Genomic DNA, 57,101 nt, shown 5'->3' with positions numbered 1-57,101 from the left:
GACGGTGCCGTGGATCCCGACCGAGCACCGCAATAGCCGTCGGCTCATCAACGACATCGTGATGGTCGAGGAGAGCGACGAGCTGGGTGGTGACGACGGGCTCAAAGTCGACGGTAAGGCGGCGTTCATCAGCCACTTCGAGCTGTACGTCGACGGTATGCACGAAGCCGGCGCCGATACGAGTGCGATCGACAAGCTGGTCGAGCTGCTCCGCGACGGCAACCCGGTGGTCGAGTCGCTCGCGGCGGCCGGCGTACCGCAGGCCTCGATCGACTTCGCCGGGACGACCTGGACCATCATCGAGAGCGCGCCGGTGCACTGCCAGGCGGCCGCGTTCGCGTTCGGCCGGGAGGACCTGATCCCGGACATGTTCACCCAGGTCGTCGCGGTGAACGAGCGGTCGAAGAAGCTGAACACCTTCGTCGACTACCTGGAGCGGCACATCGAGGTGGACGGCGAGTTCCACACCCCGATGGCGATGCAGATGGTCGCCGACCTGTGCGGCGACGACCAGGAGAAGTGGGACGCCTGCGCGGACACCATCAACACCGCGCTCGCCGCCCGCGCCCGTCTCTGGGACAGCATCCTCGCCGCGGTGAAGGGCTGACACGAGTGCTCCGGGTCGAGGGTTCTTTGGCGCTTGCGGCGCCCAGGCACGCACCTCGCGGCACTGGACGAGCATCCACGATGCTCCGCATCGAGGATGCTCCTCCAGCACCGCGATGCACGCACCTGACCACCGCAATCACTCAAACAACCCTCGACCCGGAGCACTGATGACCACCATCGATCTCTACCGGACCGTGCGGCTGATCCGTCGCTTCGAGGAGCGTGCGATCGAGTTCGTCCGGTCCGGCGAGATCGTCGGCGGTATTCACCCGTACGTCGGTCAGGAGGCGATCGCCGCCGGGGTGTGTGCCGCGTTGCGGCCGGACGACCTGATCACCAGTACGCATCGCGGACACGGTCACGTGCTGGCCAAGGGGGTGAACCCGGCCCGGATGTTCGCCGAGCTGATGGGCCGGGAGTCGGGGCTGAACAAGGGCCGCGGCGGATCGATGCACGCGGCCGACTTCAACCTCGGCATCCTCGGGGCGAACGCCATCGTCGGCGCGGCCGGCTCGATCGCGACCGGGGCGGCCTGGGCGCAGCGCAGGCTGGGCAAGTCGACTGTCGCGGTCACCTTCTTCGGCGACGGCGCGGTCAACGAGGGGATGTTGCTCGAGGCATTCAATCTGGCGGCGTTGTGGAACGTGCCGGTCTTGTTCGTCTGCGAGAACAACGGGTACGCCACGACGATGCCGGTGGACTCGGCGGTCGCGGGCAGCATCACCGGCCGGGCGAAGGCGTTCGGTATGCCTGCCTTCACGATCGACGGCCAGGATCCCGAGAAGGTGCTGGCGGCGACGACGGCGGCCGTCGAGCGGGCCCGGGCCGGCAAGGGACCGACCTTTCTCGAGTGCACGACGTACCGGTTCGACGCGCACCATACGTTCGAGCATCGGGCGCGGCTCAACTATCGCTCGAACGAGGAGCTCGCCGCGGGTTGGTCGCGGGATCCGGTGGAGATCCAGGGCGCTCGGTTGTCCGTGGACGATCGGGCAGCCGTCGACACCGAGATCGAGGCGCTGCTCGACGCGGCGGCCGGGATCGCATTGGGCAGTGCTCATCCCGATCCGGGCGCGGCTCTGCAGTATCTCTACGCGTCGCCGGAGGTGTTCAGCTGATGCCCAAACTGTCTTATCTGAAGGCCCTGAACCGCGCGCTCGGCGACGAACTCGATGCCGACGAGCGAGTCTTCGTACTCGGTGAGGACGTCCGGGTCGCGGCCTCGAACCTGACCGCCGGGCTGTTCGGGCGGTTCGGTGCGGACCGGGTGATCGACACTCCGTTGTCCGAGCAGGCGTTCACCAACTTCGCGACCGGCGCCGCGCTGGCCGGGTTGCGGCCGGTGATCGAGTTCCAGATCCCGTCGCTGCTCTTCCTCGTCTTCGAGCAGATCGCGAACCAGGCGCACAAGCTGTCGCTGATGTCCGGTGGCCAGTGCAAGGTGCCGGTGACGTACGTCGTACCGGGCTCAGGCTCGCGTACTGGGTGGGCTGGTCAGCACTCCGATCACCCCTACAGCCTGTTCGCGCACGTCGGGGTGAAGACCGTGGTGCCGGCGACTCCGTCGGATGCTTATGGGTTGTTGCTGTCGGCGATCCGCGATGACGATCCGGTTGTCGTCTTCGCGCCGTCGGGAGCACTCGGGTTCCGCGACGATGTCGACTTCTCGACCTTGGCACCGGTACCGCTCGGTGTCGGGCGGATCGCGCGGGCCGGGTCGGACGTGACGGTGGTTGCCCTGGGCCACTTGGTGCAGGACGCGCTCGCGGTGGCCGACGAGCTGGCGAGCGAGGCGTCGATCGAGGTGTTCGATCCGCGGACGGTCTATCCACTGGATGTTTCTGGGCTGGTTGAGTCGGTGGCGCGGACCGGGCGGCTGGTGGTCATCGACGACTCCAATCGGACGAGCGGGTTCGGGGCGGAAGTACTGGCCGTGGCTGCTGAGCGCTGTGAGTTGGTTGCGCCGCCGCGGCGGGTGACCCGGCCGGATGGGGCGGTGCTGCCGTTCGCGCTGGCGCTCGATCGGGCGGTGCAGCCGGGACGGGACGACTTGGTCGCGGCGATCCGCGGCGTACTGGGGAGGAATGCGACGTGACCACTCGACCATCGGCCGCCGAGCTCTGGCCGGTCCTGCCGGAGCCGGTCCGCGAGAAGTTGCTTGCCTACGGCCACAAGTACTGGCAGCAGGTATACGACGATGTCGCACTGCAGAACCAGAACTGGATCCCGCTCCGCTCGCCGGTCGCGACCCATGCCGGGTTCGCCGAGATGAACCGGATCACCCAACGCGTCTCGCAGTTGGTGCTGGACGCGTGCCGCCGGAGGGCGCGCACGGCGGGTGAGCTGCGCACGGTACTGGGGGTCTCGGAGGACCGGATTCAGCTGCTGGACGACAGCGAGCCGCTGACCGGGCGGCTGATCAACGCGATCCGCTCCGACCTGCTGCTCGAACGCGGGGTACCGCGGATGGTCGAGTGCAACGTCGAGAGCGCGCTGGGTGGGGTTCTGGATGCCGATGGCGTGATCAAGCGGTGGATGGAGGTCTATCGCGACGAGCCCGTCTTCACCGCCATGGGGGCCGCCGCACCGCCGTCGGCGATCGATGGGCGGTTCGACGCGATCCGCGCGGACGTCGGGCCGGGCAGGACGACCGGGATGATCTACGCCGCCGGCGGTGGCTATCCGCGCGCGGACGACGCGGAGTACATGATCAACCGGCTGCGGCCGTTCGCCGATCGCGGTCGCGAGCTGGGCGTCGATCTGATCGTCTACCCGCTCGAGTGGATCGTGCAGGACGCGGACGGCCGGCTGCTGGCGGGCGACCGTCCGCTCGATGCCGTGTGGCGGATGTTCGTGCCGACGTACGACGAGGGATCCGCGGGGATGGCCGCGCTCAGAGCGGCGAACGCGGCGGGGAAGTTCCGGATGTTCCTGCCTTCCGCGGTCTGGTTGCTGAGCAACAAGACGATCTTCGCCTGGCTGTGGGACGACCTCGACGAACTGCCGGAAGAGGATGCCGAGATCGTCCGCGCGCACATCCCGCGGACCTGGCTCTACGGACCCGAACTGCGGCAGCGCACCCTCGACGAGCGCGAGCGGCTGGTGTTCAAACCGACCGACGACTACGGCGGGCACGGTGTGTTCATCGGGCCGCTGACCTCGCCGGAGGACTGGCTGGCCGCCGTCGACGGGGCCGAGGGGCCACACCTCATCCAGGAACTGATCGAGGCGGATCCGCTGACCATGCAGTTCCTCAAGCCGGAGTCGGGCGAGGTGGTCGAGGCAGACGTCTCGTACTGCGTCTCGACGTACCAGTTCGACCGGGTGCCGGCCGGTGGTTTCACCCGCTTCTCGCCGCCCGGTGCGGGTGGCGTCGTCAACCTGACCCAGGGCGCCCTGACCGGCGGCCTGTTACTCGTGAACTTGGGGGAGCACTGATGGACTTCGACTGGCAGGCCACATCCTTCGACTACTGGGAGGAGTTGCCGCAGGCAACCAAGGACAAGGTGCTCGCGGTCGGTGCCGAGGACTGGAAGAAGGTCTTCAGCGGCGTCCTGACCTTCAACAAGTCCTGGCGTCCGCTGCGTCCGGTGATGATCCACCAGAAGACGTACGACGCGCTCGGCGAGGTGATGGACCGGTTGCTCCAGTTGCTGCTGGAGACCGGGCGGCGGCGGGCGCGGACGGCGGGTGAGTTGCGCAAGCTGCTCGGTACGCCGGACGGCCTGGTCGGCTACCTGGACGACGAGGAGGAGCTCGGTGAGCACCTGATCCAGTCGGGCCGGCCCGACATCCTGATCAGCGGTGGCGTGCCGAAGTTCGTCGAGTTCAACGTCGGCAGCGAGGCCGGGTGCGTCTGGGACACCGAGAGGGTGTCGACGCGGTTCCTGACGTCGTTCGCCGAGCACGGGCTGACCACGCTTGATGGTGCTGACGGTCCTGTTGAGGTGCTCGCGCCGCCGTCGCCGGTCGATGGGCGGTACCAGGCGATCATCGACCTCCTCGGGCTCAAGCCGGGCGATCGGTTGACGACCGTGCTGCGGACCGAGGGGGAGTACCCGGGGAGTGACAATCTCCCGGCGATCGTCCGGTCGCTCGATCCGTACGTCGAACGTGGAAAGGCTCTCGGGATCGACGGTGACGTTGCGCCGCTGATCTGGTTGGAGACCTCCGAGGACGGTTCGCTGGTCAACCAGGGACGGCAGGTGGACGCCGTCTTCCGGTTGTTCGTCTGCACGGACATGCCTGATGTGCCGGGTGAGGCAGCGCTTCGGGCCGCGGTCGAGTCGGGGAAGACGAAGCTCTTCACGTCGACCGCCGGCTGGTTGCTGGCCAACAAGATCATGCTGACTTATCTGTGGGATGACATCTCGCTGCTCTCGCCTGAGGACCAGGAGTTGGTGCGGCTGCATGTTCCGTGGAGTCGGCTGCTCACCGAGTCGATGCTCGAGGATGCCGTTGCTCAGCAGGCTTCACTGGTGCTGAAGCCGGCTGATGAGTACGGCGGCGCCGGTGTCCTGGTTGGGCACGAGACCGATCCTGATGAGTGGCGGGAGGGACTCTCGGCGGCGATCCGCTCGGGGGGCTTCCTGTTGCAGGACTACGTGCGGCCGGATCGGTTGACGATGGACTTCACGAACATCGACACCGGCGAGGACCTGCAGGTCGAGGTGCCGTACTCGGTGGGGCCGTACACGTTCGGGCGGAAGGCCTACGGGTGCTTCCTGCGGGTCGGGTCGCATGAGCACGGCGAGGTGCTCAATCTGAAGCGGGCGATCCATGTGACCGGGCCGCTGCTGGTGACGACGTGACCGGTTACGACTGGGCCGGTCATCGCGGATTTGATGCCTGGGGCAACTTGTCCTCCGAGGTCCAGAAGGCGGTACTGGCGGCTGGGTCGGATGGGTGGCAGACGGTCTTCGACGAGGTCGCGACGTACAACGAGACCTGGAAGCCGCTGCGGCCGGTGCTGATGAGCAAGCCGTGGCTGGAAGAGCTGTATGCGTTGAGCGATCGGATGCTGCAGCTGTTGCTGGAGTGTTGCCGGCGGCGGGCCAGTACCGCGGGTGAGCTGCGTGAGCTGCTGGGGATCCCTTCCGGGCGGGTTGAATTCCTCGATGACTCGGAGCCGCTTGGGGATCACCTGGCGATGTCGGGGCGGCCGGACATCCTGCTGACCGACGGGGTGCCGAAGTTCGTCGAGTTCAACGTGGGTAGCGATGTGGGGAGCGTGTGGGACTCCGAGAAGGTGTCGGCGCGCTTCCTCGAGCTCTTCCGTACTTCCGGACTGGACGAGTTGCTGCCGGTGGAGGCGCCGCCGTCGGCTGTCGATGGGCGGTTCGCCGCGATTCGGTCGACCCTCGGGTTGGAGCCGGGGGCTCGGCTGACGATGGTGTTCCGGACGGATGGGGAGTATCCGGAGTCGCATGATCCGGAGAAGCTGGTCGCGTTGCTGCAGCCGTTCGTGGAGCGTGGCATCGAGAACGGCTACGACATGGACGTGCAGCCGGTGGATTGGCTGACGCTGGATGCCTCTGGCTCGCTTGTGGGGCGTGGGCGGCGGGTGGAGGCGATTCTGCGGCTGTTCGTCTGCTCGGAGATGCCGCCGACGGTTGGGTTGCAGGCGATCAAGGATGCGCTTCGGGGTGGTACGGCGTCGCTGTTCACATCGGCTGCGTCGTGGTTGATCAGCAACAAGCTGGTCTTTGCTTGGCTGTGGGAGGACGCTTTGTCGCTGCCGGCCGCTGATGCCGAGCTGGTACGGACGCACTTGCCGCGGACGCGGATGCTGACGCCTTCGCTGGTGCCGTCGGTGATTGCTGAGCGGGAGCAGCTTGTTTTGAAGCCGACTGACGAGTTCGGTGGGTCCGGGGTTGTGGTTGGCCGGGAGGCATCTGCTGGGGAGTGGCAGGGGTTGATCGAGCGCGGGGCGGCTGAGGGGCTGCACCTGGTACAGGACTACTCGCGGCCGGACCGGATGACGATGGACTTCGTGCACCTGACCAGTGGCGAGCACGAGACGGCGGAGGTGCCGTTCTCGATCGGGCCGTACACGTTCGGGCGGCGTGGGTCCGGGTGCTATGTGCGGATCGGTAGCCAGGGCGAGGGGGAGGTTCTCAACCTCAAGCGCAACGTACACGTCACCGGCTCGCTGCTGCTTGGCGGCGCGTGATGTCAGACGACGTACTCCAGCACTCGTGGGCCGGCCGTAGGGTGGTAGATCGCCTTACGGCTGAGGCCTGCAGCTGCGGCGACGTCGTCGTACTGGGTGAGGGTGCGCTCCCGGCCGTGGCCGAGCACGAGCATCAGCAGGTCCATGGTGGCGAAGACGGCCGGGGTGGCGTCGGAGGCCTCCATGACGAAGATCGATCCTCCTTCACTGAGGGCCTTCCGGCACTTGGCGAGCGCCTCGATGGCTTGGTCGTCCTCGAAGGAGTGCAGGAGGTAGCGCAGTACGAACGCGTCGGCCTGCGGCAGCTCCAGCTCGAAGAGGTTGCCGGCGAGGACGCCGCAGCTCACTCCTGCTTCGGAAAATTTCTGTTGTGCTGTGGCGATGCTCGCGGGGAGTTCGACGAGGGTGCCGTGGAGATGCGGGAAGGCGGTCAGCAGCGCTACGAGCTGCGCGCCCGTACCACCACCGACATCAACCACCTGCTCGAACCGCCGCCAGTCGAGCACCTCGGCCAGGGCCGGCCCTTCGGTCCGGGCCCGCTCGGCCATCAGTTCATCGTAGGAGGCGGTGGCACCCACGCTGAGACTCGTCTTGTTGCCCGCAGCAACCGGCCCGCCGGCCCGGACGGTACCGAGCAACTCGAAGAAGGCACGATCCATGTGCCCACCAAACCCCTCCAGATCCAGCCACTTCCTCGCAGATCCAGGCGCATCATCCAGCAACCACTTGCCACCCTCACCCAAAGCAAAGGTGTCGGCCGTGGAGGTTTCGAAGAGTCCTCGGGCAGTCAGGTAGCGCATCAGCCGGGCAAGGGCTTCTGGGTCGGCTTTGGCTTCGGACGCGAGTTCTGTGGTGGTGAGGGGGCCAGGGGCGAGCAGGTCGGCCAGGCGGAGGGTGGCTGCTACTCGGATGGCCATCGGCAGGATCAAGTCGCTGGAGGCGGCCAGTTCGGCGGGGGTCATCCGGGTTCTCCTGCGGGTTGGGCGGCTTCTGTGGCTGGGGGTTCTGAGGACTGGCGGTATCTGAGGAGGGGGATCAGCGTCAGCGTGAGGAGGACGGCGCCGCCGACGAGGATGGTGGGCTTCAGGCCTGCGCCGGCTGCGGCTACTCCGGCCAGCGCGCTGCCGATGGGGATGCCGGAGACGGCTACCGCGGCGACGACGCCGAAGACCCGGGTCTGCAGCTCGACCGGGATGCGTTCGTACAGGATCGCGCCGACGACCGGGTTCACGCTGGCTATGCCGAACCCGGCGAAGAATGTCACCGCGAGCACCACCGCCAGGTTGTCCGTCAACCCGAGCACCAGGATTCTCGGCGCCCCGCCGATCGCCGCGCCGATGAAAAAGGAAAGCATCTGCGGAAGCTTCGTCGAGAAGATCGTGAATACGACGTTCCCGGCCAGCGACCCGGCCGCGAAAACTCCGAGGACGATTCCGATCCGGGTCGGCGAACCGAACACTTCCTGTACCCAAAGCGGCAGCAATACCGTACTCGCCGCCTGCTGGAAGAAATTGATCAGGAACAATGTCGTGATCATCCCGAGCAGCAGCTTGTCGGTGCGCAGGAAACTGAATCCACCGCGCAATGCCGTCAAGTACGGTTCCTTGGCCGGCGCGACCTCCTCCGGCTCCGGCGCCGGCCGCACCAGCGCCCACACGAGCACCGCCGCCGCAAGGAACGTCCCCGCGTCCAGCCAGATCGTGTGCCGCGCCCCGAGCGTCGCGACCAGGATGCCCGCGAGCGGTGCCCCGATCAGCCCCGCGGTGCGGTTCATCGCCTCATATGCGCTGGTCACACGGATCATCGGGATCCCCGACTCTGCCGTCACCGGCCGCAGCAAGACGTGCTTGACCCTGTCCCCGACGCCCCGCATCCCGCCGCTGACGGCGATCAGCAGCACCAGTTGCCAGAAGCCGAAGTCGGGTGTCGCGGCGACGATGCTCATCGCCACGGCCGAGCTCAGATCGCACGTGATCGACGTCCGCCGCATCCCGAACCGGTCCGCGATCGGCGCCGCCAGAACACTGGTCAGCAAATACGGGATCATTTCCGCCGCCGCGACCAGTCCCATCTTCGCGGGGCTGCCCGTGGTGATCAGTACCAGCCACGGAATGGCGACCACCGAGAACCGGCTGCCGAATGCGGAGAACACATCGGCGGTGAGCAATGCGTAAAGCCCGACTCGCCGTTTCTGAATCACAGTCTCCCCCATGCTCGTCGCGTCCTCCCCCGACTGCCAGCGTACGGCACGGATTCGGTGGCGGTAAGTGTTCCGCAGTACGTATCAATGCGGCGGAAAGAAAGCGCGCAAGGCGATTTCGGCATGCCGGAATGTTGGGGGAGAAAATGACTTCGGACACAATTTTGCGGGCCTTGGCGGCCGGCGGGACGGCCGACCCGTACCCGCTGTACGCCGAGCTGCACCGGCTCGGTGAGGCGGTGCCGGTGACCGCGCCCGAGCTGCCGTACGCCGCGGCCGTCTTCGGCTACCGGGCCGTCGACCGGATCCTGCGCGACCCCGCGTTCGAGGTGCACGACGCGTTCCGGCTGGAGCCGATGACACCGGGCTGGCGCGACCACGCGGTGCTCGTGACGCTGATGAACTCGATGATGTTCAGCAACGGCGACCGGCACGGCCGGATGCGCGGGCTGTTCCGCAAGGTGTTCACCCCGCGCCGGGTCCAGGCGATGGAGCCGGACATCATCCGGATCACCGGCGAACTGCTCGACCGAGTCGCCGAGTTGGGGGCCGATGGCAACGAGGTCGACTACATGGCCGAGTTCGCGTATCTCCTGCCGGCGCGGGTCGTCGGCCGGTTGCTCGGCCTGCCGGACGAGGACATCGCCTGGTTCCGCTCGCAGGTCGATCTGATCAACGACTGGCTCGACTTCCGCCGCAAGGGTTTCGACGTACTGGATGCGGCGGATCAGGCTGCGACCCGGATCACCGACTACTACCTCGACCTGATCGCGCAGCGGCGGGCCTCGCCCCGGCAGGATTTGATCAGCGACCTGGTCCAGGCGGTCGGGCAGCACGAGGTCACGGACCTGGAGCTGGTCGGCAACCTGCTGGTGCTGTTCAACGCGAGCTTCAGTACGACGATTCATCTGTTCGGCAACGCCCTCCCGCTGCTGCTCGAGCGCCCGGCGGTCCGGAGTACGCCGGAGTCGATGCCGGCGTACGTGGAGGAGGTGCTGCGGTTCGACACTCCCGCGCACGTGTTCATCCGGGTGGCCAGTGCGGATACCGAGCTGCTCGGAGTACCGCTGCGGGAGGGGGAGCTGGTCGTAGTACTGACTGGAGCCGCCAACCGGGATCCGCGGCGGTTCGCCGCGCCGGATCGGTTCGACCCGGCGCGGGTGGACAACCAGCCGATCAGCTTCGGGGCCGGTGTGCACTACTGCCTGGGGGCCGCGCTCGCCCGGGCCGAGGCGCAGATCGCGCTGCCGATGGTGCTGGAGCGGTTCCCGCACCTGGCGCTCGGAAGCGCCGCGGTGCGGACGGACCAGCTGATCCTGCGTGGCTACAAGTCGCTGCCGATCACGGTGACCGACCGGGTGCTGGTTACGGCCGGGGGTACTGCTGATGCATCAGGGTGATGTCCTTCAACTCCGCGTCGTGCGGCGTCTCCAGCACGTTGCGGATGGTCCGGGCCATCGTCTCGGGCTGTACCCACGTGTCCGGCACGTACTCCTTGCCCTCCTGGGCGTGCACCTTGGCCTGCAGCGGCGTCGCGACCCGGCTGGCGAAGATGCTGCTCACCCGGACGCCGGTCTCGAACTCCTCGAGCCGCAGCGTCTCGGCGAAGGCGCGCAGGCCGTACTTGCTCATCGCGTAGCCGATCCAGCCGGGCCACGGGTACAGGCCGACGAGGGAGTTGACCAGTACTACGGTGCCGCGCGCTGCTCTGAGCGCGGGCAGGGCGAGGCGGGTCAGCTCGGCCGGGCCGACCAGGTTGACCTCGAGGTGCTCGCGGATCTGGGCGGGATCGCTGTCGCTGAGCGTGCGGCCCTCGCAGATGCCGGCCGCGTGGACGACGCCGGCCAGCCTTTGCGGGAGCTCGAGGTTGCCCGCGAGGGTGTCGGCCCGGCCGATGTCGCCGACCACTACTTCGGCGTCGGGGAGTTCGGCGGCGAGCTTGCCGAGGCGGTCCGGGTCGCGTCCGAACAGGACGAGGGCGCGGCCATCGGCGTACAGGGACCTGGCCAGCGTGCTGCCGATGCAGCCGGTGGCGCCGGAGATCAGGATCGGGTCGTTGTCGGCCATGGCCGGACTGTAGACGAAGTCACGACATTTCGGCAGTGTTCGGAAATCACCATCCGGGGAAGTCCGTGAGTGAGGAGCAGCCTGTGCCGAGTGCGCCAGACCCTAATGTCGTCTATCCGTTCAGTGATCGACGGCGCACTGTCTTTCTGAAACCCCTTGTTACGGTTCCCTATGTCCAAATCGGGGAATTCACTTATTACGACGATCCGGACGATGCTGCCGGTTTTGAGCGGAACAATGTGCTCTATCCGTTCGGGCCGGAGAAGCTGATCATCGGCAAGTACTGCCCGATCGCGGCCAAGGCGACGTTCCTGCTGTCCTCGGCCAACCACCCGCTGGTCGGCGTCTCGGCGTACCCGTTCTTCATCTTCGGCGGCGCCTGGGCGGACCAGACGCTGGCGCCTGCCCTGGAGGCCCCGCGCAAGGGCGACACGGTCGTCGGCAACGACGTCTGGATCGGCTACGCCGCCACGATCATGCCCGGCGTCACCATCGGCGACGGCGCCATCATCGCCACCGGCTCCGTCGTCACCACCGACGTCCCCCCGTACGCCGTAGTCGGCGGCAACCCGGCCCGCGTCCTCAAACACCGCTACTCACCCGAAGACACCACCCGCCTACTCCGAGCCGCCTGGTGGCACTGGCCGGTAGACCTGGTCACCAAACACACCCACACCATCTTCACTGGCTCCCCCGCCGCCGTAGAACAGATCGCCGTAGACCACGGCCTCACCACCGACCAGTAGCCCCACCTACCCAGACAGCCACGCAGCCCGCAGCCCCTACACGTGCACCCTGCAGTCCACCTCGCCGCCACCTGTGCGTGCAGCCTGCCGGCCACCTGCGCGGGGCTCGTGGCCTTCGGCCACCTCGCTGCCTGGGGTGGGGGCTAGCGGTTGGTTAGGTGGGCCGCCAGGCGGCGGATGGTTTCGGCGGTGGCTACTGCGTCGCTGCGGGCTGTGCCGTGGCGGCCGTCGGGGGAGTAGAGGGTGGGGTCGCTGGAGAGGGGGTGGTCGGTGAGGTGGACGTGGATGGTGTTGAGGCGGGTGGCTAGGGCTTGGGTGCGCTCGGAGAGGAGGGTCATGCGGGTGCGTAGGCCGGGGCGGAGCCAGTCGGGGATGGCGGGGGAGTAGGAGACGTTGAACATGCCTAGGGTGATTACGTCGGCGCCAATCGACTGCAGGGCGGTCACCATGGCGGCTAGTTCGGTGTCTACTCGGTCGGGGTTGTAGCGGGCGGAGAAGGCGTCGTTGCCGCCGCCTACCACCAGGGCTAGGTCGGGGGTGAAGGCTAGGGCTGGGGCTAGCTGGGTGGTGCGGATCTCGTGGGCTCGGAGGCCGGAGACGCCTAGGTTCAGGTAGTGGGGGACGGCTAGTTCAGCGGCGATGCGGTCAGCCCATTGGAGGTCGGAGTAGCCGGGGACGGGGGAGCAGAGGCCTTCGGCGACGCTGTCACCCAGGACTGCGAAGCGGCGCCAGCGGTGGCCGGCCAGGAGTTTGGCGGACTCGCCCTCGGCTAGGCAGTACTCGTCGGTGGCTTCGGTGATCATGCGGCCTCTTTGGAGCGGTAGTTGGGGAGCTCGACGGGGTTGCGCCACCAGCGGTAGACCGGGACGAGGGTGACCAGGAGCAGGATCACGCCGGAGCCGATGACCGCCGGGCGCAGGCCGAACGTGGCGGCGGACCAGCCGGCCAGTACGCCGCCTAGTGGGATGCCGATGAATGCGATCGCGCCTGTCACGCCGAAGACCCGTGTCTGGAGTTCGGCGGGCACTCGCTCGTACAGGGTTACGCCCATCACGGGGTTGACTGCTGCGTTGGCGATGCCGCAGGCGAAGCTGACGGAGATCACTACCCAGAGGTGGTGCGACAGGCCGAGCGTGAACAGCCGCGGGGCCCCGCCGATCGCGGCGCCGATCACGAAGGACGAGTACTGCGGGAGGCGCGGGCCGAGCAGCGTGAAGATCACGTTGCCCAGCAACGCGCCGGCCGCGAAGCCGCCGAACAGCAACCCCAGGGCGGCGGGTGACTTGAGGACCTGCTCGACCCAGAGCGGCACGAAGACCGCCGTGCCCGCCTGGTTGAAGACGTTCAGGAAGAAGATCATCACGATCATCCCGAGCAGCAACTGGTCCTTGCGCAGGTACGCGAACCCGCCCCGCAGCGCCTGGAAGTACGGCTCCCGAGGCGGCGCGGGGGTGTCGTCGACGACAGCCGGCAGTCGCACCAGGAAGCCGATCAGGGCGGCGCAGACGACGAAGGAGATCGCGTCCACGGTGATCGCCTTGTTCGGTCCGATCCAGCTGATCAGCAGGCCGCCGAGCGGTGCACCGACCAGGGTCGCAGTACGGGTGAATCCCTCGTACGACGAGGTCACGCGGATCATCTTGACCCCGGCCGCGTCCGCCATCGGTTTGAGCATCACGTGCTTGACCCGGTCGCCGCAGCCGCGCAGCGCACCCGCGATGGCCACCAGCAGGCACAGCAACGCGAAGGACGACCCCGGGGTCAGGACGATCGCAGCCATCGCCAGGGCGCTCCCGAGATCCGTCACGATCGATGTCCGGCGCAGGCCGAACCGGTCGGCCAGGGGCGCGGCCAGCACGCCCGATACGACGTACGGGAGCATCTCGGCCCCCGCGACGAGCCCCATCTTCGCGGGGCTGCCGGTGGTGGTCAGGACGAGCCAGGGGATCGCCACCATCGACACCCGGTCGCCCAGCACCGACAGCACGTCCGCGCTGAACAGCGCGATCAACCCGGCCCTGCGCCGCCCGGACGCCTGCCCCGGCGGCTGCCCCGGTTGCCCCGACGACTGCCCCTGCGACGGCTGCGACGGCTGGGTCGACGGCTCGCTCACGCCGGCCGCGCTTCGTGTCGCGCCCGCAGAGCCACCTTGTCGACCTTGTGGGCGGACGTCAGCGGCAACTCATCCAGGAACTCGATCTCCCGCGGCGTCCACATCTCGTTGAACTCGTCCCGCACCAGCGTCTGCAGCTCGCCAGCGGTCGCCACAGCCCCGTCGTACCGGACCACATACGCGTGCGGCACCTCCCCGAACGCCTCGTCCGGTACGCCGATCACCGCGGCCGCCCGCACCCCCGGATGCGACTGCAGCAGGTCCTCGATCGGCCGGCAGTACACGTTCCAGTTGCTCGACCCGGTGACGATCGTGTCCTGCACCCGGTCGACGACGTACAGGTACCCGTCGGAGTCGAGATACCCCAGGTCACCCGTCCGCACCCAGTCGTCGACGATGGCCCGTTCGGTGAGGTCCGGCCGCCCCCAGTACCCCGCGAACCGTAGCCTGCTGGTCGCGTAGATCTCACCGGTCTGCCCCGGCGGCACAGCACTGCCCGCCGAGTCCCGGATCTCCACCTGCACGTCCCCGTACGGCGTACCGCTCGACCGCAGCCGCTCGGGATGCTCCGGGTCCTCGGTCAGCCCCGGCTGAGCCGTCACCACGATGACCTCGCTCAGCCCGTACACGATCCGCAGTACCGGCCCGAACGCCTTGATGGCCTGCCGCAGCCGCGACGGAGCGGCAGGGCCGGCGCCGACGTTGAGCATGAACAGGCTGCTGACGTCAGTGGTCGGCAGGTCCGGGTGGTCGAGCAGCTGGTAGAGCAGGGGCGGCGACACGTACGTCGAGTTGATCCGCTCGCGCTCGATCGTCGCCAGCGCGCGGCCCGCGTCCCAGTCGTCCTCGAGGAACAGCACGCCGCCCATGAACAGGTTGAAGAAGCTGGTGATCTGCCCGCTCGCGAACGCCATCGGCGAGTGGGACAGGTGCCGCAGCACGGGCAGCCCGGCGGCCAGGTAGTCGGCGGCCAGCGTCAGGATCTGCTCGTAGAACGCCTGCCGGTGATGCACCAGCTTGGGCTCCCCGGTGGTCCCGCTCGTCTGCAGACAGGTGGCGGGCGTCAGCTCGCCGTACTCCGGTTCGAAGGCCGTGACCGGCGGTGCCAGCAGGTCCGGCCCCAACCCGCCTGCACCGAGGCAGTGCACCGGTACTGCGAGGCTGACGGCCAGCCGCTCGCCCAGGACGGCCTTGGTGCGCGCGTCGTAGACGAACACGTCCGCCTCGGACAGCCGGGCGAACGCCTCGATCTCCCGGCGGCCCGCGATCGGCGCGATCCACATCGTCCGGGCGCCGACCAGGTGCAGCGCGAGCTGGAGGGCCGGCAACTCGATCGTGTTGCCGGCCAGTACGAGCACGCCGGTACCAGGGCCGACGCCGCGATCCTGCAGCGTCGCGGCCAGGTCGAGCACCTGCGCGCGCAGGTCGGCGTACGTCAGCCGCCGGCCGCCGGCGACGATCGCCTCGGCCTCGCCGTACTGCGCGAAAAGCCGGAGCGCAGCGACCACATAAGAACCGGACCGCTCCAGGTTCCGGTCCAGCACGAAATCGACCGACATGGCGCCCCACCCTTTCGGTATCCGGGGCGACTGTACTTCCGATATTTCCCGGCGGCCAGCGGTCGGGTGAATTCAAGCGAACAATTCAAAGCGCCCGTTGACGTGTCAGGAATCCGGAACTAGGTTTCCGTCACCGCCACTCGCGCAGGGTATTTCTCACCCGCCGCGCGCCAACCCATTGGGGGGTTGTTCCATGCGCATTCCCAGTACCGTCAGATCGGCCGCACTAGCGGCCGCCGTTTCACTGGCCGGCTCGGCCCTGGTCTTCACCGGATCGTCTGCTCAGACGTCCGGCGGCCACGGCGACCGGCCGGAGTGGGTGGGCAGCTGGTCCGCCGGCATCGTCAAGCCCGAGACGGCCGGGTTCACCAACACCGGTCTCAACAACCAGAGCGCCCGCTACGTGGTCCGGCCGTCCGTGGGGGGCGACAAGGTCCGGATCCGGTTCACCAACATCTACGGCGACCGGCCGATCACGATCGGCGCGGCGACCGTGGCGTTCGGGGACACCTCGACGCCGGTGCAGTCCGACATCGTGGTGGCGTCCAAGCGCACGCTGACCTTCAACGGCGGCTCGCCGACCGCGGTGATGAACAAGGGCGCCGAGCTGCTCAGCGACCCGGTCAAGCTGGCCGTGCCGGACCTGAGCACGCTGGTGATCAGCGTCTTCTACCCGACCGCGACCGGCCCGACCAGCTGGCACGCGTCGTCGGACCAGGAGAACTTCTTCGGTCCGGGCGACCTGACCAACGCGCCCGACGGTACGCCGTTCGACCGGACCCGGGCCTGCTGCTGGACGTTCCTGTCCGGCGTAGACGTGCTGACCGAGAAGTCCGCGGGCTCGATCGTCGTGCTCGGTGACTCGATCGCGGACGGCCTGCTGAGCACGCTGAACGGCAACAACCGCTGGCCCGATCAGCTCGCCGAACGGCTGGTCGCCGACCGTAACCACAACGCTCCCGGCGTACTGAACGTCGGCGAGGCCGGCAACCGGCTGCTGCAGGACAGTGACGGCCTGATCCTCGGTGGCCCGAGCGGCACCGAGCAGCTCGGCCCGAACGCGCTGGCCCGGCTGAACGAGGACGTCTACGCCCAGACCAACGAGCGGACCGTCATCACCCACCTCGGCGTGAACGACATCTGGATGAACGGCGCCAGCTCGGACCAGATCATCGGCGCGCTCAAGCAGATCAACAGCCAGCTGCACGAGAACGGCATCACCAGCATCGGCGCCACCATCACGCCGTACGGCGGCTTCACCACGCCGGGCGGCTGGACGCCGGAGAAGGAGGCGACTCGCGTCGCGGTGAACAAGTGGCTGCGCAACCAGCACGTGTTCGACGGCGTCATCGACTTCGACAAGGCCGTTCGCGACCCAAGCGCGCCCGAGAAGCTGCTCGCGGCGTACGACGGTGGCGACCACATCCACCTGAACGACACCGGGTACCAGGCGATGGCCGACTCGATCCCGCTGCAGCTGGTGCGGTGAGCCGCTGATGACCACCGCCGCCGATCAAGTGCTCAAGGGACTCTTCAGCGAAGCCGGTCTGGACGATCCATACCGGTACTACGCGGAACTCCACAAGCTAGGTCCAGTCTCCCTGTTGGGAGGCGATGGCGGATATGCGGCGGTGGTCACCGGCTACCAGGCAGCCGACGAGCTGCTGCGCGACCCGCGATTCCACGTTGCAGACGACGTGTACAGCGACGACCGCGGCGGCCCCGGCTGGCGCGAGCATCCGCTGCTGGCGGTGCTCAACAACTCGATGATGTACAGCAACGGCCCCCGGCACCTGACGGCCAGACGCCTGTTCCACCAGGTGTTCACGCCCCGCCGGGTGACCGAGCTGGAGCCGGCCGTCGGCCAGTTGGTCGACGGCCTGATGGATCAGCTGGCCGAACGATTCGACACCGACGGGGAGGCGGACTTCATGACCGAGTTCGCCTACCCGTTGCCGAGCAGTGTGGTCGCCGCCCTGCTCGGCATCCCGCAGGCCGACCTGGCCTGGTTCCGGCCCAGAGTCGAACGAATCAACGACTTTCTCGACGTGGTCGGCAAGACCGACGAGGTCCTGGCGGCCGCCGATCAGGCGACCCGGGAGCTGTCCGACTACTACCGCGACCTCATCGTCGCGCGGCGGAAGTCGCCGAGCGACGACCTGATCAGTCAGCTGGTCGCGGCGATCGACGCCGGGCTGCACGAGGTGTCGGACTACGACCTGATCTGCAACCTGCTGGTGCTCTTCAACGCCAGCTTCGTGACGACGATCCACCTGATCGGCAACGGGATGTGGCAACTGCTCGACCGGCCGGAGCTACGCGCGGCCGCCGGTTCGCCTGCCTTCGTCGAGGAGGTGCTGCGGTACGAAGCGCCGGTACAGTTCGTCGCCCGTTGGTCCGAAGAGGATGCCGCGATCGCCGGCACCGTCCTTCCAGCCAAGGAGATCGTGTTGGTGATGATCGGTGCTGCCAATCGGGACTCGCTGCGCTACCCCTCGCCGGATCTGTTCGATGCGGGGCGGACCGATGTGAAGCCGTTGAGTTTCGGGGCCGGTCCGCACTACTGCCTGGGTGCCGCGCTGGCCCGGGCGGAGGCGCGGATCGCCTTTCCCCGGTTGCTGGAGCGGTTCCCGTCTTTGCGGGCCGCGCGCGCGCCGGTGCGGAATCCACAGCAGTTCCTGCGCGGGTACAAGTCGATGCCGGTGGCAACATGACTGCCGACGAGATCCTCGCGCTGCTGCAGACCGACGAGGGGCGGCGGGCGCCGTATCCCTTGTACGAAAGACTTCATGAGCTCGGGCCGGTGAGTTTGACCCCGGCCAGTACTGCGTACGCGGCTGTGGCCAACGGGTATGCGGCGGTCGACCAGATCTTGCGTGATCCGCGGTTCGTCAAGGGTGGTCCGGCGCCGGGGCCATCGGCTGATCCGGTATCGAGGGCGTTGGGGAACTCGATGATGTTCCGGACCGAACCCGATCATGGGCGGATGCGGCGGGCGTTTCATCAGGCCTTCACGCCGCGGCGGGTCGCCGAGCTGGAGCCGGAGATCGTCGCGTTGACGGACTCGCTGCTGGATCGGCTCGAATCGCTGGGCGCTGATGGGCCGGTCGACTTCATCGCGGAGTTCGGGTATCTGCTGCCCGCCGGCGTGATGAGTGCGTTGCTGGGGATCCCGGCGCCGGATCTGGAGTGGTTCAGGACCCGGGTGCAGCGGGTGGAGGACTATCTGGACTTCGGTGGGCGGACTGCCGAGAAGGTTGCCGCCGCCAACGAGGCGGCGGTCGAGATGTCGGCCTACTACCAGCGGCTGATCGATGATCGGCGTGTTGCTCCTGGCAACGATCTGATCAGTGGGCTGGTGCAGGTGATCGACTCCGGCAGCGATGTGCTGACCGATGAGGAGCTGGTGGGCAACCTGCTGGTGCTCTTCAACGCCAGTTTCGTCACCACGATCAACCTGCTCGGGAACGCGTTGCCGCCGTTGCTCGAACGGCCCTCGCTCGTGAAGGCGCTGGCTGCCGATCCGGTGGTGGCCGAGGCGTGCGTCGAGGAGGTGCTGCGGTGGGACGGGACGGCGCAGGTCGTCGTACGGACTGCGTCTGAGGACCTGTCCGTTGGTGGGGTGACGATCCCGGAGGGTGGGTTGGTGTTGGTGATTCTGGGCGCCGCCAACCGGGATCCGGCGCGGTTCGCGTCGCCTGAGGTGTTCGATGCGGAGCGGGCGGACAAGCGGCACATCACCTTTGGGGCCGGCGCGTACTTCTGTATCGGGGCGGTGCTTGCGCGGGCGGAGGGGCGGCTGGCGTTACCGCGGTTGTTCCAGCGGTTCCCGGAGTTGGCGCTGGCCGGGGCGCCGGTACAGAGTGCCGGCTTCGCGCTTCGTGGGTTCGCGACCATGCCTGTCACGCTGACTTGAGAGGTGCTTGTCATGCCATTGGATCCTCAGGTCGAGGAGATGCGGGCGAAGCGTGCGGCGGACAACGTGCCGCAGCTCTACACACAGACGCTGGCCGAGGCGCGGGCTGCCGACCTCGCCTCCATCCAGGCGGGTGGCGGCTCGGTTGAGCCGGTGCACTCCGTCCGGGATGTTGTGATGGAGGAGTCCGGGCTGACATTGCGGATCTACCGTCCGGTGGGGGATGGGCCGTTGCCGACGCTTGTGTACTTCTTCGGCGGCGGCTGGACCCTCGGCAGCATCGAGACCGCTGACGGGGTGTGCCGTCGGTTGGCGAACCTCGTCCCCTGCCAGGTCATCACCGTCGGCTACCGCCTGGCGCCCGAGAACCCGTTCCCTGCGGCGGTCAATGACTGCCACCGAGCGACCCAGTGGATCGCCGCCCACGCTGTAGAACTAGGCGTGGACGTAGCCCGCCTAGCCGTCGGCGGCGACAGCGCCGGCGGCAATCTGGCGGCGGCAACCACCCTATTGGCAAGGGATTCCGGCCCGTCGCTAGCTGCCCAGCTCCTGATCTACCCGAACACCCTGTATGGCTCGGATACCGCCTCCATGCGCGTCGGCGACGACCCGTTCCTCTTCAATCGCACCTCAGTCAACTGGTACTGGCAGCACTACCTACGCGACGAGTCCGACGGCACGAACCCGCTCGCCTCCCCACTCCTGGCCCCCTCCCACGCCGGCCTCCCGCCGGCCCTGGTCATCACCGCCGAGTACGACCCCCTACGCGACGAAGGCGAGTATTACGCCGAAAAGCTCTACGCCGCCGGCGTCCCCACCGAACTGACCCGCTACGACGGCATGCCCCACGGCTTCTACACCATGTCCGGCATCCTCGACACCGCCCGCAAGGCTTTGGCCGACTCAGCCACCTGGCTAAGAACCACCTTCACCAATGCCTGACCTCCAAGCGCCTCCGAGTGCGGCCGCGTTGTGCCTCGAGGACTTCGAGGAGCTCGCGGCCGGGGTGCTGCCGGTTGAGGTTCGTGAGTTTGTTGGTGGGGGGAGTGGGACTGAGACGACGCTTCGGTTGAACCGGGCGGCGTTGGATGCGGTGACGTTGACGCCTCGGGTGCTGGCGGGGGTGGGTGAGGCTGAGTTGGGGTGTCGGTTGGTGGGTGGGCAGGTGGGGATGCCTGTGGTGGTGGCGCCGATGGCTTATCAGCGGTTGGTGCATCCGGAAGGGGAGTTGTTGCTGGCTCGGGCGGCTGCGGCGGCTGGGGTGCCGTATGTGATCAGTACGTTGAGCAGCTACCCGCTGGAGGAAATCGCGGGGGTGGCACCGTCGTGGTTTCAGTTGTACTGGTTGCGGGATCGGGCGATGGTGGAGTCGCTGGTCGACCGGGCCGAGGCGGCTGGGTGTGGCGCGTTGATGGTGACGGTGGATGTTCCGGTGATGGGTCGGCGGCTGCGGGACGTGCGGAATGCCTTCGCGTTGCCAGAGGACGTTGTCGCGGCCAACCTGGTCGGGGCGCGGAGCGAGGCGCATGTCGGCGTACCGGGGTTGTCTGCTGTTGCGGCGCATACAGCATCGGCCTTCGAGCCCGCAGTGTCCTGGCGGGACCTCGAATGGCTGAGAGCCAGGACCAAGCTTCCCCTGCTGTTGAAGGGGATTCTCGACTCGCGGGACGCCGTCCGAGCGGTGCAAGTAGGTGCTGACGGCATCGTTGTGTCCAACCATGGCGGCCGCCAGCTGGACGGAGCTGTTGCCTCGATCGACGCGTTGCCGAGGATTGTGGATGCCGTGAGCCAAGAGTGTGAAGTGTTGCTGGACAGCGGGATCCGGAGCGGTACGGACGTACTACGTGCCCTCGCGGTCGGCGCCTCCGGAGTACTGATCGGCCGTCCGCTGCTCTGGGCCCTCGCCGTCGACGCCTGCGGAGAAGCATTGGACCTGCTGCGCAAGGAACTGGCCGACGCGATGCTGCTGGCCGGCTGCGGGAATGTCCAAGCCGCGGCACGCCTCACCACCGGGAGGGCCTGATGGCCGATCTGGACGTCACCGACCTGCACGGCTCGCTCACCGACCGCGCGCTGAACTCGATGAACTTCCTCAACGAGGTCGCCAACCACTACCCCGACGCGATCTCGCTCGCGGCCGGGCGGCCGTACGAGGAGTTCTACGCCCTCGAGGACCTGCACTCCTACCTCGACACCTTCGCTGGGTATCTGCGCGACGAACTCGGCTACGACGAGGCCGGCGTGCGGCGGCAGATCTTCCAGTACGGCCGCACGAAGGGCATCATCCACCCGCTGGTCGCCCGCAACCTCGCCGCCGACGAGGGCATCGCGGTCGACCCGGACGCGATCGTGGTGACGGTCGGCTGCCAGGAAGCGATGGTCCTCGTACTCCGCGCGCTCCGCGCGACCCCCGCCGACGTCTTGCTCGCCATCTCCCCGGCCTACGTCGGCATCACCGGCGCCGCCCGACTCGTCGACCTGCCGGTCCTCCCAGTTGCCGGGGGCAACGACGGCGTCGACCTCGAAGATCTGGTGGCGGTCGTCAAGCGAGCCCGGGCCGACGGCCTCCGCCCGCGCGCCTGCTACGTCATGCCCGACTTCGCCAACCCATCCGGCCTCAGCCTCGACCTGGAGACAAGGCGGCGACTGCTGGAAGTCGCCGCCCAGGAAGACCTCCTGCTGCTCGAAGACAACCCGTACGGCCTGTTCCCCGCCGCCGGCGTCGACCGAGTACCGACTCTCAAGGCCTTGGACACCGAGCGCCGCGTGATCTACCTCGGCTCGTTCGCCAAGACCGCGCTGCCCGGCGCCCGAGTCGGCTACGTCGTCGCCGACCAGACGGTCGCCGCACCCGACGGCACCGTCGGCTTGCTGGCCGACGAACTCTCGAAGCTCAAGAGCATGCTGACGGTCAACACCTCAGCCGTCGCACAGGCGGTGATCGGCGGCAAGCTCCTCCAAAACGACTGCAGCCTCATCACCGCCACCCTGCGCGAGCGCGACATCTACGCCGCCAACCTCCGAGCCATCACCGACGGCCTGGCCGCCCGCTTCCCCGATGGCGAAGTCACGTGGACCGTCCCGTCCGGAGGCTTCTTCATCGTCGTCACCGTCCCCTTCCCGGTCACCGACGCCTTGCTGGAGAAGTCCGCCCACGAGTACGGCGTCCTGTTCACCCCGATGAGCCACTTCTACGACGGCGACGCCCCGCTCAACGCCCTCCGCCTCTCCTGCAGCTCAGTGACCCCCACCCAGATCGACGCCGCCCTGAACCGCCTCACGGCTCTGATCCACGACCAACTCTGAAAATTGGTACTGCCACCTGCCATAGAACTGGATCTGTAGACCGGACCGCTTGCTTCCTACGGTGGTTTTATGACCGATACAGCCTGCGAGCGTCCAATCCTGGTTCCAGTGGTCGTTGCCGAGCCCCTGGTGACGCCGGCTTTCGGGCGACTGCTGCTGATTGTGTTCGGGTCCGGGCTGAGCATGTACCTGCTGACCTCGGTGGTGCCGCTCTATCTGGCAGCGAACGGAGCCGGCGGCATCGGAGCCGGCCTGTCGACCGGGGCGATGATGCTGGCAGCCGTAGTTGTCGAGCTGCTGGTGCCGCGGATGCTGAGGCGCTTCGGGTACCGCGGAACGCTCGCGCTAGGGCTCGTACTGCTCGGGGCGCCGGCCATCGCTCTGGTCGTCACCTCATCGCTTCCACTCGTCCTGGCCGTCTGCGTGGTGCGCGGCGCCGGGCTGGCGATCATGGTCGTCGGCGCGGTCGCCCTGGTCGCGGACGTCGCTCCGGCTCACCGGCGAGGCGAGGCCTTGGGGATCTACGGAGTCGTCGTCGGGCTGCCCGCCGTGATCGGGCTGCCGTTGGGGATCTACCTCACCGGCGTGATCGGGTACGACGCGCTGTTCGTCTTCGCCGCCGTCGCGTCGCTGACCGGCCTTGCGATGGTGCCGGGCGTGGCGGCGCTTAGTACCGGCGGGGAAGAGCAGCACGTGAAGGTGCTGGGCGGATTGCGGGGGAGCGGATTGCTGATGCCGACGTTCGTGTTCGCGGCCGTGACCGTTGCCGCGGGCATCAGTGTGACCTTCCTGCCGTTGGGATCCGGCAACCACCTGGTGGTCGCCGTCGCGTTGCTGATCCAGGCGATCGCCGCACCGGGCGCCCGCTGGCTGGCCGGGCGGGTCGGTGACCGCGTCGGACCGGCCAAATTGTTGCCTCCGGCCATCATCCTGGCCGCGCTGGGCGCCGGGTCGCTCGTCTTCATCGGCAACGCGGCAGCCGTCATCGCCGGCGCCGCGCTCTTCGGGATCGGCTTCGGCGCGGCCCAGAACCTCACCCTGGCGATCATGTACGACCGCTCACCCAAGACCCGGTACGGCCAGGTCAGCGCCTTGTGGAACCTCGCGTACGACGGCGGCTGGGGCGCCGGCGCGATCATTTTCGGCTTCGTCGTCGCCGGTACCGGCTATCCGCTCGCCTTCGCGCTGACCGCCGCCCTGGTCGCCGTGGCCGTTGTTCCCACCCTCGGGGCTCACTCCAGGTAACGAACTGACTGCTGTTCCTGCACGAACCGGCAGCAATCCATTGCACGAAGATGCAAAACTCACGCGCGTCGCCTGGTGGCGAAGTTACCGTCAGTTCGGTCCCGGGGTGCCCTGGACCGACCTGCTTTGCCCGAGAGGATGACCTCAATGAAGTTGCAGCGCCTCGCAGTCGCAGTTGCCGGTGTCGGAATGCTCGCCGCCACCGCCGCGTCCGGACCGGCCCTCGCCACCACCCAGAACGACCCGACGCCGTCCTGGGCGCAGCGGGCCGCCGGCGCGAAGGAGGCAGCGGCGAAGTCGGACAAGTCCGTGGCCGCCGAGGCCGAATGCGTCCAGTCGCTGGTCTATCCCAAGTACACGCACGTCACCGGAACAGTCGACGTCATTCCGGCGAAGCCGCCGCGGGTCGACCAGTACGCGCCGTTCAACTTCGGCCCCGCCCGCTACACGGCGACCTGGTACGCGGCGGCCAACGCCTCCGCCACCCAGTACTTCGCCTACGGCGTCTTCCTGGACGGCGATTACCTGTACCGGCACTCGACCACCCTTCCCGCGTCCGGTGAGCCGAAGACCACCAGGGTCAAGATCGGCTCCGGCTGGACCAACTTCAGGGCCATCGCGACCTCGAACTACCAGGTCGCCGCGCCGACCCACGCGTACCTGTACGGCCTGAACACCAACGGCAAGCTGTACCGGTACGCCAAGAACGGCACGACCTACACCTACAAGGCGCTCGGCTCCTTCGGCGGCTACGCGTCGTTCAAGTCGCTGGCCGTGATCAGCGAGACGGCGACCTACGACACGCTGCTGCTGAACACCAGGGCCGGCGGGCTCTACACGATCCGGATCCCGATCACCGCGTCCGCGAAGCCGGTCCTCAAGACCATCCGGTCCTCCGGCTGGTCGGCGTACGAGTCGCTCGCGACCCAGGCCTGCGGCAACCGCGGCGGCACGCTCGTCATCGGCGTCGACCACGACACCGCCACCGGGTACCAGTACGCCTTCGGCCACGCGAACGGCACGGCGACCGTGATCACGTCGTACGGCAAGATCCCGGCCGTCCTGGACGGCAACAACCACGCCCCCTTCACCTGGTACAAAGACAACCTGAACGGCGAGTAACACCTCGAACCGACCGGGGACAACCGTTTCGACGGTGTCCCCGGTCGGTCCTTTTTCCGCCCTGGAGGGGGACTCCTGAGATGAAGTTGCAGCGCTTCGCACTCGTACTGGCCGGCGCCGGCCTGGTCGCCGCCACCACCGCATCCGGACCGGCGCTCGGCGCCACCCAGTCCGAGCTGGCTCCGTCCAGCGGGCCCCAGTGCGGGAACCAGATCGTCTGGCCGACGGCCTCGAACACGGTTGGGTCAGCAGAGGTCATTCCGGCCAAGCCGCCGCGGGCATGGCGGTACGACCCGTTCAAGTTCTTCGTCAGCCGTTATACGGCGACGTGGTACGTGGCACAGAACAGCTCAGGCAGTCAGGTCTACACGTACGGCTTGTTCCTCCAGGGCGCCAACCTGTACCGGCACACCAGGACCCTTCCCGGCGACGGTAGTGCGCCTCGGCTGACCGCGACGAAGGTCGGCCCCGGCTGGGCGAGCTTCAAGTCCATCGCAACCTCCAACCACAGTGTCGATGCTCCGAGCCACGCGTACCTGTATGGGCTGAACACGAACGGCCGCCTGTACCGCTACGCGAAGAACGGCGCCGGCTACAAGGCGCTCGGATCGTTCGGAGGCTTCGCGTCCTTCAAGGCGATGACCGTGATCAGCGAGACCCAGACGTACGACACGCTGCTGATGACCACGAAGGCCGGTGCGCTCTACACGATCCACATCCCGATCACCGCGAAGGCGACGCCGGCCGTCAAGCTGATCCGCAAGTCCGGCTGGGCAGCCTACGAGTCGCTCGTCGTCGAAGGCTGCAACTCCGGCGGCTCCCTGGTCGTCGCCATCGACCACGACACCGACTCCGGCTACCAGTACGCCTTCGGCCACGCCAACGGCGCCGCGACCCCGATCACGTCGTACGGCAAGATCCCGGTGGTCTTCAACGGCATCAACCACGCAGCACAAATCTCTCACTACACCATGCTGGAAGGCGAGTGAATGAAACTGCAGCGCTTCGCGCTCGCACTGGCCGGTGCCGGTCTGTTCGCCGCCTCCGCCGTCTCCGGTACGGCCGTCGCGAAGGCCGATCCTTGCTTCAGCGCGGTCGGCTGGGTGAAGGCTGACGGAGCTGTCGGCTCGGTGGACGTCATCGCCGGCAATCCACCGAAGGTCAAGCCGCTGGTCGACTTCAAGTTCTTCGGCGCCAAGGCGTCCGGCAGTTGGTACCTCGCGCAGAACGCGTCGGCGACGCAGCTGTACTACTACGGCGTATTCATCCAGGCCGGCAACCTGTATCGGCACACGACCTACATCAACCAGGACACCGGTGCGGTGACGCCGAAGATCGCGAAGGTCAGTGGAGGCTGGGCGAGCTTCAAGACCATCGCGACCTCCAACTACAGCATCGCGGCGCCGCGGCACTCCTACATCTACGGCCTGAACGCGAACGGCAAGCTCTACCGCTACTCGCAGGTCGGCACCGCGGTGAAGTCGCTCGGCAACTTCGCCGGGTTCGCGTCGTTCAAGGCGCTGACCGTGGTCAGCGAGACCCCGACGTACGACACGCTCCTGATGACGACGACCGGCGGCGCGCTCTACACCGTCCGCATCCCGGTCGCCGCCAGCACCAAGCCCGTCCTCAAGCAGGTCCGCAAGACCGGCTTCGCCGCCTACGAGGCGTTCACCGCGCACACCTGCGGCGTCCGCGGCGGCTCGCTGATCGTCGGCGTCGATCACGACACCGACTCTGCCTACCTGTGGGCTTTCAGCAAGTTCAACGGCGCGGCCACCGCGACGACGGCGTACGGCAAGGTTCCGGGCACGTTCACCGGTGTCACCACCTCGCCGTTCACCACCCACTACGACCAGCTGGTCGGCGAGTAACTCCAAGCGAACACCCAGCTGGGCCAGGGCTTTCGTAGCCCTGGCCCAGTTGTGCTTCCCGGACCTTTGCGGGTCGGCGCAATAGTCGCGGGAGGGGACCGGTGGCGTGGTTACCGTCGGCTTGACCGAGCCAGTTCTGTTCCTGGGAGGGGAATCTCGATGAAGCTGCAGCGTCTCGCGCTCGCCATGGCAGGGGTCGGCATGCTCGCCGCCACCGCCGCGTCCGGACCGGCGATCGCCGCCACACAAGGGGAACCGACGCCGTCCTGGACGGCGAAGGCAGCCGCCAAGCAGCCGTCGGCGAAGGCTGTCGCCGCCGGACCCTGCATCAGCTCGATCGCCTGGCCGACCGCGGCCAACACAGCCGAGGCGGTCGACGTCACCGCCGCCACGCCGCCGCGCGCGGCGAAGTACGAGCCGTTCGGCTTCTTCCCCGTCCGCACCGCCGCGACCTGGTACACCGCGGTGAACGCCTCAGGCACTCAGTACTACATCTACGGCCTGTACCTCCTGGGCGGCGACCTGTACCGCCACACCGACGTCCTACCCGACTTCGACCCGCCGAAGCCGACCACCACCAAGATCGGGTCCGGCTGGGGAGCCATGAAGACCATCGCCACCTCCAACTACAGCATCGTGGCGCCCCGGCACGCGAACCTGTACGGCCTGAACACCAACGGCAGCGTGTACCGCTACGTGAAGAACGGCGCCGGGTACAAGTCGTTCGGCTCGTTCCCCGGCTTCAAGTCGTTCAAGGCGATGACGGTGATCAGCGAGACCGCGACCTACGACACCCTCCTGATGACCACCAACGCCGGCGCCCTCTACACGATCCGGATCCCCCTCGCGGCCGGCTCGAAGCCGGTCGTCAAGCTGATCCGCAGCAGCGGCTGGGCGGCATACGAGTCCCTGGTGGTGCAGGGTTGCGGCACCCGCGGCGGCTCGCTCGTGGTCGGCGTCGACCACGACACCGACTCCGGTTACCAGTACGCCCTCAGCAGGGCGAACGGCACGGCCACCGCGATCACGTCGTACGGCAAGATCCCGACCGTCTTCAACGGCGTCAGCCACGTCTCCTTCGTCACCCACTACGACCAGTTGGTCGGCGAGTAACCCCAGCTGACCTTGAGCGGTGGTCCGTTGCAACAAGCTGCAACGGATCACCGTTCTGTCCGTGCCAGACGCTATGGTCGGCTCGATCTCGGGGGTCATGCGTTCTGGAGGGGACTACAAATGAAGTTGCAGCGCTTCGCGCTCGCCATCGCAGGTGCCGGCATGCTCGCCGCCACCGCCGCGTCCGGACCGGCACTCGCCGCGACTCAGGGAGAGCCGGCGCCGTCCTGGACGCACAAGTCTGCCAACGCCGGGCCCGCGGAGCAGAAGTCCGCGTCCGCGGTCGCCGCATCCTGCGTCCAGGCGATCGTCTTTCCGACGGCCGCGAACACCGTGGGGGAGGTTGACGTCACCGCCGCCAAGCCGCCGCGGATCGAGCAGTTCGAGCCGCTGGACTTCGTCGAGAGCCGCTGGACGGCGACCTGGTACGGGGCGACCAACGCCTCGGGCACCCAGTCCTACGCGTACGGAGTGTTCCTGCAGGACGGGAACCTGATGCGGCACACGACGACCTTCCCCGACAACGCCGCACCGCGGGCGACGACGGCCAAGGTCGGGGCCGGCTGGGCGAGCTTCAAGTCCATCTCGACCTCCAACTACCAGGTCGCGGCACCGGCGCACTCGTACCTCTACGGACTGAACACCAACGGCAAGCTCTACCGTTACGCCAAGAGCGGCACCGGCTACAAGAACCTCGGCAACTTCGGTGGGTTCGCCTCCTTCAAGGCGATGACCATGATCAGTGAGACCGCGACGTACGACACGCTGCTGATGACCACCAAGGCCGGCGCGCTCTACACGATCCACATTCCGATCACGGCGACGGCGAAGCCGGTCGTCAAGCTGATCCAGGGCTCCGGCTGGTCCAACTTCGAGTCGCTGGTCACCCAGAGCTGCGGCGCCGGCACCCTCGTCACGGGCATCGACCACGACAGCGACACCGGCTACCAGTACGCCTTCTCCCACGCGAACGGCACGGCCACCAGGATCACGGCGTACGGCAAGATCCCGGCCGTCTTCGACGGAATCAACCACGCCTCCGGTACCTGGTACAAGAACCAGCTGACCGGCGAGTAGTCACCCCGGACAGACGGCGGTCCATTGCACAAAGCTGCAACGGGCCGCCGTTTTGTCGTACCCGGGCGCTATGGTCAGCTCGACCTCGGGGGGACCGAGGCGATCATGCGTTCTCCGGAGGGGACCACTCGATGAAACTCCAACGCCTCGCGCTCGTCGTAGCCGGAGCCGGCCTGCTGGCCGCCACCGCCGGGGCGGGCCCGGCTCTTGCCAATTCTCAGAGTGACCCGAAACCGGCCTCGACAGGGAAGGCCGCCAATGCGGTGAAGGCGGCTGAGAAGGCCTCGACCGCCGCGGCCGGACCCTGCGTGCAGACGGTCACCTGGCCGACCGGTGACAACTTCGTGGAGAAGTTCGAGGTCACGGCCGGCAAGCCGCCGAGGGTCTCGGAGTACGCGCCGTTCAACTTCGGCACCTCCCGCTACATGGCGACCTGGTATGAGGCGACCAATGCCACCGGCACCCAGAACTTCGCCTACGGCGTGTACCTGGACGGCGGAAACCTGATGCGGCACACCACTGTCTTCGACCAGGACGGTGGGGTGCAGGTGACGAAGACCAAGGTCGGTGCCGGCTGGGCGGCCTTCAAGTCCATCTCGACCTCCAACTACAACGTCGCGGCCCCCAAGCACTCGTACCTGTACGGACTCAACACCGACGGCAAGCTGTACCGGTACGCCCAGAACGGCACCGCCTACAAGAACCTCGGCAACTTCGGCGGATTCGCTTCGTTCAAGGCGATGACGGTGATCAGCGAGGCGCCGACGTACGACACGCTGCTGATGACGACCAAGGGCGGCGCGCTCTACACGATCCACATCCCGACCACTGCGGTCGCGAAGCCGGTGGTCAAGCTGATCCGCGCCTCTGGATGGTCCGCCTACGAGTCCCTGGCGACCGAGAGTTGCTGGCCGCGCGGCGGCAGCGGCACCCTCGTCATCGGTGTCGACCACGACACCGACTCCGGCTTCCAGTACGCCTTCAGCAAGGCGAAGGGAACGGCCACCGTGATCACGTCGTACGGCAAGGTTCCGACGGCTTTCGACGGCACCAACCACGCCGCCTACACCTGGTACAAAACCCACCTGACGGGCGAGTAGCCAAGGCAACAAGGGACTGTTCAATGAAGCTGCAACGCCTCGCTCTCGCCCTGGCCGGCGTCGGTCTGCTGGCATCCACGGCTACCAGCACCGCTGGTGCCACCAGCACTGCTCCGACATCGACCGGCGCGGTGGCCGAGATCTGCTGGAACACGGTCGTCTGGCCGACCTTGTCGGGCCTCGTGGACACAGTCGACGTCACCGCCCATAAGCCGCCGACCGTGGTGGGCCCGCCGTACGTGTACTCCAAGTTCTTCGCCACCCGCTACATGGATACCTGGTACTCGGCGTGGAATGCCTCGCTCACCCAGAACTACGCCTTCGGGCTGTTCCTGCAGGGCCCGAACCTGTACCGGCACACGACCGTCCTGTCGGCGCGTCCCCCGTTGCGGCCCAAGGTGGTCAAGGTCGGTACCGGCTGGGCCGGCTTCAGAGCGATCGCCGCCTCCAGCGATCCGCTGAAGGGAATCCGGTCCACGTACCTGTACGGCCTGAACAGCAACGGCAACCTGTACCGCTACGCCCCGAACGGCGCCGGGTACAAGGCAGCCGGCTCGTTCGCGGGCTTCAAGAGTTTCAAGACGATGACCGTTGTCGGCGAGGGGACGATGTACGACACCTTGCTGATGACCACGAAGGCGGGTGCGCTCTACACGATCCACATCCCGATGAGCGCCAAGCCGAAGCCGGTCGTGAAGCTGGTCCGCAAGTCCGGCTGGGCATCCTACGAGTCACTGGTCGTCGACGGCTGCGGTGCCGACGGCGGCTCGATCATCACCGCGGTCGACCACGACACCAACACCGGCTACCAGTACCTCTTCACCAAGTTCAAGGGAACGGCCACCGCGATCACGTCGTACGGCAAGGTCCCGGCCAGCTTCAACGGCATCAACCATGTGGCTGTCAGGCAGTACAACTGGGGCCTGCTCGGGGAGTAACACCCCAACCGAGCGGGCGTGAGAGGCCGCGTGCGGGCAACTCCACCACAGCCAGTTGGGCGCGTGGGGGGTTCAGAGTTTGCGGAGGCGGACCCAGCGGACTGCGTGGTCGGCGCCTTTGCGGAGGACCAGGGTTGCCCGGGAGCGGGTGGGGAGGATGTTTTCGCGGAGGTTGGGGCCGTTGATGCCGTCCCAGAGGGACTCGGCCTTCGCGATTGCTTCGGCTCGGCTGAGTTCGCCGTAGCGGACGAAGTAGGACTCGGGGTTGCGGAAGGCCGTTTCCCAGAGTTTGAGGAAGCGGTGGACGTACCAGGAGCGGATGTCGTCGGCGGCAGCGTCGACGTACACCGAGAAGTCGAAGAAGTCGCTGACCGCGAGGCCGCTCTTGCCGTCCGCGTGCCGCGGGGCCGGCTGGAGGACGTTGAGGCCTTCGAGCAGCAGGATGTCGGGCTGTTCGACGGTGGTACGGACGCCTGGCATCCGGTCGTAGTGCAGGTGGGAGTAGACCGGCGCCTCGACGTTGTCCATGCCGGACTTCACCTCGACGACGAAGCGCAGCAGCGACTTGCGGTCGTACGACTCCGGGAAGCCCTTGCGTAGCATCAGGCCGCGGCGCTCGAGCTCGGTGTTCGGCCAGAGGAAGCCGTCGGTGGTGACGAGGGCGACACGGGGGTGCTCGGGCCAGCGGGCGAGCAGTTCGCGCAGCAGCCGGGCGGTGGTGGACTTGCCGACGGCAACGGATCCGCCGATGCCGATCACGAACGGGGTCCGGGTGGCGGCCGGTTTGCCGAGGAACGTCTCGGTGTCGGAATGCAGCGCCCGGGCGTGCCGTACGTAGAGTGACAGGATCCGGGACAGCGGCAGGTAGACCTCGCGGACCTCGTCGATGTCGATCTCGTCACCGAGACCGCGCAGCCGCTCGACCTCCTCGGCGGTCAGCGGCGACTCGGTCGTCTCGGCCAGCTGGGACCAGGCGGCGCGGTCCAGCTCGGTGTACGGGGTCACCTCCCGCGACGGCTGCAGCATGGGGCCCATTCTTCCCACACCTGGCGGGGATACGCTGACCGGCATGTGCGGCAACGAGACTGTGGGTGTGGCAGTTGTCACACCAAGGACCCCATGATCGTCGGCGTGGGCATCGATGTGGTCGACGTGGAGCGGTTCATGAAAACGCTCGAACGGACCCCGATGCTGCGTGATCGCGTCTTCACCGAGGCGGAGGCGAAGAAGCCGCCGGCCTCGCTGGCGGCCCGGTTCGCGGCCAAGGAGGCGCTCGCCAAGGCGCTCGGCGCGCCGGCCGGGATGCAGTGGCACGACGCCGAGGTCCGGACCGACGAGACCGGCCGGCCGTGGCTGGAGATCACCGGTACGGTCGCCGAGCAGGCCGCGCGGCTCGGCGTACAGAGTCTGCATCTGTCGTTGAGCCATGACGCCGGCATCGCGTCGGCGGTCGTCGTCCTGGAGGGCTGAGATGCGCCGCGCTCACACCGTCGACCAGGTCCGCGCCGCCGAGGCCGCGCTGATGGCGAAACTCCCCGACGGCACGCTGATGCAGCGCGCCGCCACCGGGCTGGCCGTTGCCATCAGCAACTTCATCGGCTTCACCTACGGCGCCCGCATCATCCTCCTGATTGGCAGCGGCGACAACGGTGGAGACGCCTTGTACGCCGGTGCCCACCTCGCCCGTCGAGGCGCAAAAGTCAGTGCGGTGCTGTTGTCGGAGAAGTACCACCGCGAAGGCCTCGCTGCCCTCCAAACAGCAGGCGGCCGGGTCGGCACCACCGATGCGATCGAAACAGCTGATGTCGTTGTCGATGGCATCGTTGGGATCGGTGGGCGGCCGGGGCTCAAACCTGAAGCGCTGGCGGTGGTGAAGCTCGCGGAAGAGCACCAGGTGCCGATTATTGCCGTCGACATGCCGTCGGGTGTCGACGTGGACACCGGCGAGACCCCAAAAGAGCACGTCACAGCAGCACTCACCGTCACCTTCGGCACCCATAAGATCTGCCACCTGATCGACCCCGCCGCGGCCTCCTGCGGTCCGGTGCACCTGATCGAGATCGGCCTCGACCTGCCGCCGGCGGCCGCCGAGTCGCTCCAGGACGAGGACGTCCGCGCCCTGTACCCGACCCCGACCGGCGAATCCGACAAGTACTCTCGCGGCGTCCTCGGCCTGATGGCCGGCTCCACTCAATACCCGGGCGCCGCCGTCATCGCCACCTCCGGCGCCCTGGCCGGCCCGATCGGCATGCTCCGGTACGTCGGCCCCGACCCCGTCGCCGAAGCAGTTCGCGCCCAGCACCCCGAGGTCGTGGCCGGTGACGGCCGGGTCCAGGCCTGGGCGATCGGCTCCGGCCTCGGCGACGAGCTCGACGTCGACAAGATCCGCGACCTCCTCGACGCCGAAGAGCCGGTACTCCTCGACGCCGACGGTCTGAAGGCACTCGACGACTCAGGCGACCGTACGAACGTCCTGATCACCCCGCATGCCGGCGAACTGGCCCGGTTGCTCGGCGTCGAACGCCACCGGGTCGAGGCCGAGCGCCTGAAGCACGCCCGCCAGGCCGCCGAACGGTTCGATGTGACAGTGCTGCTGAAGGGCTCGACCACGGTGATCGTGGCCCCTGATGGGCAGACGAGAGTCAACACCAACGCCGGCGCCTGGCTGGCCACCGCGGGCGCGGGCGACGTACTGGCCGGCCTGACCGGAGCCCTACTTGCAGGCGGCCTGACCCCGATCGATGCCGCCGCCGTCGGCGCCTATTTGCACGCAGCCGCCGCGAACCTCGCCTCCAAGGGCGGACCGATCACCGCGATGCAAGTTGCTGCCAACGTTGCAGAGGCGACGCGCCAGGTCTTGCTTGAAGAGTAAATAGCCGGGTAGGACGAGAAGTGCCAGTGCCTCCACCGCCCGAGGAGATCGCACATGAAGCGCACGCTCGCCCTGCTCGCCGCCGTCCTGCTCGCCGCCGTCCTGCTCCTCACCACCGGAGCCCAAGTCCAGGCGCAGGCATCCCCCGAAGCCGGCAAGCCGTATGTCGCCGACGAGGCGACGAAAATCGACGTGATGGGCGAGTGGGCCCACCCCGACGACGACACCAGCATCATCGGGCCGTGCGGTGTCTGGCATCAGCGTTACGGCACCAAGTGCGGGATCATCATGGTCACCCGCGGCGAGGGCGGCGGGAACTCCGCGGGCAACGAGCTCGGCCCCGACCTCGGCCTGCGCCGGGAGAACGAGGACCGCGTCGCGCACTACCGCTCCGGCACCGTCGACATCTTCAACCTCGATCGCGTCGACTTCTTCTACAACCAGAGCGCCCCGCTGACCCAGTACTTCTGGGACGAGCAGGAGACCCTGCGCCGCGTCACGCGGGTGATCCGGACGACACAGCCGGAGATCTACATCGGCTTCACGCCTACCCTGCAAGCCGGTCACGGCAACCACCAGCAGGCCGGCCGGCTGATCTGGGAAGGCGTGCTGGCCGCGGCGGACCCGACCAAGTTCCCCGAGCAGTTGAAGGGCCCCGGCGCGCTGAGCACCTGGCAGGTCAAGAAGGTGTTCTCGGGCGGCAGTACGGCGGGCACCGGCGGAACCACTACGGCCGCCAACTGCACCACCGGCTTCGTCCCCACCGGCCTGGACCCGGTCGCGGGCGTCTGGACCGGCTACGACTCCCCGTACAAGTGGCCGGCCGGCAACCTGCAAGGCCAGCCCGCCGGTACGCCGAAGAGCTGGCAGCAGGTGGCAGACGAGGGACGCGCGGCCTACCCGACGCAGAGTCGCGTGATGTACAAGGGCGTTTCGGCGCCCGCGTGCCCCCGCTTCGGGATGACGCAGTCGTTCGTACCGTTCCAGCCGAACAGCAGTCCCGCGGCCGGTCAGGACGACGCCATCCTGTTCGGCGCGACCAAACAGGATCCGGGCGGTCTCCCCAAGGGCACGCTCGAGTACCTGACCTTCTCGCGCTTCCTGAACGTGGCGGGCGACCCCTTCCAGGCAACCCTCCACCTCAAAGGCTCGCTGCCCAAGGGCCAAGCCGCGCTGACGGTCCCGGCGGGCTGGACAGTCAGCGCGCCGCAGCAAACCGGCAAGATCAACGGCAGCAAGGACCTGACCTTCACCATCACGCCGAGCTCCATCGCCGCGGTCAACCAGAACTTCAAGATCTCCGCGCTCTTCACCAGCGACCAAGGCAAGACCGGCTACACCGACAATGTCGTCCGGATCGTGCCGCCGGTCGAAGGCCGCTTCCAGCGTTGGGGGAACTGGCAGGAGTACGACCAATGGCTCGCCAACACAGCGCCGCAGGCGACGAGGCTGGGCAGGTCGGCGGCGATCCAGTCGATGGCGGTCGGCAGCACGATCGCGCTGCCGGTCGTCGTGCACAACTGGTCGAGCCAGCCCCGGAGTGGCACGGTCGGCCTCACCTTGCCGGCCAACTTCACCGCTGACGCGACCAGCAAGCCATACCCGGTCATCCAACCGGGCGCCGAGACCACGGTGACGTTCCAGCTCACCAACACCGACACGGTCTTGCCGGCGACGCAGAACGTGCAGATTCCGGTCGTCACCGACTCGAGCAGCGAGACGCTGACGCTCTCGCTCGTTCCCAAGACGGCAATCCCGCAGGCAGCGAGCACACCAGTTGTCGACGGCGTAGCGACACCAGGGGAGTACGAGGGAGAGACGCTCGACATCGGCCGGGTCTGGCAGGGCGCTTGCTCGGATGCCAAGGACTGCGGCGCCGGAAGTACCGCCAACGTCACCTGGTCCGACGACGCGCTCTACTTCTTCGTCCACGTCCGTGACGAGTACCAGTCCTACGCGGTCACCCCGCAGGAATGCGTCGGCCACTGGCAGGCCGACTCGGTGGAGATCCTGCTCGACCCGCGCGGCACCGCCTCGCAGGTCCTCAAGGACACCGCGAACACCTTCAAACTCGGCATCTTCCCGTTCACCAACGACCCGGGCAACGCCAACGGCCCCTGCTGGGAGCGCGACGCCGACAATCACCAGGGCTACTCGTCCGGCCTGCTCAGCATCGGCAACGCCCCCGGCGTCCAGGTCGCCACGACGGCCAAATGGGTCGGCAGCAACGAGACGACCACCCCGCACGCGTACGACGGTGGCGGGTACGACGTAGAGGTCAAGATCCCGCTCTCCGCCCTCCCGGCTGCCGTCGACCCCGCCAGACTCGGGCTCAACATCACGCCGTACGACAACGACGACACCTCCGCAGCCGGTACGACGACCCTGCGGCACATCGACATGAGCACCCGCACCGGCTGGTCAGCACTCGGCTCGGTCCAATCCGACCCGTACCGCTGGGGCCGGGCGACGCTGACCGGCTACACCCCGCCGGCCGATCGCCCGACCACCCCGGCGCCGCCCAACGTGTCCAACCCCAACCTCGACGGAGCGCTGTCGCCCCAGACGATCGCCCAGTCCGCGCGTACCGGCGTACCGATCTCCGGCCGCGTACCGACCAAGGACCTCAAGCTCCTGTACGCCGAACTCGGCCGCAACTCGGTGGACGTCTACACGTACGCCAAGTCTCCAGGGACGGCGAGGCTGCTCCTGTGGACAGGCTTGATCGGCGCGATCCCCGTCTACACGACGAGCTGCTCGCCGGCCGCCGACCCTGCGCCTGACTACGGCCTGACGCCCTGTGCTGTCACCGATGGCGGCTATCCGCCGTGGTCGCCGGACATGAGCGGGCACGTGGTCAAGCAGTCGAGCCAGCAACTGCAGGCCGGGGTGAAGCACGTCTCCATCCCCTTGACCAAGGCGCAGCGCACCCGGCTGGCGGCGGACGGCCGACTGCTCGTGTCCTTCGAGACGGCGCAGAACCAAGTGCAGGCGTTCGACGTACGGCTCAGCCGGCGATGAGGTCGAGGCCCTCGCCGTCTGCGGCGCGAAGCTGCAGGCGGTCGGCCTCGATCGTGTAGGTCAGCTCACCGCGCAGGGCGGACAGGACGCCCCGCTCGAGCTTGGCCGCGTCACCGGTGCAGCCCGCGGCTGTCACGGCCATCTCCCCGAGGGTGAGCTTGCCCGCCGGGCGGGCCACCACGCCCTCGAAGTCGTTGCAGCCGGTCGAGCCGGTGATTCGCTCACCGCTGATCGTCAGGTGAGCCTTCTCCGCTCCCACCATGTGCCACTCGGTATCGCCGTCGACGACCGTTTCGAGCTTCCAAGTGGTCCCGTCGAGCGCCTTGTCGGGCTGCACGACCTTGCGATCCTGCAGGACCACCGTGGTGGCGCCACGGGTGAGGGTGAGCTTGTCGGCGTCGAGCTTCCAGGTGGGCCGGTCCTTCAGCAGTTGCTCGACCCAGTACTGCTGCTCCTGCCGAGGTGTGTCGCAGCCCATCTCGGTGCCGCCCAGGACATCGATCGTCAGCTTGCCGCCGGCGGTGGAGACCTGGCCGCCCACCTGATTGCAGCCGGTCTCGGCGTGCACGTTCCCGTCGGCGAACCGCAGCCCGATCCTGGTCTTCGGCGCCAGCTCCTTCGGCTTCCCGTCCTCGGTCACCGACACGGACAGGAAGGACCGCCCGTCGAGCGACCCACCGCCGCCAGGTGCAGGGCTGGTAGACCCACCGCCGCCTGATCCACCCGTGGACGGCTCGGTCCCACAGGCCGCCAACATCATCACTGCGGCCACCGCCGCAACTACGTTCCGCATCCTCACAATCTAAGGACGCCGCGGGGCGTCCAGACGTTGCAGGTGAACACCTCGGATGCCGGAAGCAAACAGTCGCCAACGCTGGTTTCGGCGCGGCGTTCGTAGCACCATGCTCCTCGGTGGGAATCAACTCGATCTAGGTGGGGGAACATTCAAGTGGCACATTCCAGAGCGCGCTGGCGCATCGTGGCGGCAGCGTTACCGCTGGCCGTCATCACGGCGATGGTGGGGCTGCCCGGCACCGCGAACGCCCTGTCGACCGACGTGGTCATCTCCGGCGTCTACGGCGGTGGGGGTAACAACCTGGCGGTCTTCAAGAACGACTACATCGAGCTCGCGAACCTGACCGGCAGCCCGGTCGACCTGTCCGGCTGGAGCGTCCAGTACGCGTCCGCCGCCGGTGCGGTCTTCCAGATGACGAACCTGACCGGCACCATCCCGGCACACGGCAAGTACCTGGTCCAGCAGGCCGCGGGTGCGGGCGGCACGGTCGCGCTGCCGACCCCCGACGCGACCGGCTCGGTCCCGATGTCGGCGACCTCCGGCGTCGTCGCCCTGGTCACCGCGCAGGTCCCGCTGGTGGGCTGCGGCATCAGCTGTGCGACCGCGCCGAACGTCAAGGACCTGGTGGGCTACGGCGCGACGGCGAACGTCGAGACACTCGCCGCCCCCGGCCTCACGAACACCACGGCCGACGCGCGCAGCGGTGCGATGACCGACACCGACAACAACTCGGTCGACTTCACCTCCGGCATCCCGAAGGTGACCAACTCAGCCGGTACGACGGTCAGCGCCGGCGACCCGGGCGATCCCGGTGACCCGACCCCCGGTACCGTCCGCATCCACGACATCCAGGGCACTGGCCGGATCTCGCCGATCGTCGGCACCTCCGTCACCAACGTCCCCGGCATCGTCACCGCCGTCCGGACGACGGGCTCCGCGCGCGGTTACTGGTTCCAGGACCCGACCGCCGACGCCGACCCGCTGAGCAGCGAAGGCATCTTCGTCTTCACGGGCACCACGACCCCGGCGGTCGTGGCCGGCGACTCCGTGCTGGCCACCGGCCGGGTCACCGAGTTCCGCCCGGCCACCGGCGCGCAGTCGCTGACCGAGATCGGCGGCCCGGTCAACACGATCAAGCTGACCAGCGGCAACGCGCTGCCGGCGCCGGCAGCGGTCGTCTTCCCGGACGCCTACACCAAGACCGGCTCCCTCGAGGCGCAGCCGCTCGAGCCGAACAGCTACGTGCTGGACTGGCTCGAGACGCACGAGGGCATGCGGATCTCGATCGACCAGGCCACCCGGCTGGTCAGCCCGGTCAACACCCAGTTCGGTGAGCTCTGGGTGACGCTGAAGCCGGGCCAGAACCCGACTCCGCGTGGCGGCACGATCTACAAGTCGTACGACGACCAGAACAGCGGCCGGCTGATGATCGCCTCGCTGATCGGCGCTCCCGCGGCGAACGTCGGCTCGACGCTGGCCGCCGGTACCACCGGACCGCTCGACTACCAGTCGTTCGGTGGCTACGCGCTGATGGCGACCCAGCTCGGCATGATCACCGAGGGCGGCCTGAAGAAGCAGATGGTGCAGCCGCCGAAGAAGGCCGGCGACCTGTCCGTCGCGACGTACAACGTCGAGAACCTGGCCGCCACCAACCCGGACTCGAAGTTCGCGAAGCTGGCCCAGGCGGTCGTCAGCAACCTCGGCTCGCCGGACATCCTCGCGCTGGAGGAGATCCAGGACAACAACGGCGCCACCGACAACGGTGTGGTCGCGGCCGACCAGACCGTCGCCAAGTTCATCGCCGCGATCCAGGCGGCCGGCGGACCGGCGTACGACTGGCGCTCGATCAACCCGAACAACGACACCGACGGCGGCGAGCCGGGCGGCAACATCCGTCAGGTGTTCTTGTTCAACCCGGCCCGTACGACGTTCGTCGACCGTCCCGGCGGTGACGCGAACACGGCCGTCCAGGTGGTCCGCGCGCGGCCGACCAGCAACCAGGTCTCGCTGTCGGTCTCGCCCGGCCGGATCGACCCGACCAGCGACGCGTGGCCGTCCAGCCGCAAGCCGCTCGTGGGTGAGTTCCTCTACGACGGCAACAAGCAGCTGTTCGTCGTCGCCAACCACTTCAACTCCAAGGGTGGCGACTACCCGCTGTCGGCCGCGGTCCAGCCGCCGGTGCGCAGCAGCGAGGTCCAGCGGACCAAGCAGGCCAACGAGGTGAACGAGTTCATCCAGGACCTCGCCACCAAGTCGGCCGGGCGCGCCCGGGCGATCGTGCTGGGCGACCTGAACGACTACCAGTTCAGCCCGTCCGTCGCGACCCTGACCGGCAACGGGACGGTGCTGAAGACGCTGATCGACACGCTGCCCGCCGACCAGCGGTACAGCTACATCTTCGACGGCAACTCGCAGGTGCTCGACCACATCGCCATCAGCCCCGCGATCAAGGGCTACTCGTACGGTGTCGTGCACATCAACGCGGAGTTCTCCGACCAGGCCAGCGACCACGATCCGCAGATCGTCCGCATCCTGACCGGCTGCGACGTCGACCCACTACCGACCCGCTGCCTCCCCGGCAGCCCGGTGGTGGACGTTCCGTAGAGCTTGGCCTCACCACCATCTCGGGGGTTAACCCCCGAGATGGTGGGTTGCCACCCGTGGTTCTGGGGAGGCAACCCACCAGGTGAGGGGTTAACCCCCGAAATGGCGTGGGGATGGCGGCGGCCGGCGGGGGCGCGGGAGTGCGTAGGGTGCCGGTGTGAGTGGACCTGGATTGGTGATCTTCGACAATGACGGCGTGCTGGTGGATTCGGAGCGGCTGGCCAACGGGATCCTGGCCGAGCTACTGACCGAGGCGGGGCTGCCGTACACGTTCGAGGAGACCGTCCGGGACTTCATGGGCGGCAGCATGGCGTCGATGCGGACGACGGCCGAGGCCAAGCTCGGCTCGCCGTTGCCGGCTGATCTCGAGGACCGGTACCACGAACGGCTCTTCGCCGGATTCGCCCGGTTGGAGCCGATTCCCGGCGTCCGGGAGGTGCTGGACCAGCTCGATGCCGAGGGCATCACGTACTGCCTGGCCTCGTCGGGCACGCACCGGCGGATCCACACGGCGTTGACCACGGTCGGTTTCTGGGACCGTTTCGAGGGCCGGATCTTCAGCTCGGAGGACGTCGCGCACGGTAAGCCCGCGCCCGATCTCTTCCTGCACGCGGCCGCCACGATGGGCGTCGAACCGGCCGACTGCGTGGTCGTCGAGGACAGCCCGCTCGGCGTCGCCGCCGCCAACGCGGCCGGCATGAAGGTCTTCGGTTTCGCCGCGATGACGGACCCGGCCAAACTAGCTACCGCAACGCAGGTTTTCCACAAGATGACCGACCTCCCGGAGCTTATCCACGGCGCCTGATGGACACTGGTAGGGCTATGTCAGAGCTTGAAGCCCCCTCGAAGGTTCGTGCTGTCGCGGTCGTGGACCTCGGCGCGATCCGCCACAACGTGGCCACGCTGCGTGCCCGCGTGGGCTCGGCGCAGGTCATGACGGTGGTGAAGGCGGACGCGTACGGGCACGGGATGATCCCGGTCGCGCGGGCCGCGCGGGAGGCCGGCGCGGACTGGATCGGCGCGGCGGTACTCGACGAAGCGCTTGAACTGCGGGCGGCCGGGGACACCGGGCCGATCTTCTGCTGGCTGACCACGCCGGGGGAGCCGCTCGAGCGGGCCATTGCCGCCGGCATCGACCTGTCGGCGTCGGCGCCGTGGGAGATCGACGAGTTGGCCGCGGGCGTGGATGATCGGCCCGCCCGCGTGCACCTGAAGATCGACACGGGGATGAGCCGCGGCGGCGCGGTACCGGAGGAGTGGCCGGCCCTGATTCGTGCTGCCCTGGCCGAGGTGGCGACCGGGCGGATCGAGATCGCGGGCATCTGGTCGCATCTGGCGTCGTCGGACGAGCCGAAGAGCCCGGTCAACGAGGCGCAACTGGCGACGTACCTGCACGCCGTCGAGGTGGCCGAGTCGTTCGGGGTCGACCCAGGGCTGCGGCATCTCGCGAATTCGGGGGGCACGCTGGCGCTGCCGGAGACTCATCTCGATCTGGTGCGGCCTGGCATCGCGACGTACGGGCTGTCTCCGTTCGGGCATGCGCTGCCATCGGGGGAGCTCGGGCTGCGGCCGGCGATGACGTTGAAGGCGCGGTTCGCGATGGTGAAGCGGGTGCCGGCCGGCGCGGGCGTTTCGTACGGGCTGACCTGGATCGCGCCACGGCCGTCGACGCTCGGACTGATCCCGCTCGGGTACGGCGACGGCCTGCCGCGGCACGCGTCGAACGGTGCGCCCGTCCAGGTGGCCGGCGAGCGTCGTACCATCGTCGGCCGGATCTGCATGGATCAGTGCGTGGTGAATCTCCAGGACGACCAGGTGGTCGCGGGTGACGAGGTCGTGCTTTTCGGCCCGGGTACCGACGGGGAGCCGACCGCGGACGACTGGGCGGATGCTGCAGGGACCATCAACTACGAGATCGTGACCCGGCTGGGAGCTCGCATCCCCCGCCGGTACGTCGACAGCGGGAGGTGACCGGGATGGCGAAGGTAGGACGCACTGCCGGTCTGATCGGCGCCGCGGTCGGTGTGCTCGCGGCAGGTGCTGCCGCCGGCGTGGCCGTCGAGCGGCAGGTGATCGGGCGCCGGTCGGGGCAACGCGCGCAGCTGGAAGCCGAGCCGTTCGGCTCGCTGCGCGGTACGCCGCACGTGTTCACGGCCGACGACGGGGTCGAGCTGTACGTCGAGGTCGACGCGCTGAAGAGGTCGCGTCGTCCGGAACCCGCACCGAAGCGGCGACTGGGTCGTAAGGTGCCGCCGCCGCTGGAGGATCTGACGCTGATCTTCCTGCACGGCTACGGGCTGAACATGGACTGCTGGCACTTCGAGCGCCGCGACCTGGCCGGGATCGGGACGATGGTCTTCTACGACCAGCGCTCGCACGGGCGGTCCGGGCGGTCGCCGAAGGAGAACGTCAGCATCGACCAGCTCGGGCGGGATCTGTACGGGATCCTGGAGGAGTTCGCGCCGACCGGGCCGGTGATCCTGATCGGGCACTCGATGGGCGGCATGTCGATCATGGCGCTGGCCGGCGAGCATCCGGAGCTGTTCGGGGATCGCGTGATCGGGGTCGGGCTGTGCTCGACGAGTGCCGGTGGGCTGGACGACGTACCGATCGTTTTCCCTGGGCGGGTGGGGATGCTGGCGAGGGCTCTGGCGACGCCGACGGTTGCGGCGCTGGCGCGGATTCCTGATGTGGTGGAGCGCAGCCGGAAGGCTGGGACGGACATCAGCTACCTGCTGACCCGGAAGTACTCGTTCGGGTCGGAGGTACCGCCGGCGTACACCGAGTTCGTCAACGAGATGATCGCGGCGACGCCGATCTCGGTGATCGCGGAGTTCTATCCGATCTTCGCGCTGCACGACAAGTACGACTCGTTGGAGCCGTTGCAGAAGGTCGAGTGTGTGGTGATCGGTGGGGACTCCGACCACCTGACGCCCTTCGAGCACTCCGAGGAGATCGTCCGGCACGTGCCGGGAGCGGAACTGGTCGAGGTACCGAACTGCGGGCACCTCGGGCTGATCGAGCATCATCGTGAGTTCACCGCGGCCCTGCTCGGCATGATCGAGCGCGCCGAACTAGCCCTGGGACAGACATGACCGATCTGCACGTGGTGGATGCGACCGCGGAGCACGTGGACGAGATCGTCGCGGTGATCCACCACGCGTTCGCCGCCCGCCGCACCCTCGACCCGCCGTCCACCGCCTTGTCGGAGAACGCTGCGACCGTCGGTGAGGCGGTCTCGACGTACGGCGGACTGCTGGTGCGTATCGACGGCGAACCCGCCGGGGCGATGCTCTTCGAGGTCTCCGGCGATGTGCTCGGCCTGCGCCGGGTGTCGGTCGATCCGCGCTTCCAGGGCCGTGGGGTGGCGTCGGCTCTCGTCGGTTGCGCCGAGGATGCCGCGCGGGCGCGCGGGCTGCGTCGAGTGCGGTTGATCGCGCGGGTCGAACTCCCCGACACCGTCGAGTTCTGGCGGCGGCGTGGCTACTCCGTCGTGGCGCAGGAGGGCCAAGACCTCATCTACGCCAAGGCCATGCCCGTCTTCCTCACGGTCCCCACCGCCAACGACATGCGCTCTATCGCCGAGGAACTGGCCGGCCAACTACGTGCCGGCGACGTGCTGGTCTTGTCGGGTGATCTGGGCGCCGGCAAGACCACCTTCACCCAAGGCCTAGGCGCAGGCTTGAAGGTCCGAGGCGACATCACCTCCCCAACCTTCGTCATCTCCCGGGTCCACCCTTCTCTCTCCGGCGGCCCCGCCCTCGTCCACGTAGACGCCTACCGCCTAGGCGGCTTCGCCGAACTCGACGACCTGGACCTCGACGCCTCCCTGGAAGAAGCAGTAACCGTCGTCGAATGGGGCCAAGGCCTAGCCGAATCCCTGGCCCCCGACCGCCTGGACATAGTCGTCACCCGAGGCGACGACGACACCGACGAAACCCGAGCCCTCCGCATCACCCCAGCCGGCCCTCGCTGGGCAGAAGTCGGCATCCATCTCACTGCGCCGGCGCTCGAGGAGAACTGATGCTGCTTGCTTTTGATACGTCCAGTGCTGCTGTGACTGTGGCTTTGGCTGATCCGGTGACGGGGGCGACTGTTGCGTCGTCTTCGGCTGTGGACGGGTTGCGGCATGGGGAACTGTTGGCGCCGGCTATAGCTGAGGTGTTGGCGGGGGCTGGGTGCTCGGTGCGGGAGTTGACGAGGATTGCGGTGGGGGTTGGGCCGGGGCCGTTTACCGGGTTGCGGGTTGGGTTGGTTACTGCCCGGACGATGGGTGAGGTGCTGGGGATCGAGGTTGCTGGGGTTTGCAGCTTGGATGTGCTGGCTCGGCAGTCGTCGTTGCAGTTGCCGGTTGCGGTGGCGACCGATGCTCGAAGGAAAGAGATCTACTGGGCGTTGTATGACGGGCCAGCGGCTGATGGGAGTCGGCGGCGGCTTGAGGGGCCGGCGGTGGACAAGCCTGCGGAGGTTGCGCATGTGCTGGCTGGGTTGCCGGTGATCGGGCGTGGGGCTGTCTTGTATGGCGAGGCACTGGGGCTCGAGAGGGTAGATGTGATCGAGTACCCGTCGGCCGAGGTGCTGGCGCTGGGAGTTGCGACCGGTACGTTGCCGACTGTTGCGCCGGATCCGCTTTATCTGCGCCGCCCCGACGTCACCATGTCGGGCGGGCCCAAGAGCGTGCTGCCCAAGTGAGACCTGCGATCCGACCAGCTACGGGAGCCGACCTCGATGCGCTGGTAGCGCTCGACAAGGTTTGCTTCGGCGACTCCGCGTGGAGTGCCTCGGCGTGGGACGACGAGTTCGCCCGGCTCGCGACCGATCGCGTGGTGCTCGTGGCGGATGAGGGTGAGGTCGTCGGATACGTCGTGCTGCTGGTACCGCCGGTGGTGGAGGACCCCGTGGATCTGCTGCGGATCGCGGTCAGCCCGGCGGAGCGGCGTACCGGGATCGGTGGGCAGTTGATGACCGCCGCGTTGCAGCGATGCGCCGGCCGGACAGTACTGCTGGAAGTTGCCGCGGGCAACGAGGGGGCCGGGGCTTTGTACCGCGGCTACGGTTTCGAGGAGATCAGCCGGCGGCGCGGGTACTACGCCGGCGGCGAGGAGGCACTGATCATGCAGTGGCAGGAGAAGGCACTATGAGTGACAACGAACCGCTGATCCTCGGGATCGAGACCTCGTGCGACGAGACCGGGGTCGGCATCGTCCGCGGGCAGACGCTGCTCGCCGACGCGATCGCCTCCAGCGTCGAGGAGCACGCGCGGTTCGGCGGCGTCGTACCGGAGGTCGCCAGCCGCGCGCACCTCGAGGCGATGGTGCCGACGATCCGCCGCGCCTGCGAGACGGCCGGGATCAAACCGACCGACGTCGACGCGATCGCCGTCACCAGTGGCCCCGGCCTGGCCGGCGCGCTGCTCGTCGGCGTCGCCGCTGCCAAGGGCCTCGCGCTCTCCCTCGAGAAGCCCTTGTACGGCGTGAACCACCTCGCCGCGCACGTCGCCGTCGACACCCTCGAGCACGGTGACATCCCCAAGGGCGCGATCGCGATGCTCGTCTCCGGCGGGCACTCGTCGCTGCTAGCGGTCGAGGACATCACCGTCGGCGTCGAGCCGATGGGTTCGACCATCGACGACGCGGCGGGCGAAGCGTTCGACAAGGTCGCGCGCGTGCTCGGGCTGCCGTTCCCCGGAGGTCCATATGTCGACAAGGCGGCACGGGACGGCGGGGACGCGCTGTACGTCCGGTTCCCCCGCGGGCTGACCAGCCAGAAGGACCTGGAGCGGCACCGCTTCGACTTCTCCTTCTCCGGTTTGAAGACCGCCGTCGCGCGCTGGGTCGAGGCCAAGCGGCGCGACGGTGAGGACGTCCCGATCAATCACGTCGCCGCGGCCTTCCAGGAGGCGGTCTGCGATGTGCTGACCCGCAAGGCGATCGACGCCTGCAAGGACCGTGGCTACGAGCACCTGCTGATCGGCGGCGGGGTCGCGGCGAACTCGCGACTGCGGGCGATGGCCGAGGAACGCTGCACCGCGGCAGGCATCGCAGTACGGGTTCCGCGTCCGGGGCTGTGTACGGACAACGGGGCGATGGTGGCCGCGCTGGGGTCGGAGCTGGTCCGGGCCGGCAAGGAGCCGTCGCCGTTGGGATTGCCGGCCGACTCGTCGATGCCGATCACGACGGTGCTGAACTCATGAGGTGGCAGCACGACGGCGGTTTCGTCGCCGATGACGATCCGGCGCGGATCGATGTCGACGTGGTGCACGGGTTCCTGCGGACGGCGTACTGGTCGCCGGGAGTCCCGCGGGACGTGGTCGAGCGGGCGATCGCCGGGTCGTTGAATCTCGGTGTGTACGACGAGGCCGGCGCGCAGGTGGCGTACGCGCGGGCGGTGACCGATCGGGCGACGTTCGCGTGGATCGCCGATGTGTTCGTGCTGGAGTCGCATCGGGGGCACGGGCTGGGCAGGTTCGTCGTGTCCACGCTGCTGGAGCACCCGGAGTTGCGTGGGCTGCGGCGGGTGATGCTGGCGACGGCCGACGCGCACGAGTTGTACCGGTCGTACGGCTTCGGCGACCTGCCGGACCCGAGCCGGATGTTGGTGGTACAGCGCGACCCGGCCACGCTGTACGGCAGTCGAGCGTGAGTTTTCCGAGGATCGATCTGCTGGTGGCGCCGGCCGACGCGACCGAGCTGATCCTGCTCGCCCACGGTGGCGAGGAGGAGTCGCGGGAGCCGGCGGGCGCTTGGCGGCCGGCGATCCTGCGCATGTGGTCCTTTGTCCCGGCAGCCCGTGCCGGCGCACCGGGAGCCGCCGTCGGGCTGATGCGTTACCGCTACCGCGGCTGGAACGGCGCCGACCCTGTCGCAGACCTCCGTGCAGTGCTCGATCGGTTGCCGGCGCGGATCACCCGGGTCGTGTTGATCGGCCACTCGATGGGCGGCCGCGCCATCGTTGCTGCGGGCAACCACCCGCTGGTCGACGGAGTCCTGGCTCTCGCGCCCTGGCTGCCGGACGGCGAGCCGCTGGTGCAGCTGCGGGGACCGGTCGTGTTCGCCCATGGCACGGCCGACCGGATCACCGACCCGGCCCAGACGGCTGCCTACGCGAAGCGGTTGCGGGCTTCCGGCGTACCGGTTGCTCTGTTGTCGGTGGCAGCTGAGAACCACACGATGCTCCAGCGCAGCCCCGACTGGAATGCGCTGGTACGAGACTTCGCTGCCGGAACGTCGTACGAGCCGAGCCTCGACTCCGATCACGTCGACCCGCTGCCGCACTCGAAGCACGCGGACAACGCGGTGCGCGGCGTACTCGACATCGCCAAGGCTCGGCTGAGCCTGCGAGTCGTCGGGCGTCTCTAGAAAACTGCGGACCAAAGTGCACCGCTAGGTCCCCAGTAGCGGCCAGCGGTAGGCCGGTTCTGGGGATCAGCCTGCCTGGACGAGGTGAACATCCTCCGGCATCCGCGTGACGCCGAGCTGTCGAATGACGGCGTACAGCATCAGCAGTAGTGCCACGGCGACGACCGTTGAGAGTGCAGCGAGGCCGACGCGGGGCCAGTGCATCAGGTAGTGCGCGGTGTCGAGTCCTGGCCTGTACTTGGGTGCGACTGGCTTGCCTGTCTGTTCGGCGAGGCGGTAGGGCTTCAGGAGGTAGTTGAGGTAGCAGGTGAGCGAGGCTGCCTGGACCAGGACGGGTACTGCGATCAGTGGCGGCCTGGGGAGTGCGAAGGCGGCGACCACGGTGAGGACCTCGGCCAGGTAGAAGTAGCGCTCGTGCATGGAGGGCAGCAGGAACGGCACGAGGAGGGTGCAGAGGGCGCTGATGAGGACGATGCGGGTGGGGGTCGGTTCGATCCGTCGGGCTGCCAGGTAGGCGATGGCGCCGAGGAGGATGACGCCGGTGGCTAGTACGCCGGCGAGCTTGGCCGTAGTACCGGGGGCTGCGCTGAGGAAGTTGTAGATGGTTGGGGCGTTGATGCTGAGGGCGTGGTCGGTGTCGGCTTGTTCTAGGTAGATCAGCAGGAGGCGTCGGGGTGAGGCGCCCAGTAGGAGCGCGGGGACATCTAGCAGCAGGTAGACGAGCGGTATGGCGGTCAGGGCCTGCCAGGGGAGCCAGCGGCGAAGTACGAAGAGCAGTAGGGCCGGGAAGAGAAAGATGGCCTGTAGCTTGAGGGCTAGCGCCAGGCCGAAGAGGACGCACGCCACCCAGGGTCTGCGGGCTATGAGGTAGTAGAGGGCGCCGACGGTGAGTGCTGCGTAGCTGGCGTCGGCTTGGCCCCACATCGAGCCGTTGAGGATCACTGTCGGCAGGAGGACGGCAGTCAGCCCGGCGGCGATGGGGGGCCATTGGTTGAGTCGGCAGAGGCCGACCAGGCGGTACACGTACCAGCCGAGCATCACTTCGAAGACCAGCGAGACGAACTTGACCGTGGCCAGCGGTGACAGCGGCAGGTAGCTCGCGAACGCCATCAGGTAGAGGTAAGTGGCGTTGTAGTTCGAGAACGAGTGCTTCAGCGCCGCGAAGCCGCCATGACCGTCGATGAAGCCGGCCCACGGCTCCAGATAGCGCTGGTAGTCCCACGACTGGTAGTCGAGCAGCACCAGCCGCAGCAGGCCTGCCAGTACCAGCGCGCAGCCAACCACTACCGGCCGCAGGTCCACGGCCGCCGGCCGCAGGTCCCCCCTGGGCGTCGCCATTCCCCGTCCTCACTCTTCGCAGTCAGGTCTTGACGGTTCAGGTCTAGACCAGCGTCTCTACAAAGAGATGTCCGAACAGGGATGGAAGGTTCTGCCCGATCGGGCGGAGTTGCTTAGTGGCGGGCTCCTGGCCGGGGCGGCGGCAACAGACGCAGCACCTCGTCCGTCGGCGAGCCGGCCAGGAGCCCGCTCGTGAGATCGATCATATGTTCGAATGTCCTGCGAATGCAAGTCAGGGCCGGACGACCCGCCGGCAGGAGTACGCGACGGCGTCCCGGCCGATCCGGGTGACGATCAAGGTGGCGCTCTCCGGGCCCTTGGGTGCCAGCTTCTTGCGCAGTACGGCGGGGTCGAAGTCCACGCCGCGCTTCTTGATCTCCAGCGTCCCGATGCCCTGTGCGCGCACCCAGGACCGCAGCGCCTTCTCCTTGTAGGGCAGCTCTTCGACCACCTCGTACGCCGAAGCCAGTGGCGTCGCCATCAAGCTATCGCTGCTCACATAGGCGATCCGGGGATCCAGCAGCCACCCGTCGACGGCTTCGGCCACTGCGGTGACTAGGCCCGCCCTGACGACGGCGCCGTCGGGCTCGTAGATGTACTGGCCGACTGGAGCGCTGTCGACCTCCGGTGCGGCCGTCACTGTCGCGCCGCTGGGCAGGAGGGTCGCGCGGCGCGTAGTACCGGCGTAGAGCTTGCCGGACCACAGAGCTGCCTCTTTGACCTCACCTGCGTCGCTGACCCACTCCGCCTCGACACCTTCCGGCACGGCCTCGTGCGGGATGCCCGGGGCGACTTTCACGCAGGCAGTGCCCGCCAGTAAGTCGGTGATGAAGGACCACGGCGGCGAATAGGCGTTGTGGTCGAACACCCGCTTCCCGTCCGCCCGCCGCGCCGGATCAGCAAACACCACCTCGTACTGCGAACAGTCCTGCGCCTCAGCGTCTCCCACCAGGACCTGGCCGGGCAGCTCCAATGCGGCAAGGTTCGCCTGAGCCGCCGCAGCTGTCGCGGGATCCCGCTCGACGCCGGTGACTCTCAATCCAGCTCGCGCTGCGCTGATCAGGTCGCCACCGATCCCACAGCCGAGGTCGACCACAGTCGCACCCGGGAGCGTCGTCGCGATGCGAGCAGCCCGGTGCACCCCGACGGTGGTCCGAGTGGCCTGCTCCAGGCCGTCCGGGGTGAAGTACATGCGTGCTGCGTCCTCGGCGCCGAACTTGGCGACGGCCCTGTGTCGCAGCGAAGCCTGCGTAACGGCAGCGGTGACCACAACGGCGTCGTACCGGCGTCTGAGCTTCTCGACCAGGCGTAGCTCGCCTCCCGGCGTGAAACCGGCGCAAGCCTCGGCTAGTACGTCAGCTCCGGCCGGCGCCAGCAACAGCGAGATCGAGTCAGGTGTCACCCGGCACAGTCTGCCCCGCCGCTTACAGCGGGCTCGAGCAGGTCTTGCTCCAGGCGTGCTTCTGCAGCGAGTACATCCGCCAGTTCATCGCGGACCTGGTCTTCGGGCCGTAGATGCCGTCGGCAGTGACCTTGAGCTTGCGCTGGACCTTCAGCACCGCCGCACGGGTCTTGCTGCCGTACTTGCCGTCGACGGTGAGCTTGCTGCCGTAGCAGTAGTTCAGATCCCGCTGCAGGGCCTTGATCGCCGACGCGGGATCCCCGACGTAGTCCGGGCCGTAGCGCCGCGGCATGTCGCCGTACTTCAGGTTGCAGTTGGTGGAGGTGTCCTCCCAGCCGCCCGGAACCTGTACGGCCCAGCCCTTGCCGACCGGCTTCATCAGCGCCGACAGACACTGCTCCAGCCCCTTGGCCTTGACCGATGCGGCCTCGGCCGTCGTGGTCGCTACCACTGCGCCGCTGATGGCCATCACGGCCGTCGCGCCGACGGTGATAGCGGTACGTAGAAATCCCATGGTGTGCCCCTCGAGTATCCGATCCCCCCTCTGGGATCGCTTGCTCGTTGAGACCGCACGGACTGCCCTTTTGTTCGATCCGACTTCAGAGCGGGCTGGAGCAGTTCTTGCTCCAGGTGTTGGTCTTGGTGGCGTAGAGGCGCCAGTTCATCGCCGAACGGGTCTTGGGGCCGTAGATACCGTCCGCGACGAGCTTGTGGCGCTTCTGGACGGCCTTGATCACTCCGCGGGTGTTGCTGCCGTAGATACCGTCCACTGTGAGCCGGTAGCCGTAGCAGTAGTTCAGGTTGCGCTGGAGCACCCGGATCGCGGTGTCGGGGTCGCCTCTGTGGTTCGAGCCGCGGAACGGGTCGTCGCCGTACATCAGGTTGCAGGTGGTGCTCGGGCTGTTCCACAGCGACGGCATCGGGATGCCCCAGCCGGTCTTGCCGATCGGTACCACTCTGGCGTACAGGCACTGCGGAGTCGCAGCGGCCGCCGCGGTTGCTTGAGCCTCCGTCTGGGCGGCAGCGTCCTTGGCCTTGAGCTGTACTGCGGGCGCGGCGCCGCCGGGGGCCGCGTTGCCGGGGCGGGCGGAGGAGTCGTGTGCGCCTTTGGCCGCCAGGCCGGCGACCGCGAACGGGCTGATCACCAGGAGAGCGATCACCACCGCCTTGCGGGAGGTCAGCTTGGGCAGTGACGGGAGGCGGAGCGCCATGGTTCTCTCCTCGGGCGGGGTCGGTCCCGGGGCGGCCGGGATCCCTACAGAGACGACGGTCCCACGACCGGATGGGGTTCGCCCAGCCCTTGATGGCAGAAAGCGGCGGACCGGACACGAGCGGTACGGGCGTTCGCCGGTGGCGAGATTCTGGCACTCGAGTTGACCGAGTGCTAATCGCGGCCTAGATTCGGTGTTGGCACTCTCCACTCGAGGGTGCCAGCGGCCCGGCCTCTGATCCCCGCGACGGCAGAGGTGGAACGGCTGCTCGCAGCACCCCTTGAACACACAAGAACTCGACCGTGGAGGTCAGCAAGTGTCGGTCACGATCAAGCCGCTCGAGGACCGTATCCTCGTTGCGCCGCTCGAAGCCGAGCAGACCACGAAGTCCGGCCTGGTGATCCCGGACACCGCCAAGGAGAAGCCGCAGGAGGGCGAGATCCTCGCCGTCGGGCCCGGCCGCATCGACGACAACGGCAACCGCGTCCCGCTGGACGTCAGCGTCGGCGACAAGGTCATCTACTCCAAGTACGGCGGCACCGAGGTCAAGTACGACGGCCAGGACTACCTGATCCTGGGCGCCCGCGACATCCTCGCAGTCGTCACCAAGTGACGATCGCTCGTTCCTGACTGACACCGCTCCGGCGCCGCCTCGGCTCCGGAGCGGAGTCGGTTCGGGTCGCGAGCATCATTGTTGAAACTCAGAGAGGGACTTGTTTTTTATGCCGAAGATCCTCGAGTTCGACGAGAACGCGCGGCGCGCGCTGGAGCGTGGCGTCGACAAGCTCGCGAACACGGTGAAGGTGACGCTGGGGCCCAAGGGCCGCTACGTCGTGCTGGACAAGAAGTGGGGCGCCCCGACCATCACCAACGACGGTGTCACCGTCGCGCGTGAGGTCGAGCTGGACGACCCGTTCGAGAACCTCGGTGCGCAGCTGGCCAAAGAGGTTGCCACCAAGACCAACGATGTCGCCGGTGACGGAACCACCACCGCGACCGTACTGGCGCAGGCGCTGGTGCACGAGGGCCTGCGCGCCGTCGCTGCCGGCGTCAACCCGATGGGCCTGAAGAAGGGCATCGAGGCCGCCGTCGAGGCCGTCTCGAAGAAGCTGATCGAGACCGCCCGCCCGGTCGACGACAAGGGCGACATGGCCCACGTCGCCACCATCTCCGCCCGCGACGCCGAGATTGGTTCGCTGATCGCGGAGGCGTTCGACAAGGTCGGCAAGGACGGCGTCATCACCGTCGAGGAGTCGAACACGTTCGGCACCGAGCTGGACTTCACCGAGGGCATGCAGTTCGACAAGGGCTACATCTCGCCCTACTTCATCACCGACGCCGAGGGTGGCGAAGCGGTGCTGGACGACCCGTACATCCTGATCAACCAGGGCAAGATCTCCGCGGTGTCGGACCTGCTGCCGCTGCTGGAGAAGGTCGTCCAGTCGGGCAAGACGCTGCTGATCATCGCCGAGGACGTCGACGGCGAGGCGCTGTCGACCCTGGTCGTGAACAAGATCCGCGGCAACTTCACCTCCGTCGCCGTCAAGGCGCCGGGCTTCGGTGACCGCCGCAAGGCGATGCTCGAGGACCTGGCCGCCCTGACCGGCGCCCAGGTGATCGCGCCCGAGGTCGGCCTCAAGCTGGACCAGGTCGGTCTCGAGGTGCTCGGCACCGCCCGCCGGATCGTCGTCACCAAGGACAACACCACCGTTGTCGAGGGTGCCGGCAAGTCCGACGAGATCGAGTCCCGGGTCAACCAGATCAAGGCCGAGATCGAGCGCACCGACTCCGACTGGGACCGCGAGAAGCTGCAGGAGCGGTTGGCCAAGCTGGCCGGTGGCGTCTGCGTGATCAAGGTCGGCGCGGCCACCGAGGTCGAGCTGAAGGAGAAGAAGCACCGGATCGAGGACGCGGTGTCCGCGACCCGGGCAGCGATCGAAGAGGGCATCGTCGCCGGTGGCGGTTCTGCTCTCGTCCACGCTGCCGCGGTGCTCGACGAGGGTCTGGGCCTGGAGGGCGACGAGCTCGCCGGTGTCCGGATCGTCCGCAAGGCGGTCGTCGAGCCGCTGCGCTGGATCGCCGAGAACGGTGGCTACGAGGGTTACGTCGTGACCGCCAAGGTCGCGGAGCTCGAGGTCGGCAGCGGCTTCAACGCCGCCACCGGTGAGTACGGCGACCTGCTCGCCCAGGGTGTCCTGGACCCGGTCAAGGTGACGCGTTCCGCGCTCGCCAACGCCGGCTCCATCGCCGCTCTGCTGCTCACCACCGAGACGCTGATCGTCGACAAGCCCGAAGAAGAAGAGCCCGCCGCAGCCGGTCACGGCCACGGCCACGGCCACTGATCTCTTCGCGCCAAGCATCACCCGAACTGCCCGGCCGGTCCTCGGACCAGCCGGGCAGTTCTTTCACCCGGCTAACTCTTCCGCTGGGGGTGAACCGCCAGGCCATCAAACCCCACCATCTCGCCCTCGACGCGCCGAGCTCCACCCGTACGGCCGCCCGTTTGATGCACTGGCCGTCCGCCCGCCCCACCGCAGCCACCTGGTAGGCCCCGGCGTCGCTATCGTCGGATGGGTGAAGTACTGCTGCGAGTACGCCTACGGCTGCCCCGAGCGGGTGGCGGTGGTCTGCTATGTCCATGGCGGTGAGGACCCGTGCTGCCTGGACGAGGGTGCGCACGAGTGCCTGGAGGACATGTACGGCAGCGAGGACGGGCTGATGCTCGGGGACGGGTTCGTCTGCTTGCGGTGCGGGAACTACGAGATGGTCGGGGTGGCGCACGGGCCGGCCACCGAGCCGGGCTTCCCGCGGAAGCAGGGGCTGCCCCGGGAGAGCTGGCTGGACGTGCCGGACGAGGTGGCGCCGGTGGTCTTCTCGGTCGAGGAGGTCTTCGATCTGGACTCGCGGGGTGGGTTGCTGGTCGCGGGGCAGCTCGTCACGGGGAAGGTCGGGGCGGGGTCGGTACTGCGGACCGCCGATGGGATTGCGGTCAAGGTGCTCGGGCTGGAGCTGACCGGGGTGGGCGGTGGACGGTTCACGCTGCTGGTCGAGCGAAGCGGAGTACCGGCGCTGGCGGCGGGGGTCGTGCTGACCTCATGATGCCGATCACTGATCGTAATGAAAAAAGCTCGGTTCTCACCGATAGCCACTAGGCAAAGGGAGGCCGGCGTCGTATTCTCTTGCAGGCTGGTCAGTCCGTGAACTAGGGGGGCGAGGGGTGACCGAGGTCCAAGTGCCGCACACCCAGGATCGCGTTGAACTTCGTGATCTCGCCGCTTTGGCGAGTGCAGGCGACCGGAATGCCCTGAACGACCTGCTCACCCGGGTCCGGGCCGTTGCTCACCGCTACGTGCGGTCACGGCTGTGGACGTATCCCGGTGGCGCCGACATGGTCGATGACGTCGCTCAGGAAGTGTGTGTCGCGGTTTTCGGCGCGTTGAGCCGGTACCGGGACGAGGGGAGGCCGTTCGAGGCCTTCGTGTACGGCATCGCAGCCCGTAAGGTGGCCGATGCGCAGCGTGCGTTCGCGGTGGCGGACTTGTCGACTCCGGATCTTCCGGACGGTGCGGACGAGTCGCCGACGCCGGAGGAGCACGCGGTCAGACATTCAGAGGTCCAGCACATCGTGGGGTTGCTGGACAGATTGCCGGAGAAGCTGCGGGAGATCCTGCGGCTCCGGGTGGTAGCGGGGATGTCAGCCGAGGAGACCGGCCGGGCACTGGGGATGACACCGGGGGCGGTGAGGGTCGCACAGCATCGGGCGTTGAACACGCTCAGGGGGTTTGTGGGGCATGAGGCAAAGTTGCAACGAGAGGCAGGGGAGGAGTGACCATGGCTGACCGTTTCGATCTGGACGCAATAGAAGCCGATGACGCACTGCTCGACCTGCTCGCAGCCGGTGGGGAGTCCGCCTGGCAGGCGGGCGAGCACGACCCGGCCCTGAAGCTGCTGGCCGATCTGCGGCTGGCGGTGGAGGTCGAGGGCGAGCTCCCGGTGGAGTCGATCGACGATCCGGAGAGCTTCCTGGCGCGCTGTGCCGCCTTGAACCCGGTGACCGACCCGTTCGCGCGCAAGCTGGCCGCCCGCGGCCTGGCGCTGGGTGTCGCCGCGGTGGCGGCGTTGTCGGTGTCGGGTGTGGCCGCGGCCGTCACGGGCAACCCGCTCTCGCCGTACGAGAAGGTGATCGAGAAGATCGCCGACGGCCTGCGGCCCGAGACGAGCCTGCCCAAGGAGCAACTCGACGGTCTGCCGGCGTTCGACAAGACCAAGATCGTCAGGGTCGCGAAGAACTACAAGGAATCGCAGGAAGAGGCACGGACCGGGCAGAAGGCGAAGGACAGCCAGGACGACGGCAACCCCGAGCAGCCGGCCGCCGCGGTCGAGCTTCCGCTCCAGCCGCCGCTGGCTCTGCCGCAGAAGCAGACCACCCAGCAGCTGCAGATCGAGACGCCGGTCAGCCAGCCGCCAGCGGATCCGAAGCCGGCCGACCCGGAGCCGTCGGACGGCAACCCGCCGGCGCCGGTGGACCCGAAGCCGACGGACGCGCCGTCCCAGCCGACGACCGAGCCGAGTGGCGACCCGACCGGAGAGCCGACCGAGCAGCCGAGTACGCCGGAGACGCCGCCGCCGAGCGAGACGACGCCCAGCACGCCCCCGTCGACTCCGCCGACCGACAACGGCTCGACCGGCAACCCGGGCGAGAACCCAGGCGACAACCCGGGCACCACGCCGAGCGCTCCGGTCACCGTGCCGACCACGCTGCCGAGCAACGGCAACGGGGAAACGAGCACGGGGACCGACTCCGACGACAACGGGACGCCTCCCGCCAGCGACAACGGTGGGGACAACCAGACGGCGCCGGGTGGCCAGACCGGCGACGACAGTGGCGACCAGTCGGGTGACTCGAAGGGTGAGGTGCCCACGGGCGGCCTGCCCGTCGAGCTGCCTGCCGGCCAGGTCGGTGACCAGAGTGGGGACGCGGAGGGCGACCCGATCTCGGAGGTCGTCGAGAGCGTGCTGCCGGTGCTGCCGACTCCGACCGGTGCTCCGGTCGAGGAGCCGGCCCGGATGGCGCAGTACTTCGGCAAGGGCTTCACCGGCCACGGCAAGCACTCCAGTGGCAAGCCGGCGCTGGGCTACGCCAAGTCGCAGTACGCCAAGGGCAAGCACTCGACCGGTCACTACGCCGAGGGTCGGCACGCCGCCATCACCCGGGCACACGGCTCGATGGCGCCAGTCACCATCCGCCAGATCCTCGGAGTCCTCAACACCCCGATGTCCGACCGCTGACCCACCTCCGACCGCCGCCGCTGCCTCCGGCAGCGACGGCGGAAGAGCGTGGC

Annotated in this window: 52 protein-coding genes (1 of these 52 running past the window's edge); 40 read left to right on the top strand and 12 right to left on the bottom strand. The window is 67.9% G+C overall.

Annotated features, from left to right (window positions below; genetic code table 11):
* The 6 genes from AB0M15_RS02445 to AB0M15_RS02420 all read left to right on the top strand — a co-directional run.
* Positions 1–607: the 3' portion of a DUF3050 domain-containing protein gene (locus AB0M15_RS02445; protein WP_363813138.1), read on the top strand. 209 nt of this gene lie to the left of the window's left edge; 607 of the gene's 816 nt are visible here — the last part of the coding sequence; its start codon lies beyond the left edge, outside the window; its stop codon occupies positions 605–607.
* A 169-nt stretch (positions 608–776) separates the two neighbouring features.
* Complete coding sequence (locus AB0M15_RS02440; protein WP_363813136.1) at positions 777–1,727, top strand: thiamine pyrophosphate-dependent dehydrogenase E1 component subunit alpha; 951 nt, start codon at positions 777–779, stop codon at positions 1,725–1,727.
* Positions 1,727–2,704 (top strand): transketolase C-terminal domain-containing protein, encoded by a 978-nt coding sequence (locus tag AB0M15_RS02435; RefSeq protein WP_363813134.1) that lies wholly within the window; start codon positions 1,727–1,729, stop codon positions 2,702–2,704. Before AB0M15_RS02440 ends, AB0M15_RS02435 begins: the two co-directional genes overlap by 1 nt.
* On the top strand, positions 2,701–4,047 hold the full coding sequence (locus AB0M15_RS02430) for a hypothetical protein (RefSeq protein ID WP_363813132.1): 1,347 nt from the start codon (positions 2,701–2,703) through the stop codon (positions 4,045–4,047). Before AB0M15_RS02435 ends, AB0M15_RS02430 begins: the two co-directional genes overlap by 4 nt.
* Complete coding sequence (locus AB0M15_RS02425; protein ID WP_363813130.1) at positions 4,047–5,420, top strand: hypothetical protein; 1,374 nt, start codon at positions 4,047–4,049, stop codon at positions 5,418–5,420. Before AB0M15_RS02430 ends, AB0M15_RS02425 begins: the two co-directional genes overlap by 1 nt.
* Positions 5,417–6,781 carry a hypothetical protein gene (locus AB0M15_RS02420; RefSeq protein ID WP_363813128.1) on the top strand — a complete coding sequence of 455 codons (1,365 nt, stop codon included), beginning with the start codon at positions 5,417–5,419 and terminating at the stop codon, positions 6,779–6,781. The genes AB0M15_RS02425 and AB0M15_RS02420 overlap by 4 nt, the downstream gene beginning before the upstream one ends.
* A 2-nt stretch (positions 6,782–6,783) precedes the next feature.
* On the opposite strand, the gene AB0M15_RS02415 is transcribed toward AB0M15_RS02420, so the two are convergent.
* Together AB0M15_RS02415 and AB0M15_RS02410 are read right to left on the bottom strand one after the other, a co-directional pair.
* Positions 6,784–7,743 (bottom strand): methyltransferase, encoded by a 960-nt coding sequence (locus tag AB0M15_RS02415; RefSeq protein ID WP_363813126.1) that lies wholly within the window; start codon positions 7,741–7,743, stop codon positions 6,784–6,786.
* The gene (locus AB0M15_RS02410; protein WP_363813124.1) at positions 7,740–8,993 is read right to left on the bottom strand and encodes an MFS transporter; all 1,254 of its coding nucleotides are present in this window, start codon (positions 8,991–8,993) and stop codon (positions 7,740–7,742) included. Before AB0M15_RS02410 ends, AB0M15_RS02415 begins: the two co-directional genes overlap by 4 nt.
* A 134-nt stretch (positions 8,994–9,127) precedes the next feature.
* Between AB0M15_RS02410 and AB0M15_RS02405 the strand changes: the two genes are divergently transcribed.
* Positions 9,128–10,381 carry a cytochrome P450 gene (locus AB0M15_RS02405; RefSeq protein WP_363813122.1) on the top strand — a complete coding sequence of 418 codons (1,254 nt, stop codon included), beginning with the start codon at positions 9,128–9,130 and terminating at the stop codon, positions 10,379–10,381.
* On the opposite strand, the gene AB0M15_RS02400 is transcribed toward AB0M15_RS02405, so the two are convergent.
* Positions 10,347–11,048 (bottom strand): SDR family NAD(P)-dependent oxidoreductase, encoded by a 702-nt coding sequence (locus AB0M15_RS02400; protein WP_363813120.1) that lies wholly within the window; start codon positions 11,046–11,048, stop codon positions 10,347–10,349. The genes AB0M15_RS02405 and AB0M15_RS02400 overlap by 35 nt on opposite strands.
* A gap of 239 nt (positions 11,049–11,287) precedes the next feature.
* Here AB0M15_RS02400 and AB0M15_RS02395 point away from each other — a divergent pair, with 239 nt between their 5' ends.
* Entirely contained in the window at positions 11,288–11,794 is a 507-nt protein-coding gene (locus AB0M15_RS02395) for a CatB-related O-acetyltransferase (RefSeq protein WP_363813118.1), read from the top strand.
* Between the two features lie 143 nt (positions 11,795–11,937).
* Here AB0M15_RS02395 and AB0M15_RS02390 read toward each other — a convergent pair whose 3' ends face one another.
* Genes AB0M15_RS02390 through AB0M15_RS02380 form a run of 3 tightly spaced genes read right to left on the bottom strand, consistent with a single transcriptional unit; the run spans position 11,938 to position 15,466 of the window.
* Positions 11,938–12,597: an SGNH/GDSL hydrolase family protein gene (locus AB0M15_RS02390; protein ID WP_363813116.1), complete on the bottom strand. Its 660-nt coding sequence runs from the start codon at positions 12,595–12,597 to the stop codon at positions 11,938–11,940.
* Positions 12,594–13,907: an MFS transporter gene (locus AB0M15_RS02385; protein WP_363813114.1), complete on the bottom strand. Its 1,314-nt coding sequence runs from the start codon at positions 13,905–13,907 to the stop codon at positions 12,594–12,596. Before AB0M15_RS02385 ends, AB0M15_RS02390 begins: the two co-directional genes overlap by 4 nt.
* The gene (locus tag AB0M15_RS02380) at positions 13,904–15,466 is read right to left on the bottom strand and encodes an AMP-binding protein (RefSeq protein ID WP_363813112.1); all 1,563 of its coding nucleotides are present in this window, start codon (positions 15,464–15,466) and stop codon (positions 13,904–13,906) included. The genes AB0M15_RS02385 and AB0M15_RS02380 overlap by 4 nt, the downstream gene beginning before the upstream one ends.
* A 193-nt stretch (positions 15,467–15,659) precedes the next feature.
* Here AB0M15_RS02380 and AB0M15_RS02375 point away from each other — a divergent pair, with 193 nt between their 5' ends.
* The 14 genes from AB0M15_RS02375 to AB0M15_RS02310 all read left to right on the top strand — a co-directional run bounded on the left by AB0M15_RS02375 (position 15,660) and on the right by AB0M15_RS02310 (position 31,157).
* Positions 15,660–16,955: an SGNH/GDSL hydrolase family protein gene (locus AB0M15_RS02375; protein WP_363813110.1), complete on the top strand. Its 1,296-nt coding sequence runs from the start codon at positions 15,660–15,662 to the stop codon at positions 16,953–16,955.
* A 7-nt stretch (positions 16,956–16,962) separates the two neighbouring features.
* On the top strand, positions 16,963–18,180 hold the full coding sequence (locus tag AB0M15_RS02370) for a cytochrome P450 (RefSeq protein ID WP_363813108.1): 1,218 nt from the start codon (positions 16,963–16,965) through the stop codon (positions 18,178–18,180).
* A complete protein-coding gene (locus AB0M15_RS02365; protein WP_363813106.1) occupies positions 18,177–19,382 on the top strand; it encodes a cytochrome P450 in 1,206 nt (401 codons plus the stop codon). Before AB0M15_RS02370 ends, AB0M15_RS02365 begins: the two co-directional genes overlap by 4 nt.
* A gap of 12 nt (positions 19,383–19,394) precedes the next feature.
* Positions 19,395–20,324, top strand: coding sequence for an alpha/beta hydrolase (locus AB0M15_RS02360; protein WP_363813104.1), 930 nt, complete (start codon positions 19,395–19,397; stop codon positions 20,322–20,324).
* Complete coding sequence (locus tag AB0M15_RS02355) at positions 20,317–21,405, top strand: alpha-hydroxy acid oxidase (protein WP_363813102.1); 1,089 nt, start codon at positions 20,317–20,319, stop codon at positions 21,403–21,405. The genes AB0M15_RS02360 and AB0M15_RS02355 overlap by 8 nt, the downstream gene beginning before the upstream one ends.
* On the top strand, positions 21,405–22,688 hold the full coding sequence (locus tag AB0M15_RS02350; protein WP_363813100.1) for a PLP-dependent aminotransferase family protein: 1,284 nt from the start codon (positions 21,405–21,407) through the stop codon (positions 22,686–22,688). Before AB0M15_RS02355 ends, AB0M15_RS02350 begins: the two co-directional genes overlap by 1 nt.
* Before the next feature lie 69 nt (positions 22,689–22,757).
* Positions 22,758–23,933 carry an MFS transporter gene (locus AB0M15_RS02345; protein WP_363813098.1) on the top strand — a complete coding sequence of 392 codons (1,176 nt, stop codon included), beginning with the start codon at positions 22,758–22,760 and terminating at the stop codon, positions 23,931–23,933.
* A 147-nt stretch (positions 23,934–24,080) separates the two neighbouring features.
* The gene (locus tag AB0M15_RS02340) at positions 24,081–25,055 is read left to right on the top strand and encodes a hypothetical protein (RefSeq protein WP_363813096.1); all 975 of its coding nucleotides are present in this window, start codon (positions 24,081–24,083) and stop codon (positions 25,053–25,055) included.
* Positions 25,056–25,135: 80 nt separating this feature from the next.
* Entirely contained in the window at positions 25,136–26,044 is a 909-nt protein-coding gene (locus AB0M15_RS02335; RefSeq protein WP_363813094.1) for a hypothetical protein, read from the top strand.
* Positions 26,045–26,929, top strand: a complete 885-nt coding sequence (locus AB0M15_RS02330) for a hypothetical protein (RefSeq protein ID WP_363813092.1) — start codon at positions 26,045–26,047, stop codon at positions 26,927–26,929. It begins immediately after the preceding gene.
* Between the two features lie 159 nt (positions 26,930–27,088).
* Positions 27,089–28,042 (top strand): hypothetical protein, encoded by a 954-nt coding sequence (locus tag AB0M15_RS02325; RefSeq protein WP_363813090.1) that lies wholly within the window; start codon positions 27,089–27,091, stop codon positions 28,040–28,042.
* Positions 28,043–28,162: 120 nt separating this feature from the next.
* The gene (locus tag AB0M15_RS02320) at positions 28,163–29,119 is read left to right on the top strand and encodes a hypothetical protein (RefSeq protein ID WP_363813088.1); all 957 of its coding nucleotides are present in this window, start codon (positions 28,163–28,165) and stop codon (positions 29,117–29,119) included.
* A gap of 131 nt (positions 29,120–29,250) precedes the next feature.
* Positions 29,251–30,219: a hypothetical protein gene (locus tag AB0M15_RS02315; protein WP_363813086.1), complete on the top strand. Its 969-nt coding sequence runs from the start codon at positions 29,251–29,253 to the stop codon at positions 30,217–30,219.
* Positions 30,220–30,242: 23 nt separating this feature from the next.
* Positions 30,243–31,157, top strand: a complete 915-nt coding sequence (locus tag AB0M15_RS02310; protein ID WP_363813084.1) for a hypothetical protein — start codon at positions 30,243–30,245, stop codon at positions 31,155–31,157.
* 72 nt (positions 31,158–31,229) lie between these two features.
* Here the strand turns inward: AB0M15_RS02310 and coaA are convergent, their stop codons facing one another.
* Entirely contained in the window at positions 31,230–32,183 is a 954-nt protein-coding gene (coaA, locus tag AB0M15_RS02305) for a type I pantothenate kinase (RefSeq protein WP_363813082.1), read from the bottom strand.
* Positions 32,184–32,276: 93 nt separating this feature from the next.
* On the opposite strand from coaA, the gene AB0M15_RS02300 reads away from it, so the two are divergent.
* From AB0M15_RS02300 to AB0M15_RS02290, 3 genes are read left to right on the top strand one after another with little or no spacing between them, the layout of a single operon-like run.
* The gene (locus tag AB0M15_RS02300; protein WP_363813080.1) at positions 32,277–32,627 is read left to right on the top strand and encodes a holo-ACP synthase; all 351 of its coding nucleotides are present in this window, start codon (positions 32,277–32,279) and stop codon (positions 32,625–32,627) included.
* A 1-nt stretch (position 32,628) separates the two neighbouring features.
* A complete protein-coding gene (locus tag AB0M15_RS02295) occupies positions 32,629–34,029 on the top strand; it encodes an NAD(P)H-hydrate dehydratase (protein ID WP_363813078.1) in 1,401 nt (466 codons plus the stop codon).
* 54 nt (positions 34,030–34,083) lie between these two features.
* Positions 34,084–37,050, top strand: coding sequence for a sugar-binding protein (locus AB0M15_RS02290; RefSeq protein WP_363813076.1), 2,967 nt, complete (start codon positions 34,084–34,086; stop codon positions 37,048–37,050).
* Here the strand turns inward: AB0M15_RS02290 and AB0M15_RS02285 are convergent.
* Positions 37,037–37,843 carry an META domain-containing protein gene (locus tag AB0M15_RS02285; RefSeq protein WP_363813074.1) on the bottom strand — a complete coding sequence of 269 codons (807 nt, stop codon included), beginning with the start codon at positions 37,841–37,843 and terminating at the stop codon, positions 37,037–37,039. The two genes, AB0M15_RS02290 and AB0M15_RS02285, sit on opposite strands and share 14 nt — an antisense overlap.
* Before the next feature lie 156 nt (positions 37,844–37,999).
* Here AB0M15_RS02285 and AB0M15_RS02280 point away from each other — a divergent pair, with 156 nt between their 5' ends.
* From AB0M15_RS02280 to AB0M15_RS02235, 10 genes are all read left to right on the top strand, one after another.
* Positions 38,000–40,450 (top strand): lamin tail domain-containing protein, encoded by a 2,451-nt coding sequence (locus AB0M15_RS02280; RefSeq protein ID WP_363813073.1) that lies wholly within the window; start codon positions 38,000–38,002, stop codon positions 40,448–40,450.
* Between the two features lie 157 nt (positions 40,451–40,607).
* Complete coding sequence (locus AB0M15_RS02275; RefSeq protein ID WP_363813071.1) at positions 40,608–41,255, top strand: HAD family phosphatase; 648 nt, start codon at positions 40,608–40,610, stop codon at positions 41,253–41,255.
* 17 nt (positions 41,256–41,272) lie between these two features.
* Complete coding sequence (gene alr, locus AB0M15_RS02270; protein WP_363813069.1) at positions 41,273–42,421, top strand: alanine racemase; 1,149 nt, start codon at positions 41,273–41,275, stop codon at positions 42,419–42,421.
* Positions 42,422–42,426: 5 nt separating this feature from the next.
* On the top strand, positions 42,427–43,545 hold the full coding sequence (locus AB0M15_RS02265; RefSeq protein WP_363813067.1) for an alpha/beta hydrolase: 1,119 nt from the start codon (positions 42,427–42,429) through the stop codon (positions 43,543–43,545).
* Entirely contained in the window at positions 43,542–44,474 is a 933-nt protein-coding gene (tsaE, locus tag AB0M15_RS02260) for a tRNA (adenosine(37)-N6)-threonylcarbamoyltransferase complex ATPase subunit type 1 TsaE (RefSeq protein WP_363813065.1), read from the top strand. Before AB0M15_RS02265 ends, tsaE begins: the two co-directional genes overlap by 4 nt.
* Positions 44,474–45,142 carry a tRNA (adenosine(37)-N6)-threonylcarbamoyltransferase complex dimerization subunit type 1 TsaB gene (tsaB, locus tag AB0M15_RS02255; RefSeq protein ID WP_363813063.1) on the top strand — a complete coding sequence of 223 codons (669 nt, stop codon included), beginning with the start codon at positions 44,474–44,476 and terminating at the stop codon, positions 45,140–45,142. Before tsaE ends, tsaB begins: the two co-directional genes overlap by 1 nt.
* Entirely contained in the window at positions 45,139–45,591 is a 453-nt protein-coding gene (locus AB0M15_RS02250) for a GNAT family N-acetyltransferase (protein WP_363813061.1), read from the top strand. Before tsaB ends, AB0M15_RS02250 begins: the two co-directional genes overlap by 4 nt.
* The gene (tsaD, locus tag AB0M15_RS02245) at positions 45,588–46,643 is read left to right on the top strand and encodes a tRNA (adenosine(37)-N6)-threonylcarbamoyltransferase complex transferase subunit TsaD (RefSeq protein ID WP_344839918.1); all 1,056 of its coding nucleotides are present in this window, start codon (positions 45,588–45,590) and stop codon (positions 46,641–46,643) included. The genes AB0M15_RS02250 and tsaD overlap by 4 nt, the downstream gene beginning before the upstream one ends.
* Positions 46,640–47,092, top strand: a complete 453-nt coding sequence (locus AB0M15_RS02240; protein WP_363813059.1) for a GNAT family N-acetyltransferase — start codon at positions 46,640–46,642, stop codon at positions 47,090–47,092. Before tsaD ends, AB0M15_RS02240 begins: the two co-directional genes overlap by 4 nt.
* Positions 47,089–47,808: an alpha/beta fold hydrolase gene (locus AB0M15_RS02235; protein ID WP_363813057.1), complete on the top strand. Its 720-nt coding sequence runs from the start codon at positions 47,089–47,091 to the stop codon at positions 47,806–47,808. Before AB0M15_RS02240 ends, AB0M15_RS02235 begins: the two co-directional genes overlap by 4 nt.
* Positions 47,809–47,874: 66 nt before the next feature.
* Here AB0M15_RS02235 and AB0M15_RS02230 read toward each other — a convergent pair whose 3' ends face one another.
* The 4 genes from AB0M15_RS02230 to AB0M15_RS02215 all read right to left on the bottom strand — a co-directional run bounded on the left by AB0M15_RS02230 (position 47,875) and on the right by AB0M15_RS02215 (position 51,759).
* The gene (locus tag AB0M15_RS02230; RefSeq protein ID WP_363813056.1) at positions 47,875–49,146 is read right to left on the bottom strand and encodes a glycosyltransferase 87 family protein; all 1,272 of its coding nucleotides are present in this window, start codon (positions 49,144–49,146) and stop codon (positions 47,875–47,877) included.
* 232 nt (positions 49,147–49,378) lie between these two features.
* Positions 49,379–50,548, bottom strand: coding sequence for a class I SAM-dependent methyltransferase (locus tag AB0M15_RS02225; protein WP_363813054.1), 1,170 nt, complete (start codon positions 50,546–50,548; stop codon positions 49,379–49,381).
* A 22-nt stretch (positions 50,549–50,570) separates the two neighbouring features.
* On the bottom strand, positions 50,571–51,062 hold the full coding sequence (locus tag AB0M15_RS02220; protein WP_363813052.1) for a peptidoglycan-binding domain-containing protein: 492 nt from the start codon (positions 51,060–51,062) through the stop codon (positions 50,571–50,573).
* An 85-nt stretch (positions 51,063–51,147) separates the two neighbouring features.
* Positions 51,148–51,759, bottom strand: coding sequence for a peptidoglycan-binding domain-containing protein (locus AB0M15_RS02215; protein WP_363813050.1), 612 nt, complete (start codon positions 51,757–51,759; stop codon positions 51,148–51,150).
* A 316-nt stretch (positions 51,760–52,075) separates the two neighbouring features.
* Between AB0M15_RS02215 and groES the strand changes: the two genes are divergently transcribed.
* The 5 genes from groES to AB0M15_RS02190 all read left to right on the top strand — a co-directional run bounded on the left by groES (position 52,076) and on the right by AB0M15_RS02190 (position 57,048).
* Positions 52,076–52,372, top strand: coding sequence for a co-chaperone GroES (gene groES / locus AB0M15_RS02210; RefSeq protein WP_328329211.1), 297 nt, complete (start codon positions 52,076–52,078; stop codon positions 52,370–52,372).
* A gap of 109 nt (positions 52,373–52,481) precedes the next feature.
* The gene (gene groL / locus AB0M15_RS02205) at positions 52,482–54,101 is read left to right on the top strand and encodes a chaperonin GroEL (protein ID WP_343976716.1); all 1,620 of its coding nucleotides are present in this window, start codon (positions 52,482–52,484) and stop codon (positions 54,099–54,101) included.
* Positions 54,102–54,333: 232 nt separating this feature from the next.
* Positions 54,334–54,858 carry a hypothetical protein gene (locus tag AB0M15_RS02200; protein WP_363813048.1) on the top strand — a complete coding sequence of 175 codons (525 nt, stop codon included), beginning with the start codon at positions 54,334–54,336 and terminating at the stop codon, positions 54,856–54,858.
* Between the two features lie 118 nt (positions 54,859–54,976).
* Entirely contained in the window at positions 54,977–55,588 is a 612-nt protein-coding gene (gene shbA / locus AB0M15_RS02195) for an RNA polymerase sigma factor ShbA (RefSeq protein WP_363813046.1), read from the top strand.
* A 2-nt stretch (positions 55,589–55,590) separates the two neighbouring features.
* Positions 55,591–57,048 carry a hypothetical protein gene (locus AB0M15_RS02190; RefSeq protein WP_363813044.1) on the top strand — a complete coding sequence of 486 codons (1,458 nt, stop codon included), beginning with the start codon at positions 55,591–55,593 and terminating at the stop codon, positions 57,046–57,048.
* Positions 57,049–57,101: the final 53 nt, after the last annotated feature.

Origin of the sequence: Kribbella sp. NPDC051718 (genome assembly GCF_040681515.1) — a bacterium.
Taxonomy (GTDB): Bacteria; Actinomycetota; Actinomycetes; order Propionibacteriales; family Kribbellaceae; genus Kribbella.
Note: the sequence above shows the minus strand (reverse complement) of the source record. Positions and strands in the feature narration are given on the sequence as shown.

Excerpts from the sequence above, each read along its gene's own strand:
- AB0M15_RS02440 (WP_363813136.1), top strand. The coding sequence starts at position 777 with ATGACCACCATCGATCTCTACCGGACCGTGCGGCTGATCCGTCGCTTC.
- AB0M15_RS02435 (WP_363813134.1), top strand. The coding sequence starts at position 1,727 with ATGCCCAAACTGTCTTATCTGAAGGCCCTGAACCGCGCGCTCGGCGAC.
- AB0M15_RS02425 (WP_363813130.1), top strand. The coding sequence starts at position 4,047 with ATGGACTTCGACTGGCAGGCCACATCCTTCGACTACTGGGAGGAGTTG.
- AB0M15_RS02415 (WP_363813126.1), bottom strand. The coding sequence starts at position 7,743 with ATGACCCCCGCCGAACTGGCCGCCTCCAGCGACTTGATCCTGCCGATG.
- AB0M15_RS02410 (WP_363813124.1), bottom strand. The coding sequence starts at position 8,993 with ATGGGGGAGACTGTGATTCAGAAACGGCGAGTCGGGCTTTACGCATTG.
- AB0M15_RS02405 (WP_363813122.1), top strand. The coding sequence starts at position 9,128 with ATGACTTCGGACACAATTTTGCGGGCCTTGGCGGCCGGCGGGACGGCC.
- AB0M15_RS02400 (WP_363813120.1), bottom strand. The coding sequence starts at position 11,048 with ATGGCCGACAACGACCCGATCCTGATCTCCGGCGCCACCGGCTGCATC.
- AB0M15_RS02390 (WP_363813116.1), bottom strand. The coding sequence starts at position 12,597 with ATGATCACCGAAGCCACCGACGAGTACTGCCTAGCCGAGGGCGAGTCC.
- AB0M15_RS02380 (WP_363813112.1), bottom strand. The coding sequence starts at position 15,466 with ATGTCGGTCGATTTCGTGCTGGACCGGAACCTGGAGCGGTCCGGTTCT.
- AB0M15_RS02375 (WP_363813110.1), top strand. The coding sequence starts at position 15,660 with ATGCGCATTCCCAGTACCGTCAGATCGGCCGCACTAGCGGCCGCCGTT.
- AB0M15_RS02370 (WP_363813108.1), top strand. The coding sequence starts at position 16,963 with ATGACCACCGCCGCCGATCAAGTGCTCAAGGGACTCTTCAGCGAAGCC.
- AB0M15_RS02365 (WP_363813106.1), top strand. The coding sequence starts at position 18,177 with ATGACTGCCGACGAGATCCTCGCGCTGCTGCAGACCGACGAGGGGCGG.
- AB0M15_RS02360 (WP_363813104.1), top strand. The coding sequence starts at position 19,395 with ATGCCATTGGATCCTCAGGTCGAGGAGATGCGGGCGAAGCGTGCGGCG.
- AB0M15_RS02355 (WP_363813102.1), top strand. The coding sequence starts at position 20,317 with ATGCCTGACCTCCAAGCGCCTCCGAGTGCGGCCGCGTTGTGCCTCGAG.
- AB0M15_RS02350 (WP_363813100.1), top strand. The coding sequence starts at position 21,405 with ATGGCCGATCTGGACGTCACCGACCTGCACGGCTCGCTCACCGACCGC.
- AB0M15_RS02345 (WP_363813098.1), top strand. The coding sequence starts at position 22,758 with ATGACCGATACAGCCTGCGAGCGTCCAATCCTGGTTCCAGTGGTCGTT.
- AB0M15_RS02340 (WP_363813096.1), top strand. The coding sequence starts at position 24,081 with ATGAAGTTGCAGCGCCTCGCAGTCGCAGTTGCCGGTGTCGGAATGCTC.
- AB0M15_RS02335 (WP_363813094.1), top strand. The coding sequence starts at position 25,136 with ATGAAGTTGCAGCGCTTCGCACTCGTACTGGCCGGCGCCGGCCTGGTC.
- AB0M15_RS02330 (WP_363813092.1), top strand. The coding sequence starts at position 26,045 with ATGAAACTGCAGCGCTTCGCGCTCGCACTGGCCGGTGCCGGTCTGTTC.
- AB0M15_RS02325 (WP_363813090.1), top strand. The coding sequence starts at position 27,089 with ATGAAGCTGCAGCGTCTCGCGCTCGCCATGGCAGGGGTCGGCATGCTC.
- AB0M15_RS02320 (WP_363813088.1), top strand. The coding sequence starts at position 28,163 with ATGAAGTTGCAGCGCTTCGCGCTCGCCATCGCAGGTGCCGGCATGCTC.
- AB0M15_RS02315 (WP_363813086.1), top strand. The coding sequence starts at position 29,251 with ATGAAACTCCAACGCCTCGCGCTCGTCGTAGCCGGAGCCGGCCTGCTG.
- AB0M15_RS02310 (WP_363813084.1), top strand. The coding sequence starts at position 30,243 with ATGAAGCTGCAACGCCTCGCTCTCGCCCTGGCCGGCGTCGGTCTGCTG.
- coaA (WP_363813082.1), bottom strand. The coding sequence starts at position 32,183 with ATGCTGCAGCCGTCGCGGGAGGTGACCCCGTACACCGAGCTGGACCGC.
- AB0M15_RS02300 (WP_363813080.1), top strand. The coding sequence starts at position 32,277 with ATGATCGTCGGCGTGGGCATCGATGTGGTCGACGTGGAGCGGTTCATG.
- AB0M15_RS02295 (WP_363813078.1), top strand. The coding sequence starts at position 32,629 with ATGCGCCGCGCTCACACCGTCGACCAGGTCCGCGCCGCCGAGGCCGCG.
- AB0M15_RS02290 (WP_363813076.1), top strand. The coding sequence starts at position 34,084 with ATGAAGCGCACGCTCGCCCTGCTCGCCGCCGTCCTGCTCGCCGCCGTC.
- AB0M15_RS02285 (WP_363813074.1), bottom strand. The coding sequence starts at position 37,843 with ATGCGGAACGTAGTTGCGGCGGTGGCCGCAGTGATGATGTTGGCGGCC.
- alr (WP_363813069.1), top strand. The coding sequence starts at position 41,273 with ATGTCAGAGCTTGAAGCCCCCTCGAAGGTTCGTGCTGTCGCGGTCGTG.
- AB0M15_RS02265 (WP_363813067.1), top strand. The coding sequence starts at position 42,427 with ATGGCGAAGGTAGGACGCACTGCCGGTCTGATCGGCGCCGCGGTCGGT.
- tsaE (WP_363813065.1), top strand. The coding sequence starts at position 43,542 with ATGACCGATCTGCACGTGGTGGATGCGACCGCGGAGCACGTGGACGAG.
- tsaB (WP_363813063.1), top strand. The coding sequence starts at position 44,474 with ATGCTGCTTGCTTTTGATACGTCCAGTGCTGCTGTGACTGTGGCTTTG.
- tsaD (WP_344839918.1), top strand. The coding sequence starts at position 45,588 with ATGAGTGACAACGAACCGCTGATCCTCGGGATCGAGACCTCGTGCGAC.
- AB0M15_RS02240 (WP_363813059.1), top strand. The coding sequence starts at position 46,640 with ATGAGGTGGCAGCACGACGGCGGTTTCGTCGCCGATGACGATCCGGCG.
- AB0M15_RS02230 (WP_363813056.1), bottom strand. The coding sequence starts at position 49,146 with ATGGCGACGCCCAGGGGGGACCTGCGGCCGGCGGCCGTGGACCTGCGG.
- AB0M15_RS02220 (WP_363813052.1), bottom strand. The coding sequence starts at position 51,062 with ATGGGATTTCTACGTACCGCTATCACCGTCGGCGCGACGGCCGTGATG.
- AB0M15_RS02215 (WP_363813050.1), bottom strand. The coding sequence starts at position 51,759 with ATGGCGCTCCGCCTCCCGTCACTGCCCAAGCTGACCTCCCGCAAGGCG.
- groL (WP_343976716.1), top strand. The coding sequence starts at position 52,482 with ATGCCGAAGATCCTCGAGTTCGACGAGAACGCGCGGCGCGCGCTGGAG.
- AB0M15_RS02190 (WP_363813044.1), top strand. The coding sequence starts at position 55,591 with ATGGCTGACCGTTTCGATCTGGACGCAATAGAAGCCGATGACGCACTG.